The organism is Enterococcus sp. LJL128 (genome assembly GCF_056924295.1).
Genome location: NZ_JBXPBP010000006.1, coordinates 115,344 through 173,014, shown reverse-complemented (window position 1 = coordinate 173,014; position 57,671 = coordinate 115,344). Strand labels below are relative to the sequence as shown.

Below are 57,671 nucleotides of genomic sequence, written 5' to 3'. Positions count from 1 at the left end.
TGCTTTATGGTTTGATTCTCTATCATCAGAATCAGCAGACAGAAGCCTTTATAGAATGGCAAAAACTGCCTGATAATAAACAAGCTGAACTGCTGACTACTTATAAAATAAATAAGAAGCTGTTACCCACAGAGAAACAAACCGAACTAAAGCTTATTTTGCAAAATGATAAACAAGCACGCAAACAGACTGCCGCTGCCAACAAAAGCTCTTCAGGAAACATCTGGTGGTGGCTGTCTATCTCAGTTTTAGTGATTAGAGTAATAATGAGTATTTCACGTGCGAACTCCACTGCGCCAAAAACACCTATTGTGAACCCAATAGTGACAGACATGCCTTACAGCCAGACATTCGCGCAAACAGCTCATCAGCTCAATCAGAAAGAAGAACAACTGCGTCTGGCGAAGCGATTTATCAGTCATTTTTACTCCACCATAACTGTAGATCAGGTATTGTCGGCAGCAGATGAGCTGTTTGTCCGAGAAGATTTAAAAGAAAAATTTGCTTCTTTAGCTGGTCAGAGAGAGTTGGACTACTCAGATACTGATATCCGCTATTTTTCCAGATTAGACGGCTATGAAATGAAACGCTATATTACAATTTACTATAAAGATGAACGTCTCCACTTATTAAAAATAGACGAGCTGGAAAAATGTATTGAAGCGGTTTACAGCACTGGTTGGGATGACCTTTCCGAAGCTGAACTTACAAAACTGATTAATTTCTCAGAAACAGACACACAGGAAGTGACTACGCGATTCATTAAAGATTACTTATTCACCGAAAATCAAACAGGAAATTTAGGCGATTTAGCTGTTTTTCTGACACCTGAATTTCGAAAAAGCTTAAATATAGATGAGCAAGGGAATTTCCAAACCAAAATGAACAGTCAACAGCTGGAAAATTTCCGAAATGGCTGGTTTTATAGCGTACAATTGAACTATAATGAAATAGAATATGTTCTGACAAATGATCAGGAGGATATGGTGTATTTTGCCTTTGATGAAGAAGGCAGACTCAATCATATTTACGGTGACGATTGGGAATATCTGGAAACACCATCGCTGATGAGCACGAGCGAAAGATTATTTGTCGCTGATATCTTACATCCAAAAAACTAAGAAAAAGGAGTAACTATGTACAAAAACAAGAAAATTCATCTGGCTCTCTTATTAAGCCTGCTGTTCTCTTTTGCTTCCATTCTAACTGGTTTGACCGGCTATGCAGAAGAAGGTACTGGACAATCTGAAATAACAAACAGTGAAACCATGACATCCTCTGAGGAAGCACCTGCTCAAGAGGATATCATGACGATTACCCGTAATGCAGGTTATACCGTTGATGATTTCTATCGTCCTGCTGCTTCTATTGTCATTGATGCCAGCTCTGGACAGGTCATCTGGGAAGATCAGGCTGATCAGACCTGGTATCCGGCGAGTATCGCCAAAATGATGACAGTTTATCTGCTGTTTGACGCCATCAAGCAGGGAACGATTACGCTAGATACGACAGTCACAGCAACTGAAAGTGACCAGGCAATCTCAGAAATCTATGAGTTAAGTAATTCACCTATTGTTTCTGGTGTTGCTTATCCCGTTACTGATTTGCTATATATGACTACGATGGCATCATCAAATGCAGCAACTGTCATGCTGGCAAACCTAGTAACAAATAATGATGCAGCAGCCTTCATCACAATGATGAATACAAAGGCACAGGAGCTGGGGATGACAAATACTACCTTTTACAATCCTAGCGGGGCAGCAGCCAGTGCCTTTAACGGCTATTACTCGCCTGCGGGGATTGATCCAGAGGCGGATAATGTATCGACCGCTCGGGACTTGGCCTTGATGTTTTATCATCTGTTGAAAAATCATCCGGAGGTTTTGGAGTACACTAACAAACAGCAGATTACGGTGATGGAAAATACAGAATACGCTGAGCTTTTAGAAAACTCCAACAAATCAATTCCCGGCGGATTATACGGCTATGAGGGCGAAGATGGTCTCAAGACTGGTGCTAGTCCGGAAGCAGCCTATAACTACGCAGCAACCGCTACAAGAGACGGCATGCGTCTAATTGAAGTAGTCCTAGGTGTAGGTGACTGGACAGATGCTGAAAGCGAAAATCAGCGGCATGCATTTGGTAATGCGTTATTCGACTATGGTTTCAATACATTTGAATATAGAAAGCTGCTGGATGCAGGAACACAAACAATCAATAATAAAGAAATTATTCTTGATCAAGAATTTTTTGGTCTATTACGTAAAGGGACGCAGCCTGAATATATTCTCTCGGACAACCAACAGCTGCTTTTATCTAACCAGCTGAATCAAGTCTCATCGAGTATTCCAGCACCAAGTATCCCTTATCAGCTAAAGGAAGACAAAAAGGCAAAGGAAGAAGCAGAGACAAAAAGCAGCACAGCTGACAGCTCTCTACTTGGTAAAATTAAGCAGGCTTGGAAAGAGTATGCGCTTGTAGCAGCACTTTTAGTAATAGCAGTTCTTTTATTGATGTATGCTGGAACTACAGGAAGTAAAACAAAGCGTTCCAGAAGACGGGCAACCTCTCATAGACAGACAGCCTTCATTTTAGGTATTACATTAATTCTTGCCGCTATTCTATTAGGTGGAGGAACCTTCATTTTAGGTCCTTGGCTGCCGTTTTAGGAGAAAGTAAATGACACTATTTGGCTGGTTAAAGAAGAAACCGGCGACTGTTAAACCAAATGCAGCTATTTCTGAAAGTATCACTGAAACTGCAGCATCAGACAATCTGTCCGATGAATTACGTTACCGCTGCTTTGACAAAGCAGAGTATCAATTTGATACAGCTTTAGTTCATTACTGCACGCTTCATAAGAAAAAAGCAGCTCTCTTAATATAAAAGAGTCGCTGCTTTTTTCATTTGTCGGATAGGTTTCTTTCCATTGGAATGAAACGAATTCCATTAATTACTTTCTCTGTACCAGCAGCTGTAAATCCTAACTTAAGATAGGCTTCCACTGCATAAGGTGAAGAATTAACCGTTACTATCTGACAGTTCGTATTTTTTGAATAATCTTCGATCATTTTAGAGTAAAGTCTTCGTGCAATTCCCTGACGATGATACGCCTTGTCAACAAACAATAAGGAAATATGAAAGGGTTCTCTAACTGCTATAACACCTAAAAGCTTACTTTTTTCATAGTATCCCCAGATGAAGAGTTCGTTATTCTCAAGCTTCTTACTGATTTCAGGTAAAGAAATAAAGCTTTTAAATTCCTGAACTCCTTGATTAGAGTAATCAACTGCTTCAAACTCCATAAAAGTTCGCCAAACCAACCCTAAAGCTTCAGATAATTCCCCTCTGTGATTTCTAATTTTCTTAATCACTAACCCACCTCTTTTTTCAGATACTATGTGTAAATAAAAATTTCTAAAAAAGAGAAGCTGTCCCGCAGCCCCTCTTATACGTCCTCTATTCAATCCATTTCTACATTGAACCTTTAAATACTTCACTATTTTTAATAAAATAATCTACACCGGAGTATATTGTAAAAATCAAACAAGTGTACAGCATAATCAAATCAACCGGCAGTCCCATCAGGTTGAAAGGAATATTGTTAATCAGTAATAGAATAATTGCCACCATCTGAGTAGCTGTCTTAATTTTACCTGGCCACGCAGCTGCCATCACTTCCCCGTGTTCTACCAGAAGCAGACGCAAACCTGTAACCGCCAGTTCACGACAGACAATAACTGCAACAACCCACGAAGGCGCTTTGCCTTGTCCAACTAAGACAATAAACGCTGTCATTACCAGCATTTTATCTGCTAACGGATCAGCAAACTTTCCAAAATTAGTCACTAATCCTCTTGCCCGGGCAATTTTTCCATCTAGCCAGTCTGTAATACTGGCAATCGCAAAAATCACTGCCCCAACCAATTGGGTGATTTCCAGCACGGTTTGCCCAACAGTGATTGAGCCCCAATCCAAAGGCAGAGTAACTACCAAAATAAAAATTGGTATCATAAAAATTCTAAGTACAGTTAATTTATTAGGTAAATTCAACGCTCATTCCTCGCTTTCCTTTTCTATTTTACGTCATCCGACATAACCTGTCACGATAAACCATCTAAATTCTCAATAAAGTGATACCTGATTTACTTTGTATCTTGTTATTCTCTTGAAACCTCTCACTAAACTGGAGAAAATCAACGCATAGCTATCTCTTTTTTTAAAGGATACAGCTGACTCTTAATAAGAGGGGCTGTGACATTAGTATGCCTCAGTCCCTTAAAACCGGATAAACGGTGTTTCAGAAGTAACTTCTTCGACAATAAGGCGGAAATTCGCAAAAATTTGTAGAACAATTTTCGGAATTTCCGCCTTATTGCTTGAAGCTGAACACTTCTGTCACAACCTCTATTTATTCTCTAATTTTAAACTCAGAGCCAAAACATCTGTTACTATTGTTGCGGCTCTTTATAGGCAATGGTAAATAAGAGATTACGTTCACCAATCCCTGTATCGTTCGGGTTAAAAATAACCTGCTGTCCATTTAGCTTCATGTCCATATACTCTGAAGCGCCCAATGCCACAGTGACATTCGTCGCACCAGCTGGTATCTCAAACTCCTGCGTTTGTCCCTGCGGTACAGTTGACTGGAAAACATACGCGCCATCAATAATTACTCCGGCCCAGCAGTTCCCTTCGGTTGCAGTAAAACTGAATTTCGCAGGTGTATCTACGTCAGTAGCACTTAAATTAACAACTCTATTCGCTTCGCTTTGGTACACAACATTAGCTGTTTTTTCCTCACTACTTTCAGTCGTTGAGCTTTCCTGTACAGAACTGCTTGTTTCAGAAGATGAGGTACTTGTTGATTCAACAGAAGAGCTGCTCTCAGAAGAACGTTCCACTGTAATTGTAGAAGCAGGCGGCTCAATAATCGGATTCGCCTTTTGATCCTGCCACATAATATAGAACACAACAATCGCAATAGCTAGTCCAAACAGTGATAAAATAATTGCTGGTAGGCTTTTGAATAGACTGCTTTCCCGTTCTTCTTCATAAATCTGTATTCTGGATTCTTCCAGCGTTTTATACTCCGCTGCCAGTTCAACATCTTCCGGGAGATCTTTTCCGTCAAAATAGTTGATTAGCTCTTCACCATCAAGGTTCACCGCATTGGCATACTGGCGAATAAAGGCACGCACGTAAAAAGTCCCAGGCATGGAATCAAAATTATTTTCTTCAATTGCCATTAAATAGCGCTTTTGGATCTTCGTAATCTGCTGCAGCTCATCTAACGACATATTCATTTGTAGTCGTGCTTCTCGTAGTCTCTGTCCTATATTAACGCTGGCCACTCGTTCATCTTCTCCAGTCTTTCTAAAATATCAATACCATCCCCCATTAACGGGAATGGTCGCTCCGGTTATATAATTTGCCTGATCAGAAAGCAAGAAAGCCGTTATTCCAGCTATCTCATCCGGATGAGCCATCCTGCCTACTGCTATATTTTCTTCCAATTGCTGAATTTCTTCCATTGTCCACTGCTTGTTCATCTCTGTTTGAACCGCTCCTGGAGCTACTATGTTCACAGTGATGCCTAAGCTGGCAACCTCTTTGCTATAGGCTCGGACAAACGCTTCTTGTCCGCCTTTCACACCGCTGTATACAGCTTCCATGCTGCTGCCATACTGACCATAAACAGAACCGATAAAAAGAATCCGACCCTGACCGCTCTTACTCAGTTTTTTCTGCAAATCCCGGCAAAGAAGCATGGGTGCTTTCAAGTGGATCTGTAAAAGATTTTCAATTTCTTGATTTGTCTGATTTTCCAGCAATGTATAATAGGTAAAACCACTGGCAAAAACTACAGCGTCTACCTGAAATAATTGTTCTAAAAAAGTTGGAAACTGCTGTTCTTCCAACATATCTAAGGATACCATAAAAAATTCTTGCTGAGGATAACAATTTTGAAAGTTTCTAATCAAATTTTCGACCTTTTCCTCATTTTCATGATAGTGGCAGTACAATGACCAGCCGGCGGCTGCCAGCTGTCTTGCAACTGCGGTTCCAATACCTCCGCTTGCCCCCATAATCAACGCCTTTTTCATGACTGTCTCCTTATCAGTTTTTGCTAGTTTTTAGGATACATATAAAATCTGCTTAAGCCGTCTTTACGAATAAACTGCTTTCCAATTTTTTTGATATCGTCCAAGCAAATGGCTTCAATTACAGAAAGCATGTCAAATAGCGTTGTCTTACCAAATAATGACTGTGAAAACTGATTGGCAATATATTCTAACGAATTTAAAGACTGGAAATACTTTCCAATCATTTTTTTCTTAAGCAAATCAAGGTTTTCCTCTGTTAATTCCGGACTGTCTTCATAAGACAACAAAATTCTTTCCAGCTCTGCAGCCAGTTGCTCTGGCTGGTCGCTGTCGCCGCCTATGTCAGCGAAATGAAAGCTGCGGTCCAGATTAAATTCATAGCTGAAGCTATCATCTAATAATCCTGTATTATACAATGAGAGGTAATTTTGAGAGGTATTCCCAAAAAGCAGCTGTAACAATAAATTTACTGCTGTCTTATACTTCAACAGGTCGAAGCCGTCCTCAGGCACCTCATCAAGCCCTTTAAGTCCTACAAGGACCTTGGGCCGCTGTACAGGCATTTCAATTGAGCTTTCACGAACAATATCTGCTGCTGCTTCAATCGGAAAATGACGTTTAATCGGCGCTACAGCTGCAAAAGTTTTCTGTTGTTGATTTTTTCGGATGGAGGCCATCATTTCTTCCGGCTCCATTTTTCCTACAACAAACAAGGTCATATTACTTGGATGATAAAACGTATGATAACACGTATATAAATCATCAGCAGTAATCTGACTGATGCTTTCTACTGTTCCTGCAATATCGATATGCAGTGGATGCTTAGGATAAAGATTCCCTAGAATTCCAAAAAACAGCCGCCAATTTGAATCATCCAGATACATTTGAATTTCCTGACCGATAATCCCTTTTTCCTTTTCCACTGTTTCTTCTGTGAAGTATGGTGCTTGTACAAAATCAATCAGTGTTTCCAGATTTTTTTCTACCTGATCTGTAGTGGAAAATAAATAACTGGTTTTCGTAAAACTGGTAAAAGCATTGGCAGAGGCCCCCTGACGTCCAAAAGCCTGAAAAACATCGCCATCTTCCTTTTCAAACATTTTATGCTCGAGGAAATGAGCAATTCCATCGGGTACTCGTATCATCTCATTTTTTCCTAACGGAACAAACTCATTGTCAATTGATCCATAATCGGTAGTAAATAATCCATAAGTTTTATGGTAATCATTTTTAGGCAGCAGATAGACTGTTAAGCCATTCTCCAGCACTTCTGTATATAGCGTTTCATTGATTTGCGGATAGGATTTCTTATCCATTCTTCTGCTCCCCCTCTAAAAAGAAAATAGCCTGCATTTTAACTTGATTGGCAACCTTTTGTATTTCTTTAAGTGTTACTGCTTCTAGACGACGCAGCCACTCCTCAGGTTCAAGAACTGTTTCCGGTAACAGAAAATCCATATATGCCCCTTCCAGAACAGAACCTGCATTATCCAGAGACAACAGATATTGATTTTTCAGCATTGCCTTTGTCTGCTGCAGCTCTTCTTCCGACACTTCGCCTTTACGGATATTCTCCAGCTCTTTCGCTATCAAATGCAGAACCTTTTCTCTATTTTTCCCATCGATTCCGGTTTGAACAGTTAACATCCCCCGGAAAGTATCTAAACTACTGGAAGCATAGTACGCTAAATTCTCTTTTTCACGAACATTCATAAATAGCTTGGAATGAGGAAAACCTCCAAAAAGTCCATTAAATACCTGTAAAGCAAAATAAGAGGCCTCGCCATAGAAAACATTTGTATCATAAGCAATATTCAGCTTAGATTGGGCCAGTTCTTCTCTTTCTGAACGCTCTTTAATGACATTATCAATCGTATGATGATAAAAAACTTCACCTACTCCGGCTTCCCGTTCTGTAAACGGCAACTCAGCAATTAGTTTAGCAGTCACCTCTTCTTCCACGTCACCCAAAATAAAAATATCAATTTGATCCTTCGCCATCATCTCATAGTAATAATCGGCGATTGTTCGAGAAGTTTCCTTTTTCAAGTCTTCCAGAGTACCAAAGCTAGGAATTTTTTGGGCATCAGATTCATCAAAATAAAGGTTTTGCAGTGAAAGAGCTGCATATGCCTGCTTATCTTCCATCACACTCTCAATATAAGCCCCTGTATTTTCCTTCTCTCTGTCAAAAGTTTCCTGATCGAAATGACCCTCAACAATGTGAGGAGCGAACAAAATCTCTTTAATAAATGCAACTGCTTCTTCCAGAACATGACTTTGATTTAGGTAATTATCATTAACAATACTCATGGATAGATTCAGCCAGTGCAGGTTTCCTTTTTTATTTACGTTAAAACCAAAACTGGCACCGTACATCTCGGCCAGCCGTTCACTGATTTGCGTCTGATCCGGATAGTTTAGACTATTTGTTTCCAGCAGACTGGACAACAAAGTCCGTTTGGTAATGGTTCGGCGGTCCAATAATGTATTGAAACGTATTAATATACGTACGGTTTTATATTTTTTAGTTGGCAGAATATGTAGATTGACTCCCTTAGCTAGCTTAACTGACATGTTTTCAACCCTTTCTTCGTTGTTTCATCATAATCAATATGTCTTATAAATTCAAGAATCTCCCTGTATTTAAATACTTTTTTAACTTTCTGTTTCTGCGTATAATTATAGCATAGCTTCTACTACTTTTAAGATTCCAAACTGTTTTCGTTTAAAATTATTCTAATTTTGAGTATACTAAAATAGTAGAGGAGGGATACTATGTTCAAGGAATTTAAAGAATTTATGATGCGGGGAAATGTACTTGATCTTGCTGTTGGGGTTGTTATCGGGAGTGCCTTCACAGCAATCGTGACCAAAGTCGTTGATGGTCTGATTACCCCTATTGTTAGCTTGATTATTGTAATGATAACTGGACAAAGCAGTGCAGACGATGCATTCGGTTCACTGGTCTTCAATGTAAATGGCGTAGCGTTCAAAGTTGGAGACGTCATTAGTGCAATCATTACTTTTATTATCACCGCATTTGTCCTGTTCTTGATTGTTAAGGCAGCAAACAAAATGAAAAAACCACAAGAGGAAGAGCCGGTAGAAGAGACACCTACAGCAGAAGAATATCTGGCAGAAATTCGTGATTTGCTGGCTGCCCAAAACAAAAAAGAACAGTAAACAGATTTCCGTATTACAGATAAAAAGAGTAGGATATTTAGTAATCTTCAATAAGTTGGATTTTGAGTCCAATATTGAGATTCTTCTTTTTCCTACTCTTTTTGCTGTTCTGCAAAAAATTAAAAGCTTTATAAAACACACACAGCTGAAAACCGGAGGAGGTTTTCAGCTGTTTTAATTAGGAGTTAAATGAAATGAAACATCTTATATTTGATTATTAGTTTAGCCTCTATTTATGAATAAAGTATGATGAAACTTTTTAAAAAAAGCTACTTTTCTGCAATAAAATAGTTTCTTTCACTCCTAGTATCCAAAAAAATATATAAATTATTCTTCTTTAATAAAAAATCAACAGTCTGAGGAAGCTTTTCTTTCCTCAGACTGCTGATTTATTTAAGTTACTCTTAGTTGAACATAGCCCCATCATCAAGACAATTGTCTGCGCCTTGATTCTGTGCTGGAGCTGCTGGAGCTGCCGGCTGCTGTTCTACAGGTGCTGCTGGCTGTTGTGCCGCTGCATTAGCTGCTGCCTGAGCATCGGCGGCCGCTTGATTATTGTCAACGGTTGGCTGTGCATTGGCTGTCTCCTGAGCCGCTAGGGCATCCGCTGCTGCTTGTGCATCGGCATTGGCTGCTGCTTCAGCTTGTGCTGCTGCATCCTTCTCTGCTTTTGCAGCAAGCTCTTGTTCTTTGGTATCAACGACTTGACCTGCTTTATTTTTATATTTCAAGAACGCCACCGTACCATCATAACCTACTTCAACTTCTGATTTTGGATCAAAATCAGAGAAATTGAAATTACTGATTTCGTGTACCGTATCATCAGCAAATGTTACCTGCACGGTATATTTTTGTTCACCCTCTTTGTTTTCAGGTGTATAAAATAATTGTACGGTATCCTCATTTTTAATCGTTGCGTTTTCACTCAACATGTTGGCTGGATATTCTGTCTGTTCAGCAGCTTTAATGGCTACAGCTTTGATTTCCTGTCCTGTGCTGTTCTTAACCAATGCTTTTGAAGCAGTATCTGATTTTACACCTACAACTTGATACGTTTTCTCTTCACTTGAGCTTGTTGTCGTAGCTGTTGAACTGCTTACTGTTGTTTTTTCAGTGCTCGATGCTGTATCTTTCTTTCCGCTGCCGCACGCTGTCATACCAAGCACACAAGCGAATAAGGTAACTAACTGCATGACTTTCTTCATTTTATAAATCCCCCATACTATTTTTTATTTAATATTGTTTTTCAATAGGTCTTCTGAATAAACAATTGTAGCTGCACCAGCTTTTACTGTCATAAGATTGATATGTGTGTCTTTCGGCAGCTGCATATTGGCTAAATACAATTGAAATCCTGCGCCATCCTCTTCGTCCTTTGAAAGATAAAAAGGCTGGTAGCAGACTGTTTGATTGGTTTCATTATTTCGAACCGAAAGATAAATTTCTGTTCTATCCGTAATCTGCTTCGGATCCACGGCTCCCTGCAGTAGATAGTAATCATTATCCTTTTTAATTGTCATTGAGGTATCTGTCTGAATCTGACCACCAGTTATATTGGGCACAATCGGCCCAGTCATAATTGGAATATCAATCGTCAGCTTTCTCAACGTCCGTTCTGCCCGTTCAACTACTACATGTGTCGGCAGGTACTGATCCACCTGTAGAAAACTGTATGGAACATATCTGGTAAAATAACCTTGCCCAAATTCATCAGCCATAAACGGTACTAAGCTCTCGCCAAAAGAATCTCTGTACATCAACAAACGGTTCTCTTCAGCTGCACTAGTAGTTTCAATCCACGGATCCATCATATCTGTAATATCATTTACTACTGTATAGCGATGAGAATAATACTGATTTGCTTCTTTTTTTGGCGCTTTGGGATACAACATTTCCGAAATATCCCCCACATGATCCTTTCGTTCTTCAAACGGAACATTTAGAAAGGTTTCATGCTGCAACTCAAACCGCTCCATAATCGAACGATAGGCAAGCAAGGCTCCCTCATTCGTCCAATGTGTGTCTCCATTAAAGTATAGGATAGGCTCCTGTTCTTTAAAGACAGCCTCTAAATCGACATAATTTACATCATACTCTGATAGTAAAGAAAGCAATCGGGAAAGGTTGCTTTCTTCTGCCTTATGATAGCGGCTGGGCATATTCTCATTATATAACGTATTTTTGTTCACTGGCGATACAAATAAAAACTGAGCACCACGGTCTATTGCATATTTCTGCATAATCTTCAGATTTTGAGCCGCCATAAACAGCTGACGATTCGTCATCTGATTTTTCCCTAGGTAATCATCCAGTGTACCATTAAAATAAAGCCAGCCGTTCTCCCCAACAATTACTCGGTCCGTGGCAGAACTTCCTACAGTATTACTGCGTACCATAGCGTTAGCCGTAACCAGCTGTTCTCGAAAGGCAAAGTGATCTTCAAAATATGTCCCCATATCCTGTAGAATCCCCCAATTCCATTCACCGTCCTTTTTCATTGACGGCCACTTTGCCAGCTCGGTTTTCTCTGCTGTTTCGTTGGTAGGCCAAAAGGTCATACCGGCAAACGGAATTAATAATATTGTGAAAATACATAGTAGATATACGATATATTGTCCATTCTTTTTCATTTGCCATCCTCCTAAAATCTAAAATAGATGAATGGATTGTATGTTCCGCTGGATAAACTTAACATACATAAAACCAGCAAGATAATCGAACTGATATAGGTCATAGGAAGCAGTACTTTTTCCAATGAGCTATCAGGTGCAATCCTCATCTGTATATTAGGCAAAATCGGCATACTAATAATCATTCCAACAACTGTTGCTAAAATAAAAATCGGCGTCAGTTGTTCAAAAGCCAGCATTTGCTGCGTTTCCGTAAAGTGAAACCCAGTAAACATTTGACCAATCATATGCAGCCCCTGCTGAAAGCTTTCTGCACGGAACAGGACAAATCCAACAAAGACCACCAGCAGCGCATAAATATGACCTAAAAGTCGCGGCAGCCTCTTGACTGGTAAAAATTCTTCAATCATTTGAAACAATCCATGCCACAAGCCCCAAATCACGAACGTCCAGCTTGCGCCATGCCACAAGCCTGTAGAAAAGAAGACGATCCATTTATTGAGGACTGTCCGTGTTTTTCCTTTACGGTTTCCTCCCAACGGATAGTAAAGATATTCCTTAAACCAGGTTGACAGCGAAATATGCCATCTTCGCCAAAATTCTTTAATTGATCTGGATACATAAGGATAGTCGAAGTTTTCCAGAAAATGAAAGCCAAACATATGCCCTAGTCCAATAGCCATATCGCTATAGCCGCTAAAATCAAAATAAATCTGCAATGCATACGCTATTGCACCAATCCATGCTGAAATAATGTTAATCTCAGCAAAGGGAAAAGCAAAAACAGCATCTGCGGCTATCGCCACAGCGTTGGAAATCAATATTTTTTTAGACAACCCAATTGTGAAACGGCGAAAGCCCCTTGCTATCCGCTTGGGATCAGCATGACGGTTATCGATTTGCTCCTGAATATCATGATATTTTACAATTGGCCCTGCAATTAACTGTGGGAAAAATGAAATATATAATAAGATATTAAAATAATTTTTCTGAACTGCTACATCTTTTCGATAAACATCAATGACATAAGACATGGCTTGAAATGTGTAAAATGAAATACCTATTGGTAATTTCAAACCAGGTCCTTCAAAAGCCGTACCCAGCAGCCCGTTTACTGTCTCAACAGCCATATCAGAATATTTGAATACACCTAGTAGTCCCAGATTAATAAGAACTGCGAAAAAGAGTGCTAGCTTTCTTTTCTTTACTTCTTCCGTTACTAACAACAGACCAAAGAAATAGTTAATCAATGTACTGATAATCATCAGCACAATATAAACAGGCTCACCATAAGCATAAAACAGCAGGCTTGCTCCAATTAATAGAAAATTGCGCAGTCTAACTCCTTTTACTAAATAGTACAGGATGAACAGAACTGGCAGAAAAACGCATAGAAACGTCATTGAACTAAAAACCATAGTTATCGTTGCCTTCCCCTCTAAGCATTACTGGCTGCTTTCTATTTCCTTCATGGACTTTTCTGTTTCGAAGGTACTGACCTGTTCTCCGGTGACACTTTCGTATTCAATATAAGCTACATCATCTTTAATAAAGAGTGTTGCCTCTTCTAAATCATCAAAAGGGAAACCGTGCAAAATATATTCTTTGCCATCCTTTGTTGTTAAGGAAAGATCATAACCTGGAATGATAACTTTTGCATCGCCATCACCAGAACCCGCATCACTATCCGTTTCAGGCGTGAAATACATTTTTCCCTGTTCATTTTTTAAAAATGGATCATTTTCTTTAAGCAGATTTCCTTCAAAAGCTTCTTCTGACATGTTCTTAATAGCGATACCTGTAATATCAGAGCCTGTTTGATTATCCAAAAGCTTCTCATATTCTCCTGATTTTCCAGTTTGTGTTCCGATTATTTTCGTTTGTTTTTTTGTTTCTGTCTTTCCCTTTGAAGAAGAATCGGTCCCTGTATTTGCTGTACTGGATTCTGATACCTCACCTGAAGAGGAATCGGATGTTCCGGTTTCTCCAGACGAAGCAGTTGTTTTACAGCCTGTCAGTAGAAAACAGCTGAAAAGAAGCATTGCCCCCGCTAGTTTATACTTTTTCATTCGAAGTTATACTCCTTATTTTTTAATTAACGCGACGATAATTTTGGTACCTCATCGTTCCCGGATTGCCATAACGAAATTGATACCCATTGTACCCTTTAATTTCGTATTCTCCTTCCGGATCAAACACATAAACTGTACCACTCATGTTAATCTCAACCCAGCCATGGGCACTGGCACCGCCGCTCACTGTTCTCACGCTACCAACGGTTACATGTGCATCATAGCCCAGTTCTTTGGCCATGTAATAGAAAGTGCTGGCAAATGCGTAACAGTTGCCTCTTCGGTTATTGAACCCTTCTCTTGCATACCACTCAGCGAAATTCGCTCCTGCTGGAGGTGCTGACAGTGACTGATATCTTATACTGTTTACAGACCAGTTATAGGCAGCCCGCAGATTCCAGCCCACTTGATTCAAAATATTGTAAGCCTGCTGCTCCATTGCTGTTCTGTTCTTGGTTAATGTATAGGCTTTAGTCGTTATACCCACTTTTCCATTAGCATAGATATGAGTATCAAAAGCACCGCCATCACGAAAATCCTTGCTCCGAATATTTACAGTCCATGAATTGTCGTAATTTTTGCTACCTGCTAACCATTTGATATCATCTTGCCCTTTTGTACGGCTCCATGTCGGGAACGACATCGATGTTGCACTTACACTTGGATTGAAAATAGTCATTCGAACGGCTGTATTATCCGATTTTGTCATGCGAATAAAATTGGTTTGGTTCAAATTCTCAAGCTTAAATTGTTGCGCTTTGGTACGATTTAAACCATACATTTGTACATTAGCTCCATTTTTATTTTGAGCAGCTTCGATATCTAGATACTTTCCTAACTTATTTTGAATATAACAAAAGCCATTCCCCGCATCCACAAACCTAAATTTCTGTGCATCTGTTCCATTCCATGCATACTGCTGCACATTTGCTCCATTCGCCTTACTCCCAGATGCTACATCAAGTACTTTTTTAGATTTTTCGTTAATTATTCTGTACCAATTAGCATCAACAACTTCAATAATAAATTTTTGCTGAGAGCCACCGCCCTCTCTCCAAAGCTGCACATTCGCTCCGTTTTGAGTACCACCTTTATAAACATCTAAAACCATATTTGTATTTACATTAGAAGAAATGAAATAGCGGGCACCACTTTGAATTTGAACTACATTAGGCGCACTAGCTGCTGCTACTCTCCATTTTTGCTCAGTTGATTCGGTCAATGTATCCGCTTGAACAGTTGTTTCCATTGTTGCTTCTGCTGTGTCCCGTTCAATATATTCTCCAAGTTCAGATTGAATATAGACATTTCCATCACCGGCATCTATGAATCGGAACCTCTGCTCTTCCGCATCTTCTTCCATGCTTAACTGTACAGCAGCCTTATCAGAAGTTTTCTCTTCCTCAACATCTAAGGCCATATTAGAGCTGGAATTAGTAATTGTATACCATCCATCTGTCACTTTTGTTACCGTAAAATGTTCAGTACTACTATATGTTGACGGTTTTACCTTTAACTCATTCTTAGAAGCTTCATCAACAGCAAGTACACTGTCTGTTTCAACTCCAGCAAACTGATATAACCCATCAGTAATAGTTACAACATTTGGTTCAACGGCTTTATCCAGACGCCATTTCTGTGTTTTGTTAGCATCAAGCTGGTTCATTTGAACTGCTGCTTCAATCGAATTTTGGGTTTCTGACAAATTTAAGACAGTTCCCAGTTTAGATTGGATGTAGAGATTTCCATCACCAGCATCTACAAATTGCCATTTCTGCGCATCTGTATCCTTTTCTTCTGTTTGAATAACTGTTGATTTATCAGCTGTTATGTCAGCTTGAACTTCTAAAAATAGTTGTGAATCAACATTTTGGATTTGATACCACTTATCATCCAATGAAATGATTTCAAAGTTTTGTCGGCTATGATAAATTTGTTTGTCCAGTTTCAGTTTGCCTGAATCTTTTTCCATACTCAGTAAAGTAGACTCCGTCGCTGTCCAGATGTTATAAATCCCACTCTGAACTTCCACTCCTTCTGACAATTCATTTTCTTCTAAGCCTTCTTCTGCTTCAGATGTTTCTTCTGTTCCCTCACTACTTGATTCGGAATTGTCCAGAAAATCTTCACTTTCAAAATCAGAGCTCTCCATTTGAGACTCACTACTGTTTTCTTCTGTTTTCTCGCTACTAACAGCTGAGCCTTCTTCTGCGTGTACCATTTCCGGTACACCATAAGAAAACATCAGAGATAACCCTAACATAATGGACAACATTTTTCTCTTCATATTTAGTACGCCCCTCAATTTATTATTAAATACTTAAAAAAACCCTAGTTATTTTAATGATAAACTGTCAAATCACAGAATGCAAACGTTAAAAAAGAGACAGACCTGTTTTCTTCTAATTTTAATAAGAAAAATTCTCATTTTTAACTAAAAATGCCTTTATCTTAAAATATATACACATTAAATTAGTTTTAATCTTTTTTTAATGTGAGCTTTCTGTTATAATAATTTTCACATTTAATTTCGTTCAGCAATGAACAAAGAAGGAGAGAAACGTATGACAACAGTTTATAATTTTTCTGCAGGTCCGGCGATTTTGCCAAAAAGTGTTTTGGAGAAGGCACAATCTGAATTAGTGAATTATCAAAACAGCGGCATGTCCGTTATGGAGCTGAGCCATCGATCCTCCTTGTTTGAAACGATTATTCAGCAGGCTGAAACCCTGTTGCGAGAGTTAATGAATATTCCCGATAATTACAAAGTACTATTTTTACAAGGCGGTGCCAGTCTTCAATTTACAATGATTCCATTAAATTTGGCACAAAATAAAAAAGCTTTGTATATCAATACAGGTTCATGGTCGAAAAAAGCGATTAGTGAAGCCCAAAAAATTTCCAACGTTCAGGTAGAAGTCATCGCTTCCAGTGAAGATAAAAACTTTACCTATATTCCCGAGGTTGAAAAAGACGCAATTCCTCAAGACGCTGCATATGTTCATATCACAACAAACAATACAATTGAAGGAACGGTTTATTATGACCTGCCGGATACTGGCGATGTTCCGTTAATCGCCGATATGTCATCCAATATCCTATCTATTGACTACAATGTTGCTGATTTTGGCTTAATTTATGCAGGCGCACAAAAAAATATTGGACCTGCTGGTTTAACAGTAGTTATTATTAGAGAAGACTTAATTGGACAAACAGACGTGATGAGCGCCATGCTGGACTACGACATTCAAGCAAAAAATAACTCCCTTTACAATACTCCACCGACGTTTGCTATTTACATGGCAGAATTAGTATTCGAATGGATTCGTGAACAAGGCGGCGTACAACAAATGGAGAAATTAAATAAAGAAAAAGCTGAGCTTCTGTACAAAGAAATTGAAGCCTCTCCATTGTTCTCATCTCCTGTGGATCCTAGATACCGCTCTATCAACAACATTCCCTTTGTAACCGGGAGTGAGGAATTGGATAAAAAATTCAATCAGGAAGCACTCGCCGAAGGCTTTGAAAATCTCAAAGGTCATCGCTCTGTCGGTGGTATGCGCGCTAGTTTGTATAATGCCTTTCCAAAAGAAGGCGTAGAAGCGCTTGTAGCATTTATGAAAAAATTTGAAGCAGAAAATGGAGGAACGAACTAAATGTTTGATATCAAAACTTTCAATGCCATCGCACCAGAGGGCTTAGCCCGTTTCGATGATCCTCAATTTACCGTGGACCAGACAGATACACCAGCCGGAATCATTTTGCGTAGTGAAAAGCTTCATAACTATGCATTTCCAGACTCTGTGCTGGGTGTTGCCAGAGCTGGTGCAGGAACGAATAACATTCCTGTTAAAGAATGTGCTGAAAAGGGGATTGTTGTTTTCAATACACCGGGAGCTAATGCTAACGCAGTGAAGGAACTGGTGGTTGCTTGTCTACTGCTTTCTGTTCGTCCTGTATTGAAAGGCGCTAATTGGGTGCAGACACTTTCAGGACCAGATATCGAAAGTCAGGCGGAAGCTGAGAAGAAGCAATTTGCCGGAACCGAGCTTGAAGGTAAGAAACTGGGCGTAATCGGTTTAGGTGCAATTGGGGCAATGGTGGCTAATGATGCGTATCGTTTGGGAATGGATGTTACTGGATATGATCCTTTTGTTTCAGTAGATACAGCTTGGAGTATTTCTCGCCGCGTAAAACGGGCGCAGAGTATGGATGAAATTTTTACGAACTGCGACTTCATTACTGTTCATGTTCCACTAACTGAAACTACACACCACCTAATTGGTCAAGATGAGCTGAACAAGATGAAACGCTCTGCTGTACTGCTAAACTTTGCCCGTGGTGAACTAGTGGACACAGACGCAGTCTGCCAAGCAGTCAACAATGGGTCTATCGGCAGCTTCGTCACTGATTTTGCTGATGAACGCTTGTTAAATAACGAAAAAATCATGGTTCTGCCTCACTTAGGCGCTTCTACCGAAGAAGCCGAAGTGAACTGTGCTAAGATGGCTGCCCGAACACTGAAGAAGTTTTTAGAAACTGGAAATATTAAACGCTCTGTCAATTTTCCTACAGTGGAAATGGCGTTTAATTCGCCTTACCGCTTTACAATCATTCATAAAAACGTACCAAACATGCTGGGACAAATTTCTACAGGTATCGCGGAAACAGGAATCAATATTGATACGATGATTAACCGCAGCCGTGATGACTACGCGTATACCTTGGTGGATATTGCAGAAACAAATGAAGAAAAAATTAAAGCCGTTGCTAAAAAAATTCAACAGGCTGAAAATATCATTAAAGTACGGACAATTAAAAATAATGAGGCGGTGAACTATTAATGGTAAAAATTCATCCTTTCAGGAGTATCCGTCCTGCGGCTCAGCTCAGTGAAAAGGTCGCTACATTACCCTATGATGTTCTCAACTCCGCTGAAGCTCGGGAATTGGGGCAGGAAAATCCGTACTCTTATCTGCATATTGATAAAGCTGAAATTGATTTACCGGAAGAGTTATCTCCCTATGACAGTCAGGTTTACGAAAAAGCCGCCGATAACCTAAAAGCTTTTATTGAAAAAGAATGGCTGTTGCAGGAAGAGAACCCAGCACTGTATTTATACGAATTAGTCATGAATGGCCGTTCTCAAACTGGACTTGTTGCCTGTACAGCAGTAGAAGATTATACCGCAGGAAAAATCAAAAAACATGAATTTACTCGTCCGGAAAAAGAAGTGGATCGAATTCGTCATATAGAGGCCTGCGATGCTAATACTAGTCCGATTTTTCTTACGTACCGGTCGCAAACGGATATTCAACAGCTGATGGACAGCTGGAAATCTGCCCATACTCCTGTCTATGACTTCACCAGCTTCCACGAGGTTGGACATAAGGTCTGGGTCATTGATGAGAAAGAGGTTATCTCTGCTTTCACAAATGCTTTTGAAGCTAATGTTCCTGCCTTATACATTGCTGATGGTCATCATCGGACAGAATCAGCCGTTAAAGTTGGTGAAAAATATAGGGAACAGCACCCGCAGCTGCCGAAGGATGCTGAGATTAACTATTTTCTTTCAGTAATCTTTCCTAAGGAAGAGCTGGAGATACTTGATTACAACCGTGTAGTCAACGTTCCTCTTCCAGAAAATTTTCTAAAACAGCTTGCGGAGAACTTTACTGTGGAAACTGCAAACGCAGGAAAACCCGCCCAACCGAAAACCTTCGGTATGTACTTAGACGGGCAGTGGTATACACTAACTGCAAAAAAACACATTCTTTCAGATGATCCAGTTGAAGGTCTGGATGTTTCTCTCCTTCAAAATCATGTTTTCTCTGCCCTTTTTGGTATTCAAGATGTTCGAACCGATAAACGGATTGATTTCGTCGGCGGCATAAGAGGCATGGCAGAGCTGGAGAAATTGGTAGACAGCGGACAATGGACAGCTGCATTTGCTGTTTATCCAACCACAATGGATGACTTGCTAAATGTCGCCGATGCTGGGAAAATTATGCCGCCAAAGTCTACGTGGTTTGAACCAAAGCTACTTAGCGGATTATTTTTACATGATTTAGAGACAAAACGCTAAGAAAGCAGTAAAATAGAAGAACAATCAAGAGAGCTGGGAACTATGACTTCATAGTCCTGGCTTTCTTAGAATCTAAAAATGATAAACTGCCCCTGCCTATTTATTTTTACTTGCAACTTTACTAACCGTGGGTTTATGCGGTTAGTCCAGCAGCCAGCAGCTTTATCGGGAATTGTATGGGGGATAATATGCGTAGACAATTAAAAGAAGCCAAGCGAATTGTTATCAAAGTTGGAACCAGCACACTGATTTATCCGAACGGAAACATCAATCTGCGTGCAATTGATCATCTGGCATTCACCTTAACCGATCTTAAAAATCAGGGTAAAGAAATTATACTGGTTTCTTCAGGCGCGATTGGTGTCGGACTCAATAAACTGAACCTTGATCAACGACCCCCAACTATTCCTGAACAGCAGGCAGTAGCTGCGGTAGGTCAGGCGGAACTGATGAATATCTATAATCAGCGATTTTCCACTTACAGCCAACAAATTGCACAGCTTCTGTTAACAAGAGATGTAACAGAATATCCTGAAAGCCGCCGCAATGTAGTCAATACTATGGAACAACTACTGCGAATGGGATTAATTCCTGTTATTAATGAAAATGACACCGTAGCTATTGATGAACTAGACCATTTGACTAAGTTTGGCGATAACGATCAGCTTTCAGCAATCGTGACACAGCTAATTAATGCAGATGCATTAATCATGCTTTCCGACATTGACGGCTTTTTCTCAGACAACCCAAATACTAATAAAGCAGCTGTCCTGTATTCTGAAATCAATCAGATTGATGACGCTTTGCTGCAGCAGGCCGGCGGAAAAGGCAGCCGTTTCGGTACAGGCGGTATGTTCAGCAAGTTGAAAGCTGCCGAACGTGTACTTGAACAACAAAGCATGATGGTTTTAGCTAACGGAAAACAGCCGCAGATTATTTTTAACATTTTAGCAGGAGAAGATATCGGTACTTTATTTATTGAAAGGAGAAATGGGCATGACTGATTTAATTACACTGGGGCAGCAGGCAAAAACTGCTGCTTATCAACTAGGTTTACTGGATACTAAAAGAAAAAATGAGCTATTGCTTGCGATGGCAAAACAGCTTGAAAAAAGTATTCCTTTAATTTTAGAAGCAAACAAAAATGATTTGGCCGCTGCAGAGGAAAATGGTATCTCTGAAACAATGCAGGATCGTCTGCGTCTGACAGAAGAGCGGATTTTTGCAATGGCAGATGGAATTCGTCAAGTCGCTGGGCTGAATGACCCAATTGGCGAAGTAGAAAAAATGTGGAAAAATGAAGACGGCTTAATGATTGGAAAACAACGAGTACCATTAGGGGTGATTGGAATCATCTATGAATCCCGTCCAAATGTCACAACGGATGCCGCCAGTTTATGCTTTAAATCGGGAAACGCAGTTATTTTGAGAGGAGGAAAAGAAGCCTTTCAATCTAATCAGGTATTAGTTTCCATTCTCCAGCAAGCATTAAGTGATAGTGATTTTTCGCCTTACGCCATTCAATTTGTGGATGATACTTCTCGGGAAACGGCTAAAAAGCTAATGACCTTAAATGGATATCTAGATGTCCTAATTCCTCGAGGCGGCGCCAATCTAATCAAAACGGTGCTGGAAACTGCCACTGTTCCCGTTATAGAAACAGGAACAGGAAACTGTCATATTTATATAGATAAAGATGCTCAGCTAAAAATGGCAACAGATATTACTGTTAATGCTAAATGTCAGCGGCCATCTGTGTGTAATTCCGCAGAAACCCTGCTTATCCACAAAGATGTAGCCCAAGACTTTTTACCTGTTATTGAAGAAGCTTTAAGCGAGTATAATGTGGAGCTGCGGGCTGACGAGCGTGCCCAGGCTATATTAAAACAATCCATACCAGCAACTGAAGCAGACTGGGGAACAGAATTTCTTGATTTCATCCTGGCTGTCAAGGTCGTTGACTCTCTAGATGAAGCAATCGCCCACATCAACAAATATAATACCAAGCATTCTGAAAGTATCATCAGTGACAACTATTTTGCTACACAGCAATTTTTGCAGCAGGTGGACGCTGCAGCAGTCTATGCTAATGCATCTACACGTTTTACCGACGGTTTTGTTTTTGGCTTTGGTGCAGAAATCGGAATCAGCACTCAAAAGCTGCATGCCAGAGGACCTATGGGGCTGGATGAGTTGACCTCTACTAAATATATTGTTTATGGTGACGGCCAGTACCGAGCATAAAATTGAGGGATTACTACCTGAAATAAAACCGGCAGAACGCTTCGAGTAAAAGTTTCCCCCAGAGTTATCCCCGATTGTGGATAACTAGCTCTATATTCCGTTTTTTTGTGGATAACTATTTTTTTAATCATAATATCTTTAACTATTTATTCTTTCTTTTATAGTTATCCACATTAATAAGGAATTATCGGATTTTTCGTAATATCCGTTTAACAAGAATTTTTTCACTATTTTTTAATCAATAGAAGCTAATCCTCAGTTCAACAGAGCTTTCCTTTTAAAATAAGGAAAGTTATAAGAAATCAATTTATTTTTTACGGATAATCTAACGCTTTTAGCTTGCTTTTATTCACTAAAAAAGTGAATATATCCTTGTACTGACAGGATTTTAAAGGTTTTATCTGCTTATTTAAAAAAAGAAGAATTTACCCTGCTGCAAAGCGGGAATCGCTAGTAGATATTCGAACATTTTTTTTAGTAATCTAGTAAATATTCGGAAAAAAATTTTGCGGTGAAAAGATTTTTTATGCCCTTGAACCTAATAGTGATATTCAAGTTTTTTTCTATTCTTCACATGCTCGTAACTAGTTATGCACAAAGTTATCCACAGAGCTGATGTTCAGGTTCTTTTATTTACTTTAATTACTTCTTTTCTGCACTAAATTGCTGCTGTTAATTGATTAAAGCAATTGCTTCTCTTTAAACAGACTGAACTGTGCCATTGTTTCAATAAACTTATATCATAAAGCGAGGGAATTCATTTGCTGTTCTTAGACTATAACCCTGATCTCAGCCCTATTGATTTGGAAATCTATAAATACATTGCTGCGCATATGGATCAGGTGATTTATATGCGTATCAGAGAGCTGGCACAAGTTACACACAGCAGTACAGCCAGTATTTTACGGTTTTGCCGTAAATTTGAATGTGAAGGCTTTTCAGAATTTAAAGTGCGGTTGAGTCTTTATCTGGAGTCTCAAAGTCATCAAACAACCATTCATACAGTTGATGAAACGTCTTTTTCACACTTCATTCAGCGCTCTACAGAATCCTTTTATCAGGAACGCCTGCGTGCTGCTGCTGAGCTGCTGGCTGAAAAAGAACTGGTTCTTTTTGTCGGAGTTGGTTCCTCAAAGATTATCGCAGAATACGGCGCTTTGTATTTTTCATCTATCTTCAGCATGGCTTTTAATATTGATGATCCGGTGAATCATCCAGTTAGCTTTTTCAACAAAAATATTGCCAGGAATGTTTGTGTAATTGCTCTTTCCGTCAGCGGAAAAACAACAGCGATAATTGATTATTTGAACCATTTCATTGCCAATGAAAGTTCTATTATTTCAATTACTAATAGTGAAAAATCAGAAATAGCCAAGCTGTCTGATGTAAATATTCCCTATTATATTTCAACAGAAAGTATTGGTGACAGCGATATTACTTCACAGGTTCCTGCACTGTATACAATTGAATACCTAGCAAAAGAAGTTAGAAAACTAAAACACGAAAAGTCGGGAAAATGACTTTTCGTGTTTTTTGCTTATTTAAAGAATTTAGGCAAATATGATTTATGAGCTTCCAGAAGCTCATCCATGACTTGCTTCGCAATACCACCACTTGTAATCAGCGGATTCATTGTAAATGCCTGCAGTAAGGTGCCATAGTCTCCAGTTACAGCTGCTTCAATGGTTAGCTCTTCCATTGACTTCATTACTTGCAGTAGACCCCGCTCTTTTGGTTCAAAGCTGCCAAAGTTGTATGGAACAGGTCCTCTTCCAGTAATTGTACAAGTTACTTCCACTGCGCTCTCAGCTGGAAGATCTGTTATTGTACCATTGTTTCTTGTGCTAACGGTCATTGTTGTACGCTTATCATTGTGGATAGAGTTGATAATCTCACAGGCAGCATCACTGTATCGTGCTCCTCCTCTTTCCGCTAGTTGTTTCGGCTTGTAATCCAGCTTAGGATCCTTATACAGCTCGAATAATTCATGTTCAATTTGTTTTACTTTTTCCGCACGTGTACCATTATTTTTGAAATCTTCCAGTTCTTCTGCCAGCATTTTATCGGTATTATAATAGTAATTATGATATGGACACGGCACCATATGCAGATTTTCTACCTGTTCCCAAATTAGTTCATTATCTTTAATATTAGCAACAATTGATTTTGCGTTTCCTTGGCCATACATAATTTTAATTAAATCATCTGTTCGGTCTATACCGTTCTTATCAGTGATTGTGTGCCAGTGAAGGTGATTAATTCCCGCAAATTGGAAGAACAAGTCCCGAGGCTGTTCCTCAAGTAGTGCTGCCTCTTCAAATACTGCATTGACAGGAATATTACAAAGCCCTACTACCTTATCCCAATTTCCATAGCGAAGAACAGCCTCCGTTACCATACCAGCTGGGTTTGTAAAGTTAATCAGCCAAGCATTAGGACACAGCTCCTTCATATCTTCAACAATGTCAAGAATCACTGGAATCGTACGCAGTGCTTTAAAAATTCCACCAGCGCCATTTGTTTCCTGACCAATCATGCCATGGCTTAAGGGAATACGTTCATCCAAAATTCTAGCATCCAACAATCCCACACGCAGCTGCGTTGTGACGAAATCCGCATCTTTCAATGCTTCTCGGCGGTCCAACGTCAGGTGCACTTCACAGTCAACTCCTGCAGCTTTAACCATGCGTTTTGCCATTTCTCCAACAATTTCAAGCTTTTCTTTACCGGCTTCAATATCTACTAGCCAAAGCTCTCTAACTGGCAGTTCTTCAAATCTTTTGATAAAGCCTTCTACCAGCTCTGGCGTATAGCTGGAGCCGCCGCCGATTGTAACAATTTTAATTCCGTTTTTCATTATCTATTCCTCCTGTATTGAACATTGATGTTGACCTAAGTATAGACCTTTCTCTGTAAAAGAAATATAGGCAGCAGCAGATTGGTTACATATTTGAAAGATGGTTATTTGTGTCTTGAATGTATCACTACGTAACATCAGCTCTTTATTATCGTTCTTCCCTGCAAACAAGCTTGCTGTTCAACCATGAATATTTTATGAAATTTTCTTTCTATTGGTGATATTTTCTATGAATATGCTAAACTAGATGATACGAATACTAACTTGTCTTGAGGGGTCTGTTTATGAAAAATAAAATTAAGCAATTTACTAAGGAAAACTGGCAATATATGGCCGCCAGTTTCTTCATTCCTTTTTTTATAATGGTTTTTGTCTATCTAAGTATCGGCATATATCCCGGCAGCAGCCGCAGTGTTTTAGCAAGTGATGCCTTCTCTCAGTTTTCCAATTTCCATGCCAGCTTTAATAATGTTCTGCATGGAAAACAAAGCATCTTCTATAGCTGGAACGCTTCGCTAGGCTTAAATTATATGTCGCTCTTGTCTTATTATTTAGGGGGCTTGTTTACACCCCTGGTCTTTTTCTTTGGCAACCAGAACATGCCGGATGCTTTGTACGTCCTGACTCTGCTTAAAATTGGCGCAGCCGGACTATCCTTCTGGTTCTTTGCTTCCCATACATTCAAAATCAGTCGATGGGCGCATGTTACTCTTAGCATTCCCTATGCTTTGATGTCTTATACTACTGCTCATTCGGAGCTGATTATGTGGCTGGATGCTTTTGTTTATCTCCCGCTCATTTTCTGGGGTATTCACCGCTTGATGGATCAAAGGAAACCAACACTGTTGTTTGTCAGTTATCTGCTGTTATTTATTGCAAATTTCTATATGGGTTTTATGATTGGTATTTTTTCATTCCTTTACTTTATCGTCCGACTGCTTACAAACTGGAAGAACTATAAAAAAACGATTCTTCCATATAGTATTACCTCACTGTTGGCTGGCGGCGCATCTATGATTATGATTCTTCCGACAGTTTTTGATTTACGGTTTAACGGGGAAAAACTGACAGAAATCACAAAATTTAAAACAGAAGCGACCGCCTTCTGGGATATTGTCATGAAAAATATGGTTGGCGTGTACGATACAACAAAATATGGATCGATTCCATTTATTTATGTCGGTCTGCTGCCGCTGATTTTTTGTGTGTTTTACTTTACTACACGACATATCCCGCTAAAAAATAAACTTCTCTTTGGCAGCTTATTCGCTATTCTAATTGCCAGTTTCTACATCGTACCGCTGAACTTGTTCTGGCATGGAATGCATGCGCCAAATATGTTTTTATTCCGCTATAGCTTTCTATTTTCATTTCTTGTCGTTCTACTTGCCGGCTATGGCTGGGAGCAGTTCAAAAAGGACGACTTAGGTATTTTCACAGGAACTATTATTTTGGTTATTGCGTTCTTCGCATTAGCTGAAGGGTCTAAGCCAACTGGAAGCTACGAGTTTGTTTCACTGACTTCCTTTATACTCACCTTGCTATTCCTTGGTTTGTATTTAGCGGGTATTGCTTTTTATCAGGTAAAAAAACTGCCTGGAAAATATCTTTCTGCTTTATTGCTGCTGGTTGTCTGTGCTGAAGCCTTTATCAATACCAATACAATGATTAATGGTATTCTGGATGATTGGAACTATGCTTCACGCAGTCTATACACAGAGCCTTATCCGGATATCAAAAAACTAGTAGATCAGACCAAGGCGGAAAACGATACTTTCTACCGATTAGAGAATTTAAATCCTGTATCCTCTAACGATAGTATCAATTATGGATACAGCGGCATCAGCTTATTTTCTTCAATCCGCAATAGAAATTCTTCTGCCTATCTGGACTCGCTGGGCTTTCGTTCAAGGGGAACGAATTTGAATATTCGTTATCCCAATAATACCTTAATAATGGATGCTCTCATGGGCATAAAATATAATCTTTCGGAAAGTGATCCATTAAAATTTGGTTTTTCTAATGAAGCTACATCCGGGAAATTTACGTTGTACGAGAATCAATATGCCTTGCCATTGGGCTTTTTGGCTAATGAATCCATTTATGACGTAGAGCAGCCTGAAAACGATAATCTCAGCAGCCAGACGGAGCTGCTAAACAGCTTGTCTCAGCAGGAACAAAATTACTTTACCTTCTATTCTCCAACAATTATCAACCAGCAAAATGTAAAGATTGAAGACAATGTGAATTCTGTTACCTATCGTGAACTGCAAAGCGATGTTGCAAAAGAAATTACGTGGAGCGTGGCTGTTCCAGCACATACACAAGCTTATCTCAGTCTGTTCCCAACAGACTTTGGGCAATTAGAAAGCTCTAGTGCTACTATGACCGTGAACGGCAGCAGTCAGAAATCTCAAATCAACATTACTGGTCAATATTACAATATTGGTTATTATGAAGAGCCTACTACAGTGACTTTTTCTGTCAGCTTTTATGGTACAGAAGCTGTTAGTTTTATGGAACCCAAAGTTGTTGGTCTTGATACGACAGCTTTTGAACAGGCGGTAAAAGAAATTCAAACGAATGGAATAGAGATGAAAACTGGAGGGAGAACTGCTGAAGGAACATTTTCAGCTAAAGAAAATCAAACAATTTTCACAACTATTCCTTACGATAAAGGCTGGAAAGCTTATGTTGACGGCAAAGAGGTCCCTGTCAAAGTATTTAAAAATGCGTTTATCAGTGTTCCAGTTACTGTAGGTGAACATACAATCAAGCTCGTTTATCTGCCGGAAGGCTTCAAAATTGGCGCCCTGCTGTTTGTTCTCTGCACAGGTGGATTTGTCTTCTTTGTAAAATTTACTGATACCAAACAAAAAAAACAAACAAGAGCAAAAAAAAGAACCCGTAAAAAGCGGGCAGCTTTATAAAGAAAAGGGGCTGTGACAGAAGTTACTTCTGAAACACCGTTTATCCGGGTTTAAGGGACTGAGGCATACTAATGTCACAGCCCCTTTTCTAAAATCCGAATGAACGATGGGACAAGTCGGCTCTTTTCAGCTTACCTCAAGAAACAAAAATTTTTCTATATTTTTTTAACTGTCTCATTGGCAGGTCTATTTATCTATGCTATTGTAAGCCTGAAAGGAGGGATTCTAATGGCTAATGAAGATAAAAAAGATTTTAATGCCATGTTGAACGATCCCAAAGATATGCCGAAAACCAAGGTAATCACCGACCAGAAAACGATTGATAAATACGGCGGCTCATTGATGTATTTCGCCCCTCCCCTTGTCTACGATAAGCTTATGAAGCAGATCCCAAAAGGAAAGGTTATTACTGTTACGGCTCTTAGAGACTATCTAGCTAAAATCAACCATGCTGATTTTACTGAACCCATTACAGCAGGAGCTTTTACCTCTATTGCTGCTTGGGCCAGCAGCCAGCGGGAAACAGATTTAACTCCTTATTGGCGAACCTTAAAAGCCCATGGGGAAATTAATCCCAAGTTCCCAGGCGGAGTAGATTTCCAAAGAGAGCGTTTAGAGCAGGAAGGGCATCAAATCATTCAGCGAGGAAGAAAAAACATTCGTTACTATGTGAAAGATTTTGAAACTGTCTTATTTAATTTTGCTTAATATTCAAAAAAAAAATTTTTTTACTAACCACTACTCCAGCAAACTAATGAAAAAAAATTTGCAAAAACAAAAAATTTGTCTCACTTTATTGAAACGCGGTCTGGATTATTTTCTGTTATACTTACTGTAGTGGAAAGACGAGCGTAGTAAAACTTCTTTCTAACTATCTCCCCTTGAAGCCTACCCTAATAAGGTAGGCTTCTTCCTTTTTTGGAAAAATTGAAAAATTCCACTTTTTAAAGAATATAATTTTATGTTATTTTTTTCTATGCTTTCTCCAGATATCATAGATTAGATATATAACAGCCAAAAATGCGACACCATACCCTACAATTCCCAACACCGAAACAAAACGACTGGTTAATCCTTCTTGAAATTCAACCAGCATCGATGAACCGATAATTAATGCCGATAGAATCAGTCCGATGACCAAGCGGTTAATCATTGATTCCAGCCGGTTTAACAGCTCATCCTGTTTCTTTAATTCAATATTGACCTTCGATTTTCCTTTAGCCAAGTCATCTAGAACATCTAATGCCCGACTAGGTATTTGAGGAGCCGCTTTTGCTGAATATAATGTATCTAGTGCAGCTCGTTTCAGCTCTGTGGACCAGTCAATTTTTTCTGTAAAATATTTTTTTGCAAAAGGCGCTGAGATTTCAACAAGAGAAATCTCAGGATCAAGCTCCCGAATCATCCCTTCAAAAGTTACTACAGCCTTAATCATCATAGTCACTTCCTTAGGAACCTGAAGATTATTATGATGACAAATATCAATAATTTGGAAGAACAACGCCTGTAAGTTCAAGTCGCCAATACCTACTCCATAGTTTTGGTCCAGTAACGGTGTCAGCTGTTCATAAAAAATATCTTCATCTAAAGGACCTATTTGCTTACATACCTGCAAAATTGCCTGACCCGTTACCTTTGCATCATTTCTATATAAGCTAATCATAACACCTGTCAGTTTTTGAATCATCTCCTGACTCAACTGTCCCATCATACCAAAATCTAAATATACCAGCTGATAGGGCAATGTCCTACCTTCATCCTGATAAACAAAATCAACCGTTGTATGCTTAAATTTTTTCTGAAATTGCTGTCCTTTTCGTATTCCATTAGGGATAGAACTTTCCAAGTCCACTTTTTGCACAAAAATATTTCCCGGATGAGGGTCAGCATGGAAATAACCATCTTCAAATACTTGCTTGATGAAGTTCCGAACTAACGCATCTCCAAACTCTTTCCTCAGCTTTTTACTAGCAGGGTCTGTCTGCAGCTGATTGCTGAAAAAGCTGCGGATACTTTCCCCGTCTATATATTCCATCACCAACACTCTTGAGGTGCAGTACTCCTGATAGATTTTGGGAGCGCGAATCATTTCCCAGCCATTATTCAACTCATAGAAGTATTCAGCGTTTGCTGCTTCCTGAATGGCATCCAACTCTTTTTGAAGGGATTCTTTAATTTCCAGAAAGATATTCCTCAAATCGACAACCTTTGATTCAGGAATGTATTTTATTAATGGCAGAGCACGTTCCAGAAGAGAAAGGTCCAGCGTGATTTCTTCACGAATACCTGCATGTTGAACCTTTACAGCAACTTCCTCTCCACTCTTCAAAACAGCTTTGTGGGTTTGACCCATTGAAGCTGAGGCAAATGGGATTTCTTCAAAAGAAGAGAAAAGGCTTTGAACAGATTGTCCTGCTTCAGATTCTATGATTTCTTTAATCAGCGGATAATCATCGGTTTTCACGTCATCCTGTAGTTTTTTTAACTCATCAATAAAGGGCGGAGGCAGAATATCTGTTCGAACAGACAGCATCTGTCCAATTTTAATAAATGTTGGTCCCAGTTTTTCAAAAGCCTCTCGAACTTCCTCCGGGTGTGTTTGTCTCACCATATTTGTAATCACATTATGTTCCATAAATATTTTGGTGATTTGTCTAAATCGAGTGCTTTTCTTATATTTTTTACCTTCATCTGTCGCCATATCCATTCCCTCCTTCACACCTCAATAGTACCTGTAATCATTTATTTGAGCAACTCAGAGCAAGAGGTCTGCAACCCCCTAATTAATGAAGACAGCGAATACCGCATTCGTTAAACTACTTCTGTGCTATAGTTGCTTTTACGACTTTATAATTTTCTGTATTGGTGGAAATTCATCAGCATTATTTAAGTAGTCAAACAAAAAAAGAAACAGCAAACTAATAATATGAAATCATTGTCTTATTTTTTCACAACACTGAAAAGGAGAAGCAGTTTCAAAGGTACATTGGGAATTATCATCTGTTTACCAAGTCGCTTTCGGCCAGCTGTTCAGATGGATTAGGGAAGTTTCCCTTAGTCAAATAGAAAACTTGAAACAAAACCAGAAATTTCCTGTTTTTGCTTCAAGCTCTTTGATGATATTCAATTCTTTGTTTTGCCAGCGCAATTTGATGACATAAAAACTAATTTACCTAACTGGACGGTTGGATAAAGTTAATTCAAAATATTCGTTTAACAGCTTGTAGCCTTCCATTCTCTGTTCAACTTCCTTTGGACAATAAATCCACTTACCCATGACCTTTCTCTTTGAAGCAATTTCTTCTACTTCTTCTAAAAATTTAGGTACAGCATCAATCAGCTTTTGACAACTAAGCTGACCATTTAAAAGAATATCCTGCTGTGGTCCGTTTTCCGTATGGATAGTTGACCATAGATAGGGTAGAACCTCAATTTGACGGATATTTGCATAAAAATCTTCCTTAGCAACCATACCACGGCTGCCAATACCACTTTTTATTTTGCTAAAACTCGTAAATATGTCATTTTCCAGCTTCTTTAGTCTTCTTAATGAAGTAGTAGCTACTTGGCTGCGTTCCGGTACTGGCCTGCTGACAGGTTCCGTTCTTTTCGGATGATCGGAAACCCGATCCAACATTTCTTCAATTGCCAGAGTCACTGTCGGTGTCTCCTCGACGACTGGAGGCTGCGGCTGATTTGCTCCTCGATAATTCGGGATGGGCCTGGAAGCCTGTAAAAATGTTTCCTTTGTTGGAAATCTTCTTGTATCTCCTAGCTCGCCTGCTCCAGCCTGCGCGTTGACTGGCTGACTCACCGGTCTTTGCGGCTGTGGTGCTGGCGGCTGTACATTCATTGGCTGTGTCGGCGGCTGATTCTTTATCGGATTCGCCGTCACTGGCGGCTGATTTGAATAAACAGGCGGTGCTGCAGCTGGTTGTTGTGTCTGCTGCATCGGTTGTGTCTGAGACCGAGGAGCCGCTGCAGGTACAGTGCCGCCTAAACGTATTTTTTGTTCCAGTTCAGCAATTTTTTGATGTGCTTGAATCAGTTGAATATCTACTTTCCCAACGGTCTGGCTTAGTTTCTTTATTTCCACAGCATTGGCCATTAACTGATCCTGATCTTTTTGGTGTTGATCTGACAATTTTTTAACTGTCTCACTCTTTTTGAGCTTCACAACAGGAATTTCTTTGCGCTTCACGCTGGTCAAGTCACTCTCTACAGTCTCCAGTTTTTCAGAAAGCTGATCAATCACTTGGTTCAACTTCATAGTTTCAGACGCTGTCTGTTGAAGTTTGCCGTGATCCATTACCTTTTGTTCAATTTCTTCCGGTGTTTGCTCCACCTTTGAAACTTTTGTTTCTACTGTACTTAATTTAGAATTAATCTCCTGAAGCTGCTGGGAAATTGAAATAACTTCTTCACTGGTCAAAGCCATCTTTTCTTCAAGAGTTGTTGTATTTTCAGCAACCTTAGCCGTACCGCTTTGATTCCGATACAATTCCTTGGTTTTTCTAGCTTCTCTTTCGATTTTCATTCCCAGCTTTTCAATTTCACGCTGAGAAAACTCTGATTTGCTAGATAAAGCCGCAAGCTGTTCCAGCGTTTTATCTAAACGCTGCTCCAGCGAAGGTTTTTTTCCACCTTTTCCATCAAAATAAATCTTGAACTTCGGTGGTGTTCTTTTAGCAGGAGCAGGCTGCTCTGCCTTTTCCAGCCGAACAGCAGTCTCTTGTTTAAACGTCTCAAAATCCGCCATTATTTTGTCAACCTTGGCTGCAAGCTCATCTATACGCTGGCCATTAAGAGTTTCTTCTTCAAGTACTTTTTTCGCAGCTGATTCACTCTTAACTACTTTCATTACAGGCGGTGTTTTTTTAGTTTTCACTGCCTGTATCTCAGCATATACATCTGACAGACTTTCATTGAACTGATTCATCATTTCAGTCAGCAGTAAAACCTCACTATTCGTCTCCTGCCATTCACGAACCATCTGATCGTCTGATGCGGTAGTACTCGAACCACTAAAATTGGATACATGCTCTAGCGCAGGTGATGGAATGTCTACACTGCCCATCCAATCCTTCAGTTCAACAATCTGAATTTTACTCAAGGGCTGCGGCAATGCCAACAGCAGCGTCACGTAAACTGATTTCTGCGTTGTTCGTACATACATGTTCTTAGCAACAATGTCTTGAAAATCTTCATTGAATCGTTCCGGCAAATCGGCAAGTAGACGTTCCATCTGAGCAAGATCCTGATAATCCGTTTCTTCTTCAAATTTCCGCACTAAATAAACCGAGTACTGACAAAGGATATCATCTGAATAGATTTCTTCCCCTAGACGCTCCGGTTCAATTTCTTTTCTCAAAAAGATTTTTTTACTTCCTTGTGTGTGTTTGTTTAAATTTTCCATAGCTGGCTAATGACCCCTTTAGATCTATCCATTTATCCCATCACTTTTTCGTGAACAATGCCTCAGCATAGCGGATCTGATTTTCTATAGTATAATCCACTCTTTATTTTACACTAAAAAAGACAAAAATTCTTTCCTAAAATAAAGAGACTTTTAAAAACATTTGAGAAAATATATATTTTGTTACATAAACGAACTATTCAATAGGATATATATAGCAACCAACCTAGTGACTATTTACTCTATTATTTCTTATGTATAAATATATCTCTATTTTATAGTATTTACTGCTTCAACTCAACTACCCTTTGCAGCGCTCCGTTCTATAAAAAAAGAAGCAGTCATTCACTGCTCCTTATACTGCTGCTCTATTCTCTTTTCTGGTATAAACCACATAATCAAAATCCCTATGTTTACAATTAATACAAGATATGGATGAATAAGCCAGCCCAACACTAACCCGGTAACATTCAATCCCAGCGATATATACATTTTATAGTACCTATTCAATGCATCTCTCAGCTTCTTATTTTTTTCATCAGCTTTCATCAACTCGCGCATTAAAATAAAATAGGCAAAATCAGCAAGCAGAACCACCAGCCCGTACACAAGCTCTGGAACTAGACTGTCTAAATAATCTCCAACCCATGCTGTAGCAAACGGCATCAAGGTCAATGAGAAAATAAAAAAGTTATTCGCCCATAAAACCCGACCGCTAATCCTGTGGACCATCTGAAACATATGGTGGTGGTTATTCCAATAGATAGCCAGCATAATAAAGCTGATAATATAAATAAAAATTTTATGTCCAATTTGATATAAAGCAGCCCATGTATCAGAATCTGGAGGTAATAATTCCAAAACCAGAATCGTCATAATAATTGCAATCACTGCATCCGTAAATGCTTCTATCCTTGTCTTTGACATTTCTCTCACCCCATTCTTACATCATTTTACCTGCTTTTTCATCAAAAACAATTAATATGTCTTCTTCCCATGTTTGACACTAAGATTGTTCAGCCAGCTCCCTTATACTAGTCGTTGTCCCCTTCCAGAGTCCGATGATAAATCGGTCTTCAGGTGGATGTTTCCTTATCCATCTCTTGGTATACTCTTATTATAGAAAACAAACAAGATGATCGGAGAGATAAAAATGAACAACAAATCATTAGTAGTAAACGTGTTGACTTTAATTGGGCTTTTCTTTGCAGCTGGTATTATTCTAAGTATGGTAATGGGAATTGTGGGAAGTCTGTTATGGTTTGCCATCAAGATTTTGATTCCTGTAGCAGTCATTGTTTGGCTTGTACGTCTGGTTTCAGGAAATTCTGGAAACAACCGCAGATATTACCGCTAAAAATAATTTTTCTTGATATAAAAAAGTGATGGAAAGCATTGAAGAAACTCTTGCTTTCCATCACTTTTTCGCTGTATCTTAATACTGAATATTGATTAAACTCATGAGCGGAAAGCATAAACAATATGAGTAATTCCGAACATCATAAAGTAGAAACCAACTAAGAAGCTTAAGGTTAACGCGGATGACAGCGGGTTAAACAATAAAATAAACCCTAAAATAATACCTAGAATATCTACAATTAATGTGAACCAGTAATAGCCAGTATTAAATGCTCTAGCTAACTCTAAAGTAAACAAACCGAAAACAGAATCCACAATAAACCAGATAGCAAAAATATACGGAAGTACAGAAACTCCGACACCCAAATTAAATAGAAAATAGATACCAATAATAATATCAATGACTCCTAAAACAATTGGTGCATAAGCTCTATAGCCTGTCAGCTGTTTCAGCCTGTTTCTACCAATCAGTTCAAAAATTCCTTTAAAAATGGCGAAAACTGCAAAGACCATCACAATAGCAATTAGATTTCCAGCTGGATCCTGAAAAGAAAGCAGGGCGGTTAGAACAAATAGAATACCCAGCAGCAAGGAGCCCCAGTCAATCCCATTATTTCTAGTTTCATTCATGATTTTTCACACTTCCTTCTTCTTATATATTCTTTACATACTTAATGGTACTTCCTGAAAATTTTCTGGTCAAAAGAAACGGCTTTTTTCAATAAAAAAAATCAGACACACCACTATCGGCATTGTCTGATCTTCTAGCTGTATTCTCTTAGTTTTGTCATCTTTTCATTCTAGCTCCGTTTGCGTTTTGATTGAACTGCACGTTTAATCACGTCGAAAAATCCTAAGGATTGAACCATGCGGTCTGAAGCAACGTGCTCTCTGATGGCCCTCAAAACCTTTTTAGGTTCCTTGGAAGCAAAAGTGAATGTTCCATTTTGCTTTGTTTGTACTGCGTAACGTGGAATCCATTTCCCTTTGAACAACACAGAGGCAACTACATAGTCCACTTCTTCCCAGGGAATTTGGATGTATTTCCGTGTGTCACGTGAATTATAGAATTCAAACCCCTGATCACCAATCATTATCTGACCGTAATCAGTAAGTCCAGTAAAAGCAGTCCCATCGATGACTAAATCTATTTTTGTATTCAGTGATTGAACCATTGTCTCTGCTCCATTCTTATAAAATATACTTGTTTTCATTATACCGTTATTTCCGGTAAATTGGCTATTAAAAAGCGGCTGGACAAAATGTCGCAGCCGCTTCAACTATTCCGAAACCGGATAAATACTGCGTTGAAACCTACTCTTTTTCAATCGTTTACGATAGAATTGAGTATTTGTTGCTTACCCGTTTCCTGCAGCTACATGCTTGACTACCTTCTTGTTAAACGTGTCGATTATAACAGACCAATTACATGTCCTAGTACTCCGACTACGAATAAGCCAAGAATGATAACGATTGGAGAAATTTTCTTCTTAAGCAGCCACATGCATAGCAATGTAAGCAATAATGCTGCCAGACCAGGAATCAACTGATCCAAGTTGTTTTGCAATGTTGTCACTTTATCAGAAGAAAGAGCCAATCCTGAGTTGACTTGTTCAAAGGCTTGACGGATACCTTCACCACCGGAAGGAAGTTTGTCCCACTCGATATAGGCACCCTTATCCAGCTTAACAGTCGAAACAACTGGCAGGAATTTAATAGATACCCACCGCTGTACCAAAGCCGCTAATACGAACATCCCTAAAATAGACGCCCCTTTAGTTACATCTTGAAGCAAACCGCCGGAAAGATCTTCTGTGATTTTTGAACCTGCTTTATAGCCAAATTCTTGTGTATACCACATAAATGCCCAACGGATAATGTTCCAAGCTACAAAGAAGATGATTGGACCAAGAATGTTACCGCCCATGGCTAATGATGCACCTAAAGCTCCTAACATCGGACGCACTGTAAACCAGAATACCGGGTCACCGACACCGGCTAATGGTCCCATCATACCAACCTTAACCCCTTGAATCGCTACATCATCTACCGCTGCTCCATTTGCACGCTCTTCTTCAAGCGCTAAAGTTACACCTAAGATAGGTGAAGCAATGTATGGGTGAGTATTAAAGAATTCCAAGTGACGTTTCAATGCTGCTGTACGATCTTCTTTTGATTTATATAATTTCTTAATTGCCGGGATCATTGCAAATGCCCAACCGCCATTTTGCATACGTTCATAGTTCCAAGAACCTTGAATGAAGGTAGAACGCCACGCAACGGCTAAACGATCTTTTTTAGTTAATTGAATTTTTTCTGCCATTTCTATTCTCCTCCTTCAGGTTTAGTAGTCATTCAAAATGTCGTCCAACGGATCGCCATGGCCGCCGCCACCGCCGTTTGAAGAACCGCCCATTTTAGAAAGATTTAGATAAATAAGAGCCAGCGCCACACCTAGTGCACCAAGTGCGATTAGTGTAAGCTGAGAAATTGCTGCGACAACAAAACCAATAACAAAGAATGGCCATACTTCTTTTGTTGCCATCATATTGATTACTAACGCATAACCAACGGCAACAACCATTCCACCACCGATTGCCATACCATCTGTTAACCATGCAGGCATTGATTCCAAGAAAGATTGAACTGTATGTGCTGGGATGAATAACAGTGCCCCAGCTGGAATAGCAATACGCAGACCTTGCATAGCTACTGCAATGATGTGCCACATTTCAACACCGCGAATATTTCCTTTTTCAGCTTCCGCATCCATCAAGTGAACAATTGGAACAGCTAAAGTACGAACAATCATTGTTAAGAATAGACCAGCTACTGCCAGAGGAACGGCAATTGCAATCGCTGATGCCACACCTTTGTCACCCTGTCCACCTAAAACTAAAATAATTGCTGATGCGACAGACGCCAAGGCTGCATCGGGCGCTACTGCTGCTCCGATATTTGCCCATCCAAGAGCGATCATTTGAAGTGTACCACCAAGAATGATACATGCTTCAAGGTTACCGGTTACTAAACCGATTAATGTACATGCAACTAATGGTTGGTGGAACTGGAACTCATCGAGAATCCCTTCCATACCAGCCAGAAAAGCAACTAGTACTACTAAGATTATTGAAATAATAGACATTAATCCTCAACCTCCTAATTAATTTGAGTTTGTTGTGTCATTATGCTTTGGCTAATTCAGCCTTTGCTTTTTTAATGATTTCATCCATGTTGTCATGAGAATCGTTTGGTACTTTACGTACATCGAATTTGATGCCTTTTTCTTTCATTGTTTCGAAAGCTTTTACATCTTCAGGACCCATAGACAACACCTTGCTTACAACTACTTTTCCTACAGAGTGGGCCATAGAACCAACATTCACTTCTTTAATATCAACGCCGCCTTCAATTGCTGTAAGAACATCTTCTGGATTTTCAAACAACAACAATGCTTTAGTATTACCGAAGCGCGGATCTTTTGCAATCTCAATCATTTTGCTGATTGGTATTACATTAGCTTTTACTCCTGGAGGAGCTGCCTGTTCAATCAGTTTCTTACGCAAATCATCTTTTGATACTGCATCTGAAACTACAATAATCCGGTTTGGCTGAACTGATTTCGTCCATGCTGTTGCCACCTGACCATGAAGCAGACGTGAGTCTACACGTGCCAGCACGTATTTGATTTTACCGTCTCCGACAACTGTTCCTTCAGGTAAAGCGCCTTTAGGCTGTCCATCTTCTACAGCTGCTTTTGGTGCTTCCTCAGGTTCCAGTTCTTCCGGCTTGATTTTCACACCTTCTCTTGCTACACCTAAAACATGTGCTGCAATTTCTTGTGCTGAATTCATAGAAAAACGGGAAGAATAGGCTTCAATCAGCATTGGTAAATTCAATCCGCTGACGATTGCCCATTTATCTTTATGTTCCTCATAAAGACTATTAGCCTGATTGAAAGGTGTACCGCCCCAAAGATCGACTAAAAACAATACTTCGTCTTTATCGTCAAATGTTTCGATTGCCTGAATCAGTTTTCCTTTTAAATCATCTGGTCCTTCGCTGGGCATTAATGTCACAGCTTGAACATTTTCCTGTTCGCCAAAAATCATGGAGCCTGACTGTAAAATACCTTCAGCGAATTTTCCATGACTTGCAAGAATAATCCCTACCATAATTGGATACCTCCTATACTTATTCATCCTCTTGCGACAATTATCATTTCACTGCTCTCATTGCTTTTAAAATTGACATACATATAAATAAAAAGTTCAGTTAAAAATAAAGTAATAAAAACGATCAGAAACAGTTCAATAATAAACTGCCTTTTTTACTATATAAATCCTCTGAAATAGTTTGTTTAACAGGATTCATATATATTGAGACAATCACATCCTTTCCAGTCTCAAACCTATCCGTTCACTTCTTAATAATTTCAAAGAGACTGTCCGCAAAAACTGATCCGACCCCTACAACAGTTGTTCCTTTTTCAGCAGCTCCATCAAATGAACTTTACTATCTGCCACTACTTTTCGAATTTCCAGCGTAATTCCCTGTGCATCCAGATATTGAAAAGCTTCAATATCCCGAGCATCCACAGCAACAGCATTGGTAATCATTTTTTTCCCTTTGGAAAAACTCATTCCGCCGATATTGACAGCAGATATCGCTACCCCCTGTCTGACTACACGCTCAATATCTTCTGGATTCGTAAACAGCAGCATGACTCTGAAGCTATCATCAAAGCGCTCATCAGGAAACACTTGAATCAACTTATTCACCGGAATGACGTTTACTTTTACGCCCGGCGGAGCCGCCTGAATCAACAATTCTTTTCTCAGCAAATCCTTAGAGACCGTGTCGCTGACAACCAGTATCCGGTTGATATTCATCGTTTTTGTCCAGACAGTTGCCACCTGGCCATGAATTAGCCGATCATCAATTCTTGTCAAGCGAATATCCATTTAAGACAACACTCCTTTTTGTCCAATTGTCTATCTCACTGGGGAAGAAAGCATTTCTTAAATTGACTCATCTCTTCATAAAAATACTATGTTCTAAAAGATAATGCCAAAATAAAGCTTTTTTGACTTATGGATTTTGATTCACTATATTATAAGCAACTATCGTGCCAAGTTAGTGTATTTGTGTTTTTTTCTTAATAATTCCTTTATATATAAGTATTTCAAACAAAAAAAGATACACTAATTATTTTTTAATTAGTGTATCTTTTTTGTGTATTATTCAAATAAATCATCTGTATTGTTTTCTATATCCTTTTGAGAGTTGCGAATTAAATGAAGAATGTAGTATAGCTCCGACTCAGAAATCGTCAGCTTAAATACTTTATTTAATGTCAGTACAGCTTTGGACACCTCATTATAAAATGAATCATTCTTGACTTCATTAAGCTGCTCCTCCTCTACAGCCAGAGGATCTTGACGCAGTGAGCGTTCCAGAACACCTGCCATATGCATAATCAGGTTCACATAAAATGTATACGGATGCTGCAAGTTCAGCTTTGTCTGCAGCGTATCGGCAAACTGCCACAACGGCTCTATTACCTTCTGCGGATTAATAAAGGTGAAGCTTTGTTCCATGTAATCCAGACAAATCTGCTTTGCCGCGTCTTCATCTACTTGTACATTCTGAATGGCCAGCTCATCATCATGGGCCAGACGATTGATAATTTCTCCAGCTTCTCCCGAAAAAAAGGTTTCCATTGGGATAAAAGGCGCATCTATTTTAGGATCTGTAATCCCTGTGGCCGCTACTACTTTGTATTCTTTATAAATACCACCCAAACTCTTATTGATATCTAGTATAGAATACGGCAGTACGGTTAAATGCTGCTCTGTTTGTGGTGTCAGATAGCCCTCAATTAATTCCTTCATCCGCTGAGCCGTTCCTTCGCCAGAGGCGCAGATAGCTAAAATTGCTTTTTTCTTAAAGACCGACTTACTGACACCTGTATCTTTCAACGGATGGATACCTGCATACCCACGGAAGCTTTTCAGAGAATCATACAAGTCTTCCAAATGTGTATCCAGCAGTGTGGTTTTTCTAGCCGTTTCCAATACAATAGGTGTTGTCACCATGTCTACTGTTCGTACATCAATGCCTGTCTGACGAACAATCTCTTCAGAAAATGTTCCTAAAGATCCCATGTCTACTAATAAAATAACTCCGCTGCCTTCATCTATGGCTTTAACAGCTGTGAGAATTTTCTGTAGTGCTTCCTGCGGCTTCATTTCAAGCGGCATATCCACCGCTCTTAAATTATCCACATTCAACAGCTGCATGACAACATCCACCATACTGGTTGCTGTACTGTTGCCGTGAGCTGCAACGACAATCCCTATACGGCCGGCACCTTTATTTTCCCGCAGAGAGATTAGCAGCACTGCCAAATAATAAATTTCTGATTCAGGAATTGACAGTTGATACTCTTCTTCGATAATTCCTTTAATAGCCTGAGCTGTTTCCAGCTCCTTCGGATAGCCTAGCACCATATTGCGCAGATTCTCATTTAAATGATGCTGCCGGCTATCGCCAATCTGAATACGTTTGAGAAATGAACTGATGTGCAGACTCATCGCATAAATAAAGTTGGATTGGAAATCATAGCCTAATTTTGTTTTAGCAAAGGTGAACACCTTGCGGGTAATATCTATAATTTGCTGATCCATGATTTCTGCCAGCTTTTTTTCTGTATCAAAAGTAAAGCCGTGATTTCTGTAAAATGATTTCAAATGAACATTAATATCCGTTGTAATAAAATTATTAATTACTTCCTGATCCAATCCATCGGCTTTCAGCAGAGCTGCTTTATCTCCTATGATTTCGTAAAGATTATATGGCAGTTCGTATGCATCTGACTGAACCGTAACTAAAGAAGTATTTGGTTCCACCACCATCTGAGGTTCAAGATATTGTGATAATTCTGCCAGAGCTTCACGATTACTGGCCAGCTGGAGCATTCCCTGCTTAATCCCATCTGTCAGTTCGTCCATCGTAATCACCATCTCCGGCTGATCGATATGATTCAGGAAGCCTCTAGCCGTAACCAACTGAACGTTGGATTTCAACTGCCCCACATTCCCATATGTCACACTGCCAATCAAAGCCTTAACAACATCCTCTGAAAGAGAGATCTTTCGCTGAATCCGGCTCGCTTCCAACGCAACCATAATCTTAACTAGTTCAACTTTTTCTTTCGCCGGCCGATCATTAAAATTCGGCAGTTGAATAATAATTGGAATTCGCCGAACAAATGTATTCAACAGTGAAGAAGCCGGATTCTCCGTTGTCGCACAAATAATCCGCACATCAGCATGATTATTTTTCGTTGTTTCTCCAAGTCGGGAATAGGTCCCATGATCCATAAAATAGAAAATCATCTCCTGACCTTCCGGAGGCAGCCGGTGAACTTCATCCAGAAACAGAATACCACCGTCCGCTTCATGAATGATTCCTTCTTTAGTTGCCGTTGCTCCAGTAAAAGCACCCTCAACATAACCAAAAAGATGGGACATCAGCAATTCTGGATTATGGGCATAATCTGCGCAGTTAAATACAATCAGCTCTTTATTTTCCTGAACAATATCATTTCGTCTGGCAAACTGGAACATCGCATGTGCGAAATACGTCTTTCCAGAACCAGTTGGTCCAATAATTAGACAATTCAACCCTTTCGGCGGATACAGGATTGCTGCTTTCGCCTGCTCTACAGGAGTTTTCATGCTGCCTGCTGCACCAATCATCTGTTGAAAGATATCATTCATTGCATAGCTCGTTTTATCTCCCTTTTGTACGGATGAGGAAGCCACTTTATTTTCTATTTCCCGATAGCTCTTTACATGTTTTTTTAATGGACGATATTGGCTAACCGACTTATCAACGTATCTTACAGGACGTCCATCGACTTTCTCCAGAAGACCTTCCCGAACAAGTTCGTTTAAATCCTTACTAGCATTAGTCCGCTGAATGTTTAGTGCATCAGATATATCAGAGGTCGTTAGTCCAAACCCTATAGGCATATCTGAAGGCGACAGGTTTTCAGTTTTCTCTTTGACATACAGATAAATCTTCTCAATTCTTTTCATAGTTAACTCCAGCCCCTTCTAGCGATACACTATATTCATGTGTATCATACAGTGTATTCTTAAAAAAGTACACTAATATCTATATCTGCCCAAAAAAAGAGCTGTTTTTATTTTGTCTTATGTTAAGATTCACTGTTTTTTTCATCATTTCATGATTTTTACATTCAATTTGACTTATATAATGAAAGGAAACATTGAAACAGCTTGAAAAATCAAGCTTTCCCCGATATAATGCAAAGAGGCTTAAGTATATATAGAAAAGTGAGGAAAAAAATTGATTACTGTAAATGATGTAAGTTTGTTGTTTTCTGACCGCAAACTTTTTGATGATGTAAATATTAAATTTAATCCAGGAAACTGCTACGGATTAATCGGGGCAAATGGTGCCGGAAAATCGACTTTTCTGAAAATTTTATCTGGGGAAATTCAGCCGACAACCGGGACAGTTTCTTTAGGTCCAGATGAACGTATGGCAACCTTGAAACAGAATCATTTCGATTATGAAGATTATACTGTCCTTGAAACAGTCATTATGGGACATAAACGCTTATATGAAGTAATGAAGGAAAAAGATGCTGTTTATATGAAGGAAGACTTCTCTGATGAAGACGGCATTCGTGCTGCTGAGCTAGAGGGCGAATTTGCTGAATTAGATGGCTGGGAAGCAGAACCTGAAGCAGCTGTCTTACTCCAAGGTTTGAACATTCCGGAAAATCTTCATGATCAGAAAATGAGTGAATTAACTGCTGGACAAAAAATCAAAGTATTGCTTGCCCAATCTTTATTTGGCAAGCCGGATGTCTTGCTTCTAGATGAGCCGACCAACGGATTGGACACTCGTTCAATCAATTGGCTGGAAGAATTTCTAATCAACTTTGATAATACTGTTATCGTCGTTTCCCATGACCGTCACTTTTTAAACAAGGTTTGTACACATATGGCGGATTTAGACTTTGGTAAAATTAAACTCTATGTAGGGAACTATGACTTCTGGCTGGAATCGAGTCAGCTGGCTGCCAAGCTGCAATCAAATCAAAACGCTAAAAAAGAAGAACAAATCAAAGAGCTGCAAGACTTTATTGCTCGCTTTAGTGCGAATGCTTCCAAGTCAAAACAAGCAACTTCCCGGAAAAAGATGCTGGATAAAATCACATTGGATGATATCCAACCTTCTTCCCGCCGCTATCCTTTTGTTGGCTTCAGCCCTGAAAGAGAGATTGGAAACGATCTGCTGCAGCTGGATAATATTTCTGTAACGATTGACGGCAAAAAAATACTGGATAATATTTCCTTTACTTTAAATAAAGACGACAAAGTTGCATTTATCGCTGATAGTGATATTGTAACAACTACTCTATTTAAAGTTATCATGGGTGAAATAACACCTGACACTGGAACTGTCCGCTGGGGTGTAACGACTAGTCAGTCTTACCTGCCAAAAGACAACAGCAAAGAATTTGATACGAATTTAACAATTCTTGACTGGCTGCGTCAATATGCAAGTAAAGAGGAAGATGATAATACCTTCCTGCGCAGCTTCCTTGGAAGAATGCTGTTTTCAGGTGAAGAAGTACTGAAGCCTGTTAATGTACTTTCCGGTGGAGAAAAAGTAAGATGCATGCTGTCTAAAATGATGTTGTCTAAATCAAATGTGTTAGTTCTTGATGATCCGACGAATCATTTAGATTTAGAATCAATCACAGCTTTAAATGATGGCTTAATTTCATTTAAAGGCGCTATCCTTTTCGCTTCTCATGACCATCAGTTTATTCAAACTCTAGCAGATCGTGTTATTGCTGTATCTGATAAAGGACTAGTTGACCGTGCAGATACAACCTACGATGAATTCCTGGAAAACAAGGACGTTCAAAAACAACTAGACGAATTATTTACTGGAGAATATTAATCTGAAAACTTTTTAGAGACTAAAAAAACTGAGACTGGAGAATTCCAGCCTCAGTTTTTTTGCTTACTATTACTAAAATGTCTTTTCATTATCGCTTCATTAAGCAACCTTGATTGGTTCGTATCGTTCCGAGCCAATTACTTTCATCATAAAATCGACTGGCGAAACCGATTGATCTTGGATTAATGCTTCGAACACTGACGGACTGTAACCTGAAACCATCTTTACATATTTTTCTTCCATTGAAACAGGCAGCTGATTTTGACGAGCATTCACATTCCAAAATACAATCTCAGGCATTTGATAGCCTGCTCGGTTCATCATCCGTTTTAATGTCTTAAATAGTGTTTCTCTTGTATATACGGCGCCTGTTCTTCCCACCGCAGCATCAAATTCCATATCTGAGATAATATACAGCTTTTCAATCATTTCCGCTTGAGAGAGGCGATATTGTTTGGCGGTCTGCAAAATCACCTGAAAGACCTTTTCGAGATTGGTATTATATCCCCATGAAGCTCTCTGCAGATTTTGAACCTTTGCGACAAAATCCTGTCCCTTTAATTCACATAGCTTCGGTGATTCTGAAAATGTCATAAAATGATTCTTAAACTCGCTGTCGTTTCGTTCAGACAAATAAATACCTAAAGCAATTGCTGCTTCCATCGGCCTGCCGGTCATGGAGCCGGAAACATCTACTACGGCTAAAGATTTTTCTTTTCTTTCACCAATGTAGTCCGGCAAATTCGCCCACAGACCATTATAAAGCGTTCTGTTTTCTTCAGTTATATGTGTAGTCAAAATTTTGCCGACAATATCTGAAGGGTACAATGTTCCTGCATTGATTGTTGCAGCTCCTTTTTTCAGCTGCTCCAAATATTCAGTATAACGTTCCTCATCATTTCGATAGAATGCCTGGCGATATTTCATACCGGCAAGAGAGGGCAAATTCTGATAACTAATGGTCTCATAGGTTTGCTCTGACAGCTTTGTTTCCACTATCTCTAATGTCCGGCGCAGCTTACTCAGTTCTTTTCGATAGTCAGCCTTATTTAGCTGCATGCCTTCTAAAATAATTTTTAACTGCTCTTTTCTTTCCTGATTTCTCACAGAAACAGACGGCATCCATTTAGCTAGCAATGAAATCGGCTTATTTTGTTGATTATTCCATTGATCGGCATAAAATTGAACGCGTACAATGGTTAATACTTCTTCTTTCAAAGGGGTAGTCAACAGCCAAAGCAAATCATCCCAACGTCCATATTCTGGTATAAACTTAAGCACTTGTTTTGCTGTTGCACATTCATTATAGGCTAGGTCGTTCAATACAATTCTAAAAAAGCGCCGCTCTCCCTGACCTCCACGAATATCCCGCAGATAAAACAAGGTTTTCATTGCTAGCTCCTTATCCTCTAAAAATGCTTTACGGAATAAAGCAACTACCTCCTGCTCACTTCTGGTACGATAGGATCCGCCTAAAGCGAATAAATCCAGCAAATCATTCAGTGAGCTTTTTAATGTGTAGGCACCATTTTCTGTTTTTGTTATATTGAACATCTGTTTCAATTCCTTTAACATGTTGTCCCCTCCTTTTTAAACTTTTCTTTTTATCTGGTAAGAATGATTGATCAAATCATTCTTACCATACTCCTTTTTACAGAGCGCATGGTTTCAGTCTTTGGTAGAAAGATTTTAATATTTGCTGTGCGCGCTCTTTATACAAGACACTTTTTTTCCTAATTCTATCCCTAGTAGAGTGGTTTTGAGTTGCTGTAAGTGTCTTTATAAGTAAAACAGGATTCGAACCTGTATCTGCTGAATACTATCAGCTGTTTAACCGTTAAACTATTTACTTGATAAACCTATTATAGTCAGAGGGGTAGAAAGTATCTTATAAAAAAAGTTGCGCAAATAAAAAATAGAAAAAGAAGCAGTACATCATCTGTTTGGTGATGTACTGCTTCTAAAAAACGAATAAGAAATATACTCGATTCACTAAAAACTGGTTATTCTTTTAATACTGATACTATCGTTTCTTTCCTAATGAAAATACAGCAATACAGCCATAACCTGTATGACTGGTAATCGTAGGACCTAACGGATACAACAAAATTTCTTTTGTTTGAATTTCTTTTGCAAGTCCCTCTTTAACCTTTTCCGCACTCTCTTTATCTCCGGCATATGCAATAAACAGTGTCTGGTCTATCGGGTCTTTAATATTCTGAACAGTTTCATCTATTACTTTTTTCAGTGCTTTTCCTCTACCGCGAACTTTCCCTACATTTTGAAGCTTCCCGTCACTATCCACAGTAATAATCGGCTTAATATTCATTAGTCCACCGATAGCTGCTGTTGTTTTAGAGATTCTACCTCCCCGCTCCAGATGCTTTAAATCATCTACTGTTACCCATGATTGAACATTCATCTTATTTTCTTCCATCCATAGTAATACCTCTTCTAAAGAATGTCCGGCATTTCTCAACGCTATGGCTTTATGAACCAGCAATCCCTCTCCTAGACTGGCTGCTTTAGTATCAACAACATAGATAGCTACTTCCTCATATTCTTCCTTAAGCATTTCTACGGCCTGTACAGCACTTTGGTAAGAACCGCTTAATCCGGAAGAAAAAGCCAAATACAGTACGGGTTCTTTTTTCTCTACAAATGTCCGGAAAAATTCCTGATAGCGTCCAGCATTTACTTGAGAGGTAGTCGGCATTGCACCATTTTTAATTTTTGTTAGAAAATCTGAATAGTCAAAGGTTTCTCCTAAATCATCTATCAGCTCTTTATTATCAATTGTTATCGTCATACTAATGAACGATACATCATTTTCCTGCAAAAACTCATAAGGCAGATCACAGCATGAATCCGTCACTAGCTTAAATGTCATTTTATTGTCCTCCTCGCTCACTACATTTTATCATAAATCTGTTAACTACACTTATTTTACTATGAAGACTTAAAAAAAGCTGAAATAAGAGAATAATCTTATTTCAGCAAATTATTTTTATAACTGTAAAATGATGCTCTTAGCTTTATAAAGCCTATATCTGCGCCCACACACTTTCCAAAACATTGGTCTGGTTCCGGTCTGGACCTACTGAAAATGTAGAGATGCGGACACCGACTAATTCTGAAATCCGATGGACATAGTTTCTGGCATTTAGTGGTAGATCAGAGAGCGTCTTGCACTGAGTAATATCTTCATTCCAGCCTGGAAGTTCTTCATAAACTGGTTTGCAGCGGCTTAGTTCTTTCAAACTAGCAGGATAATGATAGATCAGTTCTCCATCAAGCTCATAGGCTGTACAGATTTTTACTGTTTCTAACCCGCTTAATACATCAATTGAATTTAGGGATAGATTCGTAATCCCTGAAACTCTTTTTGAGTGTCTCATAACAACTGTGTCAAACCAGCCAACACGTCTCGGTCTGCCCGTTGTTGTGCCATACTCTTTACCAATCTTACGGATTTGCTCACCAGTCTCATCAAATAATTCTGTTGGGAATGGTCCATCACCAACCCTTGAGGTGTACGCCTTACAAACACCAACTACTTTATTAATTTTAGATGGTCCTACACCGCTGCCGATTGTCACACCGCCGGCAACAGGATTAGATGAAGTTACGAAAGGATAGGTTCCCTGATCGATATCCAGCATAACCCCTTGAGCGCCTTCAAAAAGAACTCGTTTTCCAGCATCCAGGGCATCGTTCAAAATAACAGAAGTATCTGTTACATATTTTTTTATTTCCTGACCATACGCATAATACTCTTCAAAAATATCTTCAAATGCGATTGGTTCGCTATCAAACATCTTAACAAACTGGCGGTTTTTTTCCTCCAGATTGATTTTCAGCCGTTCTTCAAAAATTTCCTTATCCAGTAAATCAGCAATTCGAATTCCTACACGGGCCGCTTTATCCATATAAGCAGGGCCGATTCCTTTGATTGTAGTTCCAATTTTATTATCTCCCTTAGCATCCTCCTGCAGCTGATCCAGTTGAATGTGATAAGGAAGTATGACATGTGCCCGATCAGAAATTCTCAGATTATCTGTGGCAACATTGTTTTCTTTTAAATATTTCAGTTCTTTCACTAAAGATTTAGGGTTAACTACAACACCATTCCCTATAACACTAATTTTATCTTTATAAAAAATACCTGAAGGGATGAGGTGTAATTTATAGGTTGTTCCATCAAACTTAATTGTATGACCGGCATTATCTCCGCCTTGGTAACGTGCGATTACTTCTGCATTTTCACTTAAAAAGTCTGTGATCTTTCCTTTTCCTTCGTCGCCCCATTGTGTTCCTACTACTACTACAGATGACATTTAAGCACCTCATTCTTTATTATTTAATCCGCATCTATTGTAACAATAATAAGCGAAGTTTTCAACGAAAAATCGAATATTAGTTTCTAAAAAAAAGATTATCAAGTTAAAACACGAACGATTTTGTTTTCAAAGTTCCATTTTTATAAAAAATACGAATTTTATAGTTTTTAGCAGTTCTTATAAATTTTTATTCTTCAGTAATTTTTCCAAAAGAAAAGTGAGTAGCATAACTCATTGAGTTATATCCTACTCACTTGGAATCCGAATAAACGGTGGGGACAGTAGCACATACCAGCATTGAACTGCGACGAGTAATCGCAGGAGCACATGTCTTACTACCAGCTGCGACGAGTAACCGCAGGAGCAAGACCTTCGGAAATAAGCCGAAAATCACAAAAATTTGAAGAACATCAGGTAGGAATCAGTCAACATCGACTGGCTCACATTCGTGTTTCCTGTCATTTCCGTGAATTTCTTCTTATTGCTGAGAAACACAGTGAGGAACGAGCTGATGTTAAACAGTACCTATTTGGTTCTCGGGACTAAACACTCCTGTACCATCTTAATTAACAGCTAATAGCTTTTCCCTAAAAATCTTCTCTTAAAGATAGCGAGGAAAACTTATTGTATTCTTTGATAAATAGTAGTTCTACAGTTCCCCGGGCACCACTACGGTTTTTCTCAATAATAACTTCTACTACATTATCGATTTCCGGTGGTTCTCTATCCGGATCATCATCTTCTCCGGCACGGTCATAATAATCATCTCGATATAGAAATGCAACGATATCCGCATCCTGCTCAATCGAACCAGATTCCCGAATATCACTTAATACGGGACGTTTGTCTTGTCTTTGTTCTACTCCACGAGACAACTGTGAAAGAGCAATAACCGGAACCTTTAACTCTTTTGCCAGCTTTTTCAACTGTCGGGAAATATCAGAAACTTCCTGCTGACGGTTTTCTTTTCCTGAGCCTTCAATTAGCTGAAGGTAATCAATAAGAATTAAACCCATATTCCCTTTTTCCTGAGCCAGTTTTCGACATTTTGCCCGAATTTCTGAAATCTTGATACCTGGTGTATCATCAATATAGATATTTGCTCGTGACAAGCTGCCCATGGCGATAATCAAGTTCTGCCACTCTTCTTCCGACAACTGCCCTGTTCGCAAGTGAGAAGCCTCTATGGAGCCCTCAGCGCACAGCATTCTATTCACCAGTGACTCTGCTCCCATTTCCAAACTGAAAATAGCAACAGCTTTATCTGTTTTCGTTCCAACATTCTGAGCAATGTTCAAAGCAAACGCCGTTTTACCAACAGCTGGTCTGGCAGCAAGGATAATTAGCTCTTCCGGCTGTAGCCCCGCAGTCATCTTATCCAATGCCTGATAACCAGTCGGCAGACCAGTAATATCTTCGTTTTGCTGATACAGCTGGTCGATATTGGCAATCGCTGTATTCAAAACCTCAGAAATAGACAGAAAGCCGCTTCGGTTTCTCTTCTCAGAGACCTCTAAAATACTTCGTTCCGCATCATCTAATATCGTCTCTACATCTTCGCCTTGTTCAAAGCCTTTGGTTACAATCTCAGTCGCAGTATGAATTAAATTGCGCAGTAATGATTTTTGCTCAACGATTTTAGCATAGTGTGCGATATTAGCAGCAGTTGGGACAGATAAAGCCAATTCAGATAAATAGCTCAGACCGCCAACATCTTCAAGTAGATTCTCTTCTTCCAGCTTGTTTTTGACAGTAACAACATCAACTGCTTCATTTCGTTCATTTAGTGTAATCATTGCCTGAAAGATCAATTGATGATTACGGCGGTAAAAATCCTTGGGTTCTATGTATTCCATTGCATCTATGACTACTTCAGCGTCTAAAAAAACAGACCCTAAAACTGCCTGTTCAGCCTCTATATTTTGAGGAGGCACTCGATCCTGCCATACTTCATTCATCTATTTTTCTCTCCTACAAACGAATTTCTCTAGTCTTTCTATTCTAACAAGAAATTATTGAAAAGTATATGGTTAACACCGACGCTATTCTTTTATACTACTTAAATGAATCATGGTAATTTTAAAATTTCTCTTTTTTTACTCTATATACAAAATAGCAAAGACGAAGCAGAAGAATTTATTCTGCTTCGTCCAATCTTTTTTTATTCTTCTACAACATGTACTTTCAATACTGCTGTTACCTCGTGGTGAAGTTTTACAGGAACATTCGTATAACCTAGCGTTCGAATCGGCTGACCCAATTCCAATTTTCTCTTATCTAATTTTACTTGGAATTGCTTATTTAATGCTTCCGTAATTTGTTTAGAAGGAATCGACCCAAATAAGCGGCCATCTTCTCCAGCCTTCGCTTTTATTTCAATAACAGTGTCTTCTTTTTCCAAAAATTCTTTCATCTTCTCTGACTCCGCCAGAATTTCAGCTTCATGCTTTGCTTGTGCCTTTTTCTGACCTGCCAGTGCACTGATGCTGCCTTTATTTGCTTCTTGAGCTAAATTATTTTTTATCAAATAATTTTGTGCATAACCGGTAGGGACTTCTTTAACCTCGCCCTTTTTTCCTTTACCTTTAACATCTTGTAAAAATATTACTTTCATCTGTTTCACTCCTTATCATACATTTCATCTACGTTATCTTTAATTACGTTCAACAGTAGTTCCTTAACTTCTATAATACTGCTGTCTGCAATTTGTGTAGCAGCATTAGTAAAGTGACCGCCGCCTCCTAAAGCCTCCATAATAATCTGAACATTAATTGATCCATTACTTCTGGCACTGATACCAATTTTTTTATCTTTTCGTTTTGTAATAACAAAGGCGGCATTGATACCAGACATCGATAACAACGTATCTGCTGTTTTAGCAGCTGCAACACTATCGTATTCCTTCTCTTCTTGTCCAACAGCGATAACCGTATCTTCGGTCACATATTCACTCTTGGAGATGAGCTGACTCATTTCCAAATAACTGGTTAAGTCTGAGCTTATTAAATATTGTACTAAAGATGAATCCGCTCCACAAGTTCTTAAATAGCTCGCTACATCAAAAGTCCGCGGTGCAGTACGAACACTAAAGCTTTTCGTATCAACAACAATTCCTGCTAATAAAAGTGTAGCATCAAATTTATCCAATTTGCTATTTACTGTATTGCTTTGATATTCCAGGAGCTCTGTCACTAATTCTGAAGCAGAAGATGCAGAGGATTCAATATAGGATAGTAGAGATTTATCAGGGAATTCATCGCCCCGTCGATGATGGTCAATGATTACAACCTTACTAAACCGATCATATAATTCTTTGGATATAGAAAGTGACGGTTTATGATAGTCTACCATAATCAGCAAACTATTGTTCTGCATTTTTTTGATTGCTTCTTTTGGTGAAATGATTTGTTGATTTAATTCGGGATGTTTTTTAAGCTCCTCTAATACACGATAGACATCTGGTATGTTTTCTTCCGGATCTAAAATCACCCACGCTTCTTTTTCATAAAAACTTGCCAGCTTAGCGACGCCAAAAGCTGAACCAATCGCATCCATGTCCGGTAAATGATGACCCATAATATAGACATCCGGCGACTCTTTGATTAACCCCTGAATCGCAGTACTCATCGCCCTGGAACGAACACGTGTTCTTTTCGATACAGAAGCTGACCTTCCACCGAAGAAGACTGGTTTACTACTGCTGTTTGCTTCTTTTACAACTACTTGATCGCCACCTCTTACCAATGCCATATCAAGATTTGTTTGAGCGATACTTCCTGTTACCTCCAGATTATTTCCACCATATGCAATCCCCATGCTCAATGTAATACCAATACCTTGCTCATTTGTATCTTTCCTAACAGTATCCAGTATTTGAAATTTGCTATTCATCATCTGTTCAATATCTTCTAATTGTCCAACAAATATATAGCGGTCTGAATCTAAACGCTTGTAAAATACTTGATATTCTTCTAACCAATCAGAGATTCTAGTCGTTAAAAAACTATTCAGATAAGATACCTGTTTCACATCCATATTATCGGTTACATCATCATAGTTATCAATTGATACAATACCGATAGCAGTCTGCATAGCTTTCTTTTCCTGATACAAAATATTTTCCTGGGTAATGTTTTCAAACGTAATCGTTGTCTGATCCAGGTTTACTTTAAAACGAAAAATATCCTCTCCTACTTTAAATATGTCTTTTCCTTTTTCAAATAATGAAATATACGATACAACATCTTCCGTAGTCAACAGAAGTTTTTGTTCCTCACCTGAATAAAATATTTCTTCTGCGTATGGATTTAACCATAGCGGCTGTTTTGTTGTTTCATCATATGTAATGATTCCTACAGGTACTTCGCTAATTGCAAAATCAATAGAATCCTCAGCATTAATCGTAGCTTTTCTTATTTTTTCAATATTCGATAATTCCAATCTCCGAACGAGATTCAATATTCGATTAATCAAATAAATATTGATTATTGCTAAGATTGCACTGATTAAAAGCTTATTATTAAGAAAAAAGACAATTGCTATTTCTAAAATACAGAGAAAAACAAAGAAGAAAAAGACTCTTTTTGATCTCGTCTGTTTCATCATACAGCCTCCCCAAATTTTAACTACAATAAAACTCCCTTTCTATTTTACCACACTCTGCTTCATCCATGCGAATGATACTCAAGCAAAATGTTTCACGTGAAACATCATTGTTTGCTCCATTTTATAAACTTGCTGTCTTATGGTTCCTATTATCTAAATTATTTAAACTTGTTTCCTTTCTTATCTGAGTTTTGTTATCTATTCAACTTCATTTAAAGACTATGCCAAGCTTAAACTATTATTTAGCCTATAATGTAAGTAGAACTAGTTTTTATCTTTAGACTGTCATGAAAAAGTAAAGACTAGTAATTATACATTTATAAACGAGACAGTATTTGAAGGAAGCCTTATCTAACTTCATTGATTTGTTACTTTGAGATAATTTTATCTCTTTCATTTATATATTCAGCAAAACATATTTAATCTAATAACATCCTCCTACTGGTCAATATGACAAACTATTTATTAGGCGTATAGAAGTTCTATTACTGCTTTTTCAAGCTAAAAAACTTTTAAAGTTAGATATGAAGAAATGAGACTCTCCCAATAATAAGAAATCTAATACTATCCTATATACGGTGGGGGCAAAAATGTGTAGCTTTAAGTACATGTAGGTACATATCAGATCAGCTCATACTTTATTCACTTGTTTACCAGCAATAAGAAGAATATTACTCATGTGGAATCCACATAAACGTAGGAGCAGAAGCACACATACCAGCATTGAACTGCGACGAGTAACCGCAGGAGCACTCACAAAGCACTTAAATGCGACGAGTAACCGCAGGAGCACTCACAAAGCACTTAAATGCGACGAGTAACCGCAGGAGCAGGTCCTTCAGAAATAAGCCGAAATTCACAAAAATTGTGGAACACCAGATAAGAATCAGTCAACATCGACTGGCTCACATTCGTGTTTTCTGTCATTTCTGTGAATTTCTTCTTATTTCTCGGACTTAACATGAAACACTTCTGTCTCATTCTTGATTCCTTCTTACTGCTCTTTAATTTTGATGAATTTTAGTCTATTTCTGAAGGATTTACCTCAGCAACTACTCATCGTGGTTAAAGTGTTAGTATATACTACTATTTCATTGAAAGACTATAACTCATAGTTATAACCATACTTACTTCTTTTTTATTGTAAAAGACTTTAAGTTACCCTTATTAAATACAACATATGAAAGAATATAATTTTACCTAAAATAGTAAAGAGAAATATTGTCATACACTTCTCTTGATTGATGATTGGGTGGAACATCGTCTTATCTATAATCTTAGTTTCGCTAAAAAACGGTTGAAAGGATTTTTCCTTTCAACCGTTTTTTTCTATAGTAATAACTATTTTTATTGCTCTTCGCCTACGAATGGAAGTAAGCCCATGATACGAGCACGTTTGATAGCAATTGTTAGTTTACGCTGGTTTTTAGCACCAGTACCAGTTACACGACGTGGCAAAATTTTTCCACGTTCAGAAATAAATTTTTTCAGCAATTCAACATCTTTATAATCAATATATTCAATGTGATTTGCAGCAATATAGTCTACTTTACGACGTTTACGTCCGCCTCTTCTTTGTTGTGCCATTCTGTTTCCCTCCTGTCAAAAAATTCTTAGAATGGTAAATCATCATCTGAAATGTCAATAGTTGAACCAGAACCTCCAAAAGGATCTGCATCTCTATTAAAATCAGGCGTATTACTACTACTACCGTTACTAGACTGAGATGATGGCTGATTAAAGTTGTTGCTTTGTCCTGTAAAGTTGTTGTTATTATTCTGCGGTTGAGTAAATCCTCCTCCAGAATTGAAAGAAGAGTTATCCTGCGTTTGTCTTTGTTCAGATGCTGAACGAGACTCTAATAACTGGAAGTTATCACAAACAACTTCGGTTACATAAACTCTTTGACCTTGCTGGTTATCGTAGGATCTTGTTTGAATCCGTCCAACTACTCCTAACAAAGTACCTTTACGAGCATAATTAGCCATAGTTTCAGCTGGTTTACGCCAAATCACACAATTAATGAAATCTGCTTCACGTGTTCCGTTCTGATTCGTAAAATTACGATTGACTGCTAATGTAAATGTAGCAACAGCAGAACCACTTGAAGTATAGCGCAAATCAGGATCCTTTGTTAATCTTCCAACTAATACAACGTTGTTAATCATTTGAGCATCTCCTTTCGTCTAATAAATGTTTCACGTGAAACATTTTATGCTTCTTCTCTAATAATCATGTGACGAATGATATCATCATTGATTTTAGCAAGACGATCAAATTCATTGATTGCGCCTGCATCTGATGGAGAAGATACTTTAACGATATGATAGATGCCTTCACGGAATCCGTTCATTTCATATGCTAAGCGGCGTTTTTCCCAATCTTTAGATTCGATAACTTCAGCTCCATTATCTTTTAAGATTGTGTCGAAACGTTCTACTAAAGCAGTTTTTGCTTCTTCATCAATGTTCGGACGAATAATGTACATGATTTCATAATTCGTATCTTGACTCATTGATTTTCACCTCCCTGTGGACTTTAGACTCTTAGTTTGCTAAGAGTAAGGAGAGCGATCTAAATAAATAGACTACTCACAATTTTCCATTATACATGGAAAATCCCATGAAATCAAGAGTTTTCATAAGTTTCATTCAAATAAAAGTAAGGTTTTTTTAGCTGCTCCCTTTGACTTGTTTTCTATTTTTTACTCTGATTTTAGATGTTATAGTCAAAGTGTTCTGGCTCGATAAATAAAGCAAAAATACCTTTCCTCTTATTTCTGATGATCATCGATTTATTTTCATAAATAGAAAAAAGAGCTGCGACATTTTTTCCGTCACAGCTCCTTTAAACAAAGTGGACAATTTTAGGAGCTTTGCTTCCTAATTTTTCCATATACCTTTGTTATAAATTTTTCACTTATTCTTCTGTTATATTTTCACCCTCAGTTGCTTCTGCTATTTCAACATCATCAATTTCAGGTTCAACAACTGCCATCGTAACAACTTTCGCTTCGTTTTCCATTCTCATAAGACGAACACCTAAAGTAGCACGACCTGTTTGAGATACAGTAGCAACATTGAAACGAATGATTACACCTTTATCAGTAATCAATAAGATGTCTTCATCGCCTTTAACAGTCTGCAGACCAGCTAAAGGACCGTTTTTCGCAGTAATATTAGCTGTTTTAATCCCTTTACCGCCGCGTCCTTTAACAGGATATTCAGAAGCTTTTGTACGTTTACCATAACCATTTTCTGTAATGACTAACACTTCATCTTCAGCACCTAAAACAGCCGAGCCGACCACATAATCGTCTTCTCTCAAACGAATTCCCCGTACACCAGAAGCACTTCTTCCCATATCACGAACAGTCGTTTCAAGGAAAGTAACTGAGTAGCCTTTATGTGTACCGATGATCATATTCTGTTCTCCATCTGTCATAGAGACATTTACCAGTTCATCTTCATCTTTTAATCCAATAGCAATTAAACCATTGCTTCGGATATTGGAAAAGGCTGTAACACTTGTCCGTTTCACGGTTCCTTTACGGGTAGTAAAGAACAAGTAATGACCTTCTTCAGCTTGACCAGTAACTGAGATAATCGCTTGAATGCTTTCACTGGAATCGATTCCCAGCAGATTGATTACAGGGATACCTTTCGCAGTCCGGCCGTATTCTGGAATTTCGTATCCTTTCGCCCGATACACTTTACCTGTATTAGTAAAGAACAGCAAGGTATCATGTGTTGAGCAGGAAACTAAATTTTTCACGAAATCATCATCATGAACACCCATTCCCTGTACGCCGCGTCCGCCTCTACGC

The 57,671-nt window shown here is 38.8% G+C and carries 48 protein-coding genes and 1 tRNA gene (2 of these 49 cut by a window edge); 15 read left to right on the top strand and 34 right to left on the bottom strand.

Features of this window, described 5'->3' with window-relative positions:
- The 3 genes in view from AC1Z3K_RS09800 to AC1Z3K_RS09790 are tightly spaced (at most 15 nt apart) and all read left to right on the top strand, a layout consistent with a single transcriptional unit that may run on beyond the window.
- Positions 1 to 1,121: the 3' portion of a hypothetical protein gene (locus AC1Z3K_RS09800; RefSeq protein ID WP_461732607.1), read on the top strand. It extends 979 nt beyond the left edge of the window; the window shows 1,121 of its 2,100 coding nt (coding positions 980-2,100); its start codon lies beyond the left edge, outside the window; the stop codon is at positions 1,119 to 1,121.
- 15 nt (positions 1,122 to 1,136) lie between these two features.
- On the top strand, positions 1,137 to 2,672 hold the full coding sequence (locus AC1Z3K_RS09795; protein ID WP_461732606.1) for a DUF1958 domain-containing protein: 1,536 nt from the start codon (positions 1,137 to 1,139) through the stop codon (positions 2,670 to 2,672).
- A 10-nt stretch (positions 2,673 to 2,682) separates the two neighbouring features.
- On the top strand, positions 2,683 to 2,889 hold the full coding sequence (locus AC1Z3K_RS09790) for a hypothetical protein (protein WP_461732605.1): 207 nt from the start codon (positions 2,683 to 2,685) through the stop codon (positions 2,887 to 2,889).
- A gap of 17 nt (positions 2,890 to 2,906) precedes the next feature.
- On the opposite strand, the gene AC1Z3K_RS09785 is transcribed toward AC1Z3K_RS09790, so the two are convergent.
- The 6 genes from AC1Z3K_RS09785 to yfmF form a co-directional block, all read right to left on the bottom strand.
- Entirely contained in the window at positions 2,907 to 3,377 is a 471-nt protein-coding gene (locus tag AC1Z3K_RS09785) for a GNAT family N-acetyltransferase (RefSeq protein ID WP_426083238.1), read from the bottom strand.
- A gap of 100 nt (positions 3,378 to 3,477) precedes the next feature.
- The gene (pgsA, locus tag AC1Z3K_RS09780; protein ID WP_426083237.1) at positions 3,478 to 4,056 is read right to left on the bottom strand and encodes a CDP-diacylglycerol--glycerol-3-phosphate 3-phosphatidyltransferase; all 579 of its coding nucleotides are present in this window, start codon (positions 4,054 to 4,056) and stop codon (positions 3,478 to 3,480) included.
- Positions 4,057 to 4,454: 398 nt separating this feature from the next.
- The gene (locus tag AC1Z3K_RS09775; protein ID WP_426083235.1) at positions 4,455 to 5,357 is read right to left on the bottom strand and encodes a helix-turn-helix domain-containing protein; all 903 of its coding nucleotides are present in this window, start codon (positions 5,355 to 5,357) and stop codon (positions 4,455 to 4,457) included.
- A 30-nt stretch (positions 5,358 to 5,387) separates the two neighbouring features.
- Positions 5,388 to 6,110: an elongation factor P 5-aminopentanone reductase gene (gene ymfI / locus AC1Z3K_RS09770; RefSeq protein ID WP_426083232.1), complete on the bottom strand. Its 723-nt coding sequence runs from the start codon at positions 6,108 to 6,110 to the stop codon at positions 5,388 to 5,390.
- 23 nt (positions 6,111 to 6,133) lie between these two features.
- Positions 6,134 to 7,426, bottom strand: coding sequence for an EF-P 5-aminopentanol modification-associated protein YfmH (yfmH, locus tag AC1Z3K_RS09765; RefSeq protein WP_461732604.1), 1,293 nt, complete (start codon positions 7,424 to 7,426; stop codon positions 6,134 to 6,136).
- On the bottom strand, positions 7,419 to 8,687 hold the full coding sequence (gene yfmF / locus AC1Z3K_RS09760) for an EF-P 5-aminopentanol modification-associated protein YfmF (RefSeq protein WP_461732603.1): 1,269 nt from the start codon (positions 8,685 to 8,687) through the stop codon (positions 7,419 to 7,421). The genes yfmH and yfmF overlap by 8 nt, the downstream gene beginning before the upstream one ends.
- Positions 8,688 to 8,888: 201 nt before the next feature.
- Here yfmF and mscL point away from each other — a divergent pair, with 201 nt between their 5' ends.
- Positions 8,889 to 9,296 carry a large conductance mechanosensitive channel protein MscL gene (gene mscL / locus AC1Z3K_RS09755; protein ID WP_426083228.1) on the top strand — a complete coding sequence of 136 codons (408 nt, stop codon included), beginning with the start codon at positions 8,889 to 8,891 and terminating at the stop codon, positions 9,294 to 9,296.
- A gap of 404 nt (positions 9,297 to 9,700) precedes the next feature.
- Here mscL and AC1Z3K_RS09750 read toward each other — a convergent pair whose 3' ends face one another.
- From AC1Z3K_RS09750 to AC1Z3K_RS09730, 5 genes are read right to left on the bottom strand one after another with little or no spacing between them, the layout of a single operon-like run.
- Positions 9,701 to 10,501 (bottom strand): hypothetical protein, encoded by an 801-nt coding sequence (locus tag AC1Z3K_RS09750; protein WP_461732602.1) that lies wholly within the window; start codon positions 10,499 to 10,501, stop codon positions 9,701 to 9,703.
- A 24-nt stretch (positions 10,502 to 10,525) separates the two neighbouring features.
- On the bottom strand, positions 10,526 to 11,926 hold the full coding sequence (locus AC1Z3K_RS09745; RefSeq protein ID WP_461732601.1) for an alginate O-acetyltransferase AlgX-related protein: 1,401 nt from the start codon (positions 11,924 to 11,926) through the stop codon (positions 10,526 to 10,528).
- 11 nt (positions 11,927 to 11,937) lie between these two features.
- Positions 11,938 to 13,344, bottom strand: a complete 1,407-nt coding sequence (locus AC1Z3K_RS09740) for an MBOAT family O-acyltransferase (RefSeq protein ID WP_461732600.1) — start codon at positions 13,342 to 13,344, stop codon at positions 11,938 to 11,940.
- Positions 13,345 to 13,371: 27 nt separating this feature from the next.
- Entirely contained in the window at positions 13,372 to 13,995 is a 624-nt protein-coding gene (locus AC1Z3K_RS09735; protein WP_461732599.1) for a hypothetical protein, read from the bottom strand.
- A gap of 22 nt (positions 13,996 to 14,017) precedes the next feature.
- Entirely contained in the window at positions 14,018 to 16,285 is a 2,268-nt protein-coding gene (locus AC1Z3K_RS09730) for an RICIN domain-containing protein (RefSeq protein ID WP_461732598.1), read from the bottom strand.
- 277 nt (positions 16,286 to 16,562) lie between these two features.
- Between AC1Z3K_RS09730 and serC the strand changes: the two genes are divergently transcribed.
- The 6 genes from serC to AC1Z3K_RS09700 all read left to right on the top strand — a co-directional run bounded on the left by serC (position 16,563) and on the right by AC1Z3K_RS09700 (position 23,847).
- The gene (gene serC, locus AC1Z3K_RS09725; protein WP_461732597.1) at positions 16,563 to 17,654 is read left to right on the top strand and encodes a 3-phosphoserine/phosphohydroxythreonine transaminase; all 1,092 of its coding nucleotides are present in this window, start codon (positions 16,563 to 16,565) and stop codon (positions 17,652 to 17,654) included.
- The gene (locus AC1Z3K_RS09720; RefSeq protein ID WP_426083214.1) at positions 17,655 to 18,842 is read left to right on the top strand and encodes a phosphoglycerate dehydrogenase; all 1,188 of its coding nucleotides are present in this window, start codon (positions 17,655 to 17,657) and stop codon (positions 18,840 to 18,842) included. It abuts the gene before it with no gap.
- On the top strand, positions 18,842 to 20,083 hold the full coding sequence (locus tag AC1Z3K_RS09715) for a DUF1015 domain-containing protein (RefSeq protein WP_461732596.1): 1,242 nt from the start codon (positions 18,842 to 18,844) through the stop codon (positions 20,081 to 20,083). Before AC1Z3K_RS09720 ends, AC1Z3K_RS09715 begins: the two co-directional genes overlap by 1 nt.
- Positions 20,084 to 20,271: 188 nt before the next feature.
- Complete coding sequence (proB, locus tag AC1Z3K_RS09710; protein WP_426083210.1) at positions 20,272 to 21,087, top strand: glutamate 5-kinase; 816 nt, start codon at positions 20,272 to 20,274, stop codon at positions 21,085 to 21,087.
- Entirely contained in the window at positions 21,080 to 22,327 is a 1,248-nt protein-coding gene (locus AC1Z3K_RS09705) for a glutamate-5-semialdehyde dehydrogenase (protein ID WP_461732595.1), read from the top strand. The genes proB and AC1Z3K_RS09705 overlap by 8 nt, the downstream gene beginning before the upstream one ends.
- A gap of 761 nt (positions 22,328 to 23,088) precedes the next feature.
- Positions 23,089 to 23,847: a MurR/RpiR family transcriptional regulator gene (locus tag AC1Z3K_RS09700; protein WP_426083206.1), complete on the top strand. Its 759-nt coding sequence runs from the start codon at positions 23,089 to 23,091 to the stop codon at positions 23,845 to 23,847.
- 17 nt (positions 23,848 to 23,864) lie between these two features.
- On the opposite strand, the gene AC1Z3K_RS09695 is transcribed toward AC1Z3K_RS09700, so the two are convergent.
- Positions 23,865 to 25,187 carry a 6-phospho-beta-glucosidase gene (locus AC1Z3K_RS09695; RefSeq protein WP_461732627.1) on the bottom strand — a complete coding sequence of 441 codons (1,323 nt, stop codon included), beginning with the start codon at positions 25,185 to 25,187 and terminating at the stop codon, positions 23,865 to 23,867.
- A gap of 281 nt (positions 25,188 to 25,468) precedes the next feature.
- Between AC1Z3K_RS09695 and AC1Z3K_RS09690 the strand changes: the two genes are divergently transcribed.
- Complete coding sequence (locus tag AC1Z3K_RS09690; RefSeq protein ID WP_461732594.1) at positions 25,469 to 28,114, top strand: YfhO family protein; 2,646 nt, start codon at positions 25,469 to 25,471, stop codon at positions 28,112 to 28,114.
- Between the two features lie 228 nt (positions 28,115 to 28,342).
- Positions 28,343 to 28,822 carry an MGMT family protein gene (locus AC1Z3K_RS09685; protein ID WP_461732593.1) on the top strand — a complete coding sequence of 160 codons (480 nt, stop codon included), beginning with the start codon at positions 28,343 to 28,345 and terminating at the stop codon, positions 28,820 to 28,822.
- Positions 28,823 to 29,078: 256 nt separating this feature from the next.
- On the opposite strand, the gene AC1Z3K_RS09680 is transcribed toward AC1Z3K_RS09685, so the two are convergent.
- The 3 genes from AC1Z3K_RS09680 to AC1Z3K_RS09670 form a co-directional block, all read right to left on the bottom strand.
- Positions 29,079 to 30,815 carry an ABC1 kinase family protein gene (locus tag AC1Z3K_RS09680; protein ID WP_461732592.1) on the bottom strand — a complete coding sequence of 579 codons (1,737 nt, stop codon included), beginning with the start codon at positions 30,813 to 30,815 and terminating at the stop codon, positions 29,079 to 29,081.
- Between the two features lie 468 nt (positions 30,816 to 31,283).
- A complete protein-coding gene (locus AC1Z3K_RS09675; protein ID WP_461732591.1) occupies positions 31,284 to 33,530 on the bottom strand; it encodes a hypothetical protein in 2,247 nt (748 codons plus the stop codon).
- 345 nt (positions 33,531 to 33,875) lie between these two features.
- A complete protein-coding gene (locus AC1Z3K_RS09670) occupies positions 33,876 to 34,457 on the bottom strand; it encodes a TMEM175 family protein (protein ID WP_461732590.1) in 582 nt (193 codons plus the stop codon).
- Positions 34,458 to 34,683: 226 nt separating this feature from the next.
- On the opposite strand from AC1Z3K_RS09670, the gene AC1Z3K_RS09665 reads away from it, so the two are divergent.
- Positions 34,684 to 34,887 (top strand): hypothetical protein, encoded by a 204-nt coding sequence (locus AC1Z3K_RS09665; protein WP_426083192.1) that lies wholly within the window; start codon positions 34,684 to 34,686, stop codon positions 34,885 to 34,887.
- 101 nt (positions 34,888 to 34,988) lie between these two features.
- Here AC1Z3K_RS09665 and AC1Z3K_RS09660 read toward each other — a convergent pair whose 3' ends face one another.
- The 7 genes from AC1Z3K_RS09660 to AC1Z3K_RS09630 form a co-directional block, all read right to left on the bottom strand.
- Positions 34,989 to 35,519, bottom strand: a complete 531-nt coding sequence (locus AC1Z3K_RS09660) for an HdeD family acid-resistance protein (protein WP_461732589.1) — start codon at positions 35,517 to 35,519, stop codon at positions 34,989 to 34,991.
- A gap of 170 nt (positions 35,520 to 35,689) precedes the next feature.
- Positions 35,690 to 36,064, bottom strand: coding sequence for a DUF956 family protein (locus AC1Z3K_RS09655; RefSeq protein ID WP_426083188.1), 375 nt, complete (start codon positions 36,062 to 36,064; stop codon positions 35,690 to 35,692).
- Positions 36,065 to 36,300: 236 nt separating this feature from the next.
- Positions 36,301 to 37,212, bottom strand: coding sequence for a PTS system mannose/fructose/sorbose family transporter subunit IID (locus tag AC1Z3K_RS09650; RefSeq protein WP_426083186.1), 912 nt, complete (start codon positions 37,210 to 37,212; stop codon positions 36,301 to 36,303).
- Between the two features lie 21 nt (positions 37,213 to 37,233).
- Positions 37,234 to 38,034: a PTS mannose/fructose/sorbose transporter subunit IIC gene (locus AC1Z3K_RS09645; protein ID WP_426083184.1), complete on the bottom strand. Its 801-nt coding sequence runs from the start codon at positions 38,032 to 38,034 to the stop codon at positions 37,234 to 37,236.
- A 40-nt stretch (positions 38,035 to 38,074) separates the two neighbouring features.
- Entirely contained in the window at positions 38,075 to 39,064 is a 990-nt protein-coding gene (locus AC1Z3K_RS09640) for a mannose/fructose/sorbose PTS transporter subunit IIA (protein WP_426083182.1), read from the bottom strand.
- 294 nt (positions 39,065 to 39,358) lie between these two features.
- Positions 39,359 to 39,853, bottom strand: coding sequence for a mannose/fructose/sorbose PTS transporter subunit IIB (locus tag AC1Z3K_RS09635; RefSeq protein ID WP_461732588.1), 495 nt, complete (start codon positions 39,851 to 39,853; stop codon positions 39,359 to 39,361).
- A 276-nt stretch (positions 39,854 to 40,129) separates the two neighbouring features.
- A complete protein-coding gene (locus tag AC1Z3K_RS09630; RefSeq protein ID WP_426083178.1) occupies positions 40,130 to 42,994 on the bottom strand; it encodes a sigma-54-dependent transcriptional regulator in 2,865 nt (954 codons plus the stop codon).
- Positions 42,995 to 43,268: 274 nt separating this feature from the next.
- On the opposite strand from AC1Z3K_RS09630, the gene AC1Z3K_RS09625 reads away from it, so the two are divergent.
- Positions 43,269 to 44,900, top strand: coding sequence for an ABC-F family ATP-binding cassette domain-containing protein (locus tag AC1Z3K_RS09625; protein ID WP_426083176.1), 1,632 nt, complete (start codon positions 43,269 to 43,271; stop codon positions 44,898 to 44,900).
- A gap of 99 nt (positions 44,901 to 44,999) precedes the next feature.
- On the opposite strand, the gene AC1Z3K_RS09620 is transcribed toward AC1Z3K_RS09625, so the two are convergent.
- The 4 genes from AC1Z3K_RS09620 to AC1Z3K_RS09605 form a co-directional block, all read right to left on the bottom strand.
- Positions 45,000 to 46,475, bottom strand: coding sequence for a DUF2828 family protein (locus tag AC1Z3K_RS09620; protein WP_461732587.1), 1,476 nt, complete (start codon positions 46,473 to 46,475; stop codon positions 45,000 to 45,002).
- Between the two features lie 207 nt (positions 46,476 to 46,682).
- Positions 46,683 to 46,752: transfer RNA gene (locus AC1Z3K_RS09615), tRNA-OTHER, on the bottom strand.
- A 171-nt stretch (positions 46,753 to 46,923) separates the two neighbouring features.
- The gene (locus AC1Z3K_RS09610) at positions 46,924 to 47,790 is read right to left on the bottom strand and encodes a DegV family protein (RefSeq protein ID WP_461732586.1); all 867 of its coding nucleotides are present in this window, start codon (positions 47,788 to 47,790) and stop codon (positions 46,924 to 46,926) included.
- A gap of 154 nt (positions 47,791 to 47,944) precedes the next feature.
- Positions 47,945 to 49,237, bottom strand: coding sequence for an adenylosuccinate synthase (locus AC1Z3K_RS09605; protein ID WP_426083171.1), 1,293 nt, complete (start codon positions 49,235 to 49,237; stop codon positions 47,945 to 47,947).
- Between the two features lie 330 nt (positions 49,238 to 49,567).
- Here AC1Z3K_RS09605 and AC1Z3K_RS09600 point away from each other — a divergent pair, with 330 nt between their 5' ends.
- A complete protein-coding gene (locus AC1Z3K_RS09600; RefSeq protein ID WP_461732585.1) occupies positions 49,568 to 49,786 on the top strand; it encodes a hypothetical protein in 219 nt (72 codons plus the stop codon).
- 41 nt (positions 49,787 to 49,827) lie between these two features.
- Here the strand turns inward: AC1Z3K_RS09600 and dnaB are convergent, their stop codons facing one another.
- The 8 genes from dnaB to gyrA form a co-directional block, all read right to left on the bottom strand.
- Positions 49,828 to 51,198 (bottom strand): replicative DNA helicase, encoded by a 1,371-nt coding sequence (gene dnaB / locus AC1Z3K_RS09595; protein ID WP_426083169.1) that lies wholly within the window; start codon positions 51,196 to 51,198, stop codon positions 49,828 to 49,830.
- A 203-nt stretch (positions 51,199 to 51,401) separates the two neighbouring features.
- The gene (rplI, locus tag AC1Z3K_RS09590) at positions 51,402 to 51,854 is read right to left on the bottom strand and encodes a 50S ribosomal protein L9 (protein WP_426083167.1); all 453 of its coding nucleotides are present in this window, start codon (positions 51,852 to 51,854) and stop codon (positions 51,402 to 51,404) included.
- A 5-nt stretch (positions 51,855 to 51,859) separates the two neighbouring features.
- A complete protein-coding gene (locus tag AC1Z3K_RS09585) occupies positions 51,860 to 53,842 on the bottom strand; it encodes a DHH family phosphoesterase (protein WP_426083165.1) in 1,983 nt (660 codons plus the stop codon).
- Between the two features lie 807 nt (positions 53,843 to 54,649).
- Positions 54,650 to 54,826 carry a hypothetical protein gene (locus tag AC1Z3K_RS09580; RefSeq protein WP_461732584.1) on the bottom strand — a complete coding sequence of 59 codons (177 nt, stop codon included), beginning with the start codon at positions 54,824 to 54,826 and terminating at the stop codon, positions 54,650 to 54,652.
- A gap of 366 nt (positions 54,827 to 55,192) precedes the next feature.
- Positions 55,193 to 55,432 (bottom strand): 30S ribosomal protein S18, encoded by a 240-nt coding sequence (gene rpsR / locus AC1Z3K_RS09575; RefSeq protein WP_087641644.1) that lies wholly within the window; start codon positions 55,430 to 55,432, stop codon positions 55,193 to 55,195.
- Between the two features lie 26 nt (positions 55,433 to 55,458).
- A complete protein-coding gene (gene ssb / locus AC1Z3K_RS09570) occupies positions 55,459 to 56,013 on the bottom strand; it encodes a single-stranded DNA-binding protein (protein ID WP_426083161.1) in 555 nt (184 codons plus the stop codon).
- A gap of 44 nt (positions 56,014 to 56,057) precedes the next feature.
- Positions 56,058 to 56,360, bottom strand: coding sequence for a 30S ribosomal protein S6 (rpsF, locus tag AC1Z3K_RS09565; RefSeq protein ID WP_426083159.1), 303 nt, complete (start codon positions 56,358 to 56,360; stop codon positions 56,058 to 56,060).
- Positions 56,361 to 56,764: 404 nt separating this feature from the next.
- Positions 56,765 to 57,671, bottom strand: partial view of a DNA gyrase subunit A gene (gyrA, locus tag AC1Z3K_RS09560; protein WP_426083157.1) — the end only. 1,580 nt of this gene lie beyond the right edge of the window; the window shows 907 of its 2,487 coding nt (coding positions 1,581-2,487); the start codon falls outside the window, past its right edge — the gene reads right to left on this strand; the stop codon is at positions 56,765 to 56,767.

Bases quoted from the DNA above. Each gene is read 5' to 3' on its own strand.
- AC1Z3K_RS09610 (WP_461732586.1), bottom strand. From the start codon at position 47,790: ATGACATTTAAGCTAGTGACGGATTCATGCTGTGATCTGCCTTATGAG.
- AC1Z3K_RS09660 (WP_461732589.1), bottom strand. From the start codon at position 35,519: ATGAATGAAACTAGAAATAATGGGATTGACTGGGGCTCCTTGCTGCTG.
- mscL (WP_426083228.1), top strand. From the start codon at position 8,889: ATGTTCAAGGAATTTAAAGAATTTATGATGCGGGGAAATGTACTTGAT.
- AC1Z3K_RS09670 (WP_461732590.1), bottom strand. From the start codon at position 34,457: ATGTCAAAGACAAGGATAGAAGCATTTACGGATGCAGTGATTGCAATT.
- AC1Z3K_RS09640 (WP_426083182.1), bottom strand. From the start codon at position 39,064: ATGGTAGGGATTATTCTTGCAAGTCATGGAAAATTCGCTGAAGGTATT.
- dnaB (WP_426083169.1), bottom strand. From the start codon at position 51,198: ATGAATGAAGTATGGCAGGATCGAGTGCCTCCTCAAAATATAGAGGCT.
- AC1Z3K_RS09665 (WP_426083192.1), top strand. From the start codon at position 34,684: ATGAACAACAAATCATTAGTAGTAAACGTGTTGACTTTAATTGGGCTT.
- AC1Z3K_RS09730 (WP_461732598.1), bottom strand. From the start codon at position 16,285: ATGAAGAGAAAAATGTTGTCCATTATGTTAGGGTTATCTCTGATGTTT.
- AC1Z3K_RS09635 (WP_461732588.1), bottom strand. From the start codon at position 39,853: ATGGATATTCGCTTGACAAGAATTGATGATCGGCTAATTCATGGCCAG.
- AC1Z3K_RS09605 (WP_426083171.1), bottom strand. From the start codon at position 49,237: ATGTCATCTGTAGTAGTAGTAGGAACACAATGGGGCGACGAAGGAAAA.
- AC1Z3K_RS09735 (WP_461732599.1), bottom strand. From the start codon at position 13,995: ATGAAAAAGTATAAACTAGCGGGGGCAATGCTTCTTTTCAGCTGTTTT.
- rpsF (WP_426083159.1), bottom strand. From the start codon at position 56,360: ATGAGTCAAGATACGAATTATGAAATCATGTACATTATTCGTCCGAAC.
- AC1Z3K_RS09685 (WP_461732593.1), top strand. From the start codon at position 28,343: ATGGCTAATGAAGATAAAAAAGATTTTAATGCCATGTTGAACGATCCC.
- AC1Z3K_RS09585 (WP_426083165.1), bottom strand. From the start codon at position 53,842: ATGAAACAGACGAGATCAAAAAGAGTCTTTTTCTTCTTTGTTTTTCTC.
- AC1Z3K_RS09655 (WP_426083188.1), bottom strand. From the start codon at position 36,064: ATGGTTCAATCACTGAATACAAAAATAGATTTAGTCATCGATGGGACT.
- AC1Z3K_RS09650 (WP_426083186.1), bottom strand. From the start codon at position 37,212: ATGGCAGAAAAAATTCAATTAACTAAAAAAGATCGTTTAGCCGTTGCG.
- proB (WP_426083210.1), top strand. From the start codon at position 20,272: ATGCGTAGACAATTAAAAGAAGCCAAGCGAATTGTTATCAAAGTTGGA.
- yfmH (WP_461732604.1), bottom strand. From the start codon at position 7,426: ATGGATAAGAAATCCTATCCGCAAATCAATGAAACGCTATATACAGAA.
- ssb (WP_426083161.1), bottom strand. From the start codon at position 56,013: ATGATTAACAACGTTGTATTAGTTGGAAGATTAACAAAGGATCCTGAT.
- AC1Z3K_RS09600 (WP_461732585.1), top strand. From the start codon at position 49,568: ATGTCTTACTACCAGCTGCGACGAGTAACCGCAGGAGCAAGACCTTCG.
- AC1Z3K_RS09795 (WP_461732606.1), top strand. From the start codon at position 1,137: ATGTACAAAAACAAGAAAATTCATCTGGCTCTCTTATTAAGCCTGCTG.
- yfmF (WP_461732603.1), bottom strand. From the start codon at position 8,687: ATGTCAGTTAAGCTAGCTAAGGGAGTCAATCTACATATTCTGCCAACT.
- AC1Z3K_RS09620 (WP_461732587.1), bottom strand. From the start codon at position 46,475: ATGTTAAAGGAATTGAAACAGATGTTCAATATAACAAAAACAGAAAAT.
- AC1Z3K_RS09580 (WP_461732584.1), bottom strand. From the start codon at position 54,826: ATGAGACAGAAGTGTTTCATGTTAAGTCCGAGAAATAAGAAGAAATTC.
- AC1Z3K_RS09720 (WP_426083214.1), top strand. From the start codon at position 17,655: ATGTTTGATATCAAAACTTTCAATGCCATCGCACCAGAGGGCTTAGCC.
- AC1Z3K_RS09745 (WP_461732601.1), bottom strand. From the start codon at position 11,926: ATGAAAAAGAATGGACAATATATCGTATATCTACTATGTATTTTCACA.
- AC1Z3K_RS09790 (WP_461732605.1), top strand. From the start codon at position 2,683: ATGACACTATTTGGCTGGTTAAAGAAGAAACCGGCGACTGTTAAACCA.
- AC1Z3K_RS09675 (WP_461732591.1), bottom strand. From the start codon at position 33,530: ATGGAAAATTTAAACAAACACACACAAGGAAGTAAAAAAATCTTTTTG.
- ymfI (WP_426083232.1), bottom strand. From the start codon at position 6,110: ATGAAAAAGGCGTTGATTATGGGGGCAAGCGGAGGTATTGGAACCGCA.
- rplI (WP_426083167.1), bottom strand. From the start codon at position 51,854: ATGAAAGTAATATTTTTACAAGATGTTAAAGGTAAAGGAAAAAAGGGC.
- AC1Z3K_RS09680 (WP_461732592.1), bottom strand. From the start codon at position 30,815: ATGGCGACAGATGAAGGTAAAAAATATAAGAAAAGCACTCGATTTAGA.
- AC1Z3K_RS09740 (WP_461732600.1), bottom strand. From the start codon at position 13,344: ATGGTTTTTAGTTCAATGACGTTTCTATGCGTTTTTCTGCCAGTTCTG.
- serC (WP_461732597.1), top strand. From the start codon at position 16,563: ATGACAACAGTTTATAATTTTTCTGCAGGTCCGGCGATTTTGCCAAAA.
- AC1Z3K_RS09645 (WP_426083184.1), bottom strand. From the start codon at position 38,034: ATGTCTATTATTTCAATAATCTTAGTAGTACTAGTTGCTTTTCTGGCT.
- AC1Z3K_RS09630 (WP_426083178.1), bottom strand. From the start codon at position 42,994: ATGAAAAGAATTGAGAAGATTTATCTGTATGTCAAAGAGAAAACTGAA.
- AC1Z3K_RS09690 (WP_461732594.1), top strand. From the start codon at position 25,469: ATGAAAAATAAAATTAAGCAATTTACTAAGGAAAACTGGCAATATATG.
- AC1Z3K_RS09715 (WP_461732596.1), top strand. From the start codon at position 18,842: ATGGTAAAAATTCATCCTTTCAGGAGTATCCGTCCTGCGGCTCAGCTC.
- AC1Z3K_RS09705 (WP_461732595.1), top strand. From the start codon at position 21,080: ATGACTGATTTAATTACACTGGGGCAGCAGGCAAAAACTGCTGCTTAT.
- rpsR (WP_087641644.1), bottom strand. From the start codon at position 55,432: ATGGCACAACAAAGAAGAGGCGGACGTAAACGTCGTAAAGTAGACTAT.
- AC1Z3K_RS09750 (WP_461732602.1), bottom strand. From the start codon at position 10,501: ATGAAGAAAGTCATGCAGTTAGTTACCTTATTCGCTTGTGTGCTTGGT.